Here is a 45,431-nt window from a genome sequence, read left to right as displayed (position 1 = left end):
GAGCCCGCCAACCCCGAGGACGAGGCCATGGCGGCCTTCTGCGAGGCCGCTGAGGAGTGGAGCGACTACTGGGACGACCAGATGCGCGACCTCTGCGCCCCCTACGCGGGCGGTTAGCCCTGGTCCCGGTAGGTCTCGAGCAGCCGCAGCCAGACCTCGTTGACCGTGGGGAACGCGGGGACGGCGTGCCAGAGGCGGGAGATCGGGACCCCGCCGGCGACCGCGATGGTGGCGGCGTGCAGGAGCTCCCCGGCGCCCGGGCCGACGAAGGTGGCGCCGAGCAGGCGTTCGTCCTCCAGGTCCACCACCAACCGCGCCTGCCCCCGGTAGCCGTCCGCGTACAGGGCGGCGCCCGCGACCGAGCCGAGGTCGTAGTCGACCGCCCGGTGGCGGCGGCCGGCCGCCTCGGCGGCCGCGGCGGTCAGGCCGACCGAGGCCACCTCCGGCTCGGTGAACACCACCTGCGGCACCGCCGCGTGGTCCGCCGTCGCCGCGCAGGGGCCCCAGGCCGCGTCGTCCACCGGCCGGCCGGCCGCTCGGCTCGCGATCGCCGCCCCGGCGATCCGCGCCTGGTACTTGCCCTGGTGGGTCAGCAGCGCCCGGTGGTTGGGGTCGCCGGCGCAGTAGAGCCAGCCGTCGGCGACGCCCGTCACCCGCAGGGTGTCGTCCACCTGGAGCCAGGAGCCGGGTTCGAGGCCGACCGTCTCGAGGCCCAGGTCGTCGGTGCGCGGCGCCCGGCCGGTGGCGAAGAGCACCTCGTCCGCCGTCACGGAACCGCCCTGGTCGAGCGCGACCTCCACCGGCCCCTCGCCCCTGGAAAGGCCCGTCACCGAGACGCCGGCGCGCACGTCGACGCCGGAGTCCCGCAGCCCCTCGGCGACCAGGTCGCCGGCGAACGGTTCCATCCGGGGCAGCGGCCGCTCGCCGCGCATCAGCAGCGTCACGCGCGAGCCGAGCGAGCTCCACGCGGCCGCCATCTCGGCGCCCACCACGCCGCCACCCACGACGGCCAGTCGCTCCGGCACCCGCCTGGCCGCCGTCGCCTCCCGGCTGGTCCACGGCCGGGCCTCCGCCACCCCGGGCACGTCCGGGACGACGGCCCGGCTGCCGGTGCAGATCACCACCGCGTGCCGGGCGGTCAGCCGCCGCTCGCCCACCACGACGCGGCGGGGGCCGTCCAACCTCGCGTGGCCGCGGACCAGTTCGACGCCGACGGAGTCCAGCCAGGAGACCTGCCCGTCGTCCCGCCAGTCGCCCACGAAGGAGTCGCGCCGCGCCAGCACGGCCGCCGCGTCCACCGGCCGCTCGCCCGCCACCTGCCGGGCGCCGTCCACGGACCTGGCGGCCTTCAGCGCGGCCGCCGGCCGCAGCAGGGCCTTGCTCGGGATGCACGCCCAGTAGGAGCACTCGCCGCCGACCAGCTCGCTCTCCACGATCACGGTGCGCAGGCCGGCCGCCGCCGTGCGGTCCGCGAGGTTCTCACCGGTCGGCCCGGCGCCGATCACGATCACGTCGTACGTGTCGTTGGCGTCGTCGCTCATCTGCAACTCCCGTCTCTTTCAACCGTCCTCCGACCGATCGCCCACGCTAGGGGGTCGCTTCCCGATCTTCACCCGGCCGCGCCGGCAGCGCGACCTCCTCGGGGTCGCGGTCGGGGCGCAGCCCGCGCCAGACCGGGTGCCGCAGCCGGCCCTCGTCGGTCCAGGTGCGGTGTGCCACCTCGCCGACCAGCCGGGGCTCGACCCAGTGGGCGCGGCGCGCGTGCGGGCGCGGCACCTGCTCGTCGAACGGGCTCGTGGCGCGGGCCAGCGGCGCGAGACGGGCGCCCAGGTCGGCCAGCACCGCCTCGCTGAAGCCGCTGCCCACCCGGCCGAGGTAGCGCAGCGCGCCCGCCTCGTCGTGCGCCCCGAGCAACAGGGAGCCGATCGAGCCGCCGCGCCTGCCCTCGCCCGGCTGCCAGCCGCCGACCACCACCTCCCTGGCCGTGAACAGCGCCTTCTTCACCCACAGCCGGGAACGCCGTCCCGGCAGGTAGGGGGAGTCGAGCCGCTTGGCGATCACGCCCTCGAGGCCGTGCTCGCGTGCGATGTCCACCAGCCGCTGCGGGTCGACCTCCTCGCCCGTGTAGTGGGGTGGCACGGCGAGCCGGGGCGAGGCGTCGAGGCCGAGGTCGGCGAGTCGTTCCCGCCGGGCGGCGTAGGGCTCGTCGAGCAGGGGGCGCCCGCCAAGCCGCAGCACGTCGAAGGCGAAGTACGTCACCGGCACCCGGGCCAGCAGTCCGGGCGCCGGCCGCCGCTGGTGGCGGCGTTGGAGCAGCCCGAAGTCGGGGCGGCCCGCCTCGTCCAGGGCGACGATCTCGCCGTCGAGCACAAGACCGCCGTGCGCGCCGAGGGCCTCGGGCACGACGCCGGTGAGCTCCGGGTAGGTGGCGCCGAGGTCGTGGCCGTTGCGGCTGGTGAGCCGGGTGCGGCCGGCGGGCCCGGCGCAGAGGCAGCAGCGGTAGCCGTCCCACTTGAACTCGTAGCCCCACGGGCCGGTCGGCGGCTCGCCGTCGACCGCCAGTATCGGCGGCACGGCGCCCGGCACGCCCGCCAGCGGGTTCTGGTCCCGTTCCATGCCCCAAGTAGAGGCGGCCGGGGCGGCGTCCCGGCCGCCGGGACGCCGCCGAGCTGCCCTTTTTCCGTTCGAACGGCGCAGGGGCGGCGACGTATCCTGACCGCCGCGCGATCCGAGGCGCGGGCGAGGGACCGGGAGGGCACGATGGTGAACGAGGCTGACCTGCGGCATCTGCGACGCTGCGTCGAGCTGGCCGCCGAGGCGTTGGCGGCCGGGGACGAGCCGTTCGGCTCGGTGCTGGTGGGCGCCGACGGGACCGCGTTGGCCGAGGACCACAACCGGGTGGCCGACGGCGACCACACCCGGCATCCGGAGTTCGCGCTGGCCCGCTGGGCGGCGGCCAACCTCACCCCGGCCGAGCGGGCGGCCGCGACCGTCTACACCTCGGGCGAGCACTGCCCGATGTGCGCCGCGGCCCACGCCTGGGTCGGCCTCGGGCGGGTCGTCTACGCCAGCTCGTCCGAGCAACTCGGGGAGTGGCTCGGCGCGTTGGGCGTTCCGGCGCCCCCGGTGCGCACGCTGCCGGTCTCCGAGGTGGCGCCCGGCGTGAAGGTCGAGGGCCCGGTGCCCGAACTGGCAGAGGAAGTACGGGAGTTGCACCGGAGCTTCCATGGCGAGCCGAACTGGGAGCGGCGGGTGGCCCAGGCCTGGCTCTCGATGGACGAGCATGAGGCGGCGGAGTTCCGGGCGCTCATCGAGGGTCTTGCGGCCGAGCTCCCCGAGGACAGCGCGCTCGCCGCTTTCGAGCGAGGCTGCGTCTACGACTCCACAGGACTGCCCGAGCGCGCCGTGCCGGAGTACCGGCGGGCGCTCGAACTCGGCCTCACGGGCGTGCGTCGGCGCCGTGTGATCTGCCAACTGGCCAGCTCGCTGCGGAACCTCGGCCGCCCCGAGGAGAGCGTCGAGCTGCTGACCGCGGAGCTGGCCCGCACCTCCGACGTCATGGACGACGCGGTCCGCGCGACGCTGGCGCTCGCCCTCACCGACGTCGGCCGCGAACGCGAGGCCGTCTCCGTCGCCCTCACCGCTCTCGCCCCCCACCTGCCGCGCTACCAGCGCTCCATGGCCAACTACGCGCGGGCCCTCGTCGAGGAGCCACCGACCGGGCGGTAGCACGGGCGCGCCCGGCGCTCACCGGTCGAAGTGGTCCTTGGGGATCACCCCGTGGACGCCGACCGTGCGGTCGACCACCTGGGAGATGTGGAAGTCGGCCGCCGCCGAGAGGTAGGCGTAGGCGGTGGGCCGGTCCATGCCCAGGTCGTGTTCGAGGAAGTCGAGCGCGTTGACCACGGCCCGCCGCATCGCGACGTCCAGGTCGCTGACCTGACCGCTGCCCCGGCTGCCGTCCGGGTCGGAGAGGCCCACCGGCAGCCACGCGTCCTCGGTCTCGCCGAAGGGGTACCGGAAGGCGACCGAGGGCGCGTCGCCTGAGCCCGGCTTGCAGACGGTGAGCCGGAACGTGGCGCGCAGCGAACCCTCGACGGCGGTCAGCGCCACCTCGCCGTCGGCCATGGCGAAGTGCGGGTCGCCGGTGTAGAAGAGGGCGCCCTCGGTGAAGACCGGCAGGTAGAGCGTGGCGCCCTCGCGCAGCAGGTTGATGTCGATGTTGCCGCCGCCGAGGGTGGGCGGGATGGAGTTGAGCGCCGGGTCGTCCAGCGCGGCGGCCTCGGCGAAGGCCACGCCCATCGTGCCCATGTGCGGCCGCAGCGGGAACACGACCTCGCGGCCGCCCCGCGAGCCGAGCGGCAGCACCCCGTTGAGCGTGCCGCCCCGGCCGCGCCGCACCGGAGTGAACACCGAGACGTTGCCGTACTCGGTCGGTTCGCCGCCCGGCCGGCCGTCCGTGGCCACCGGCGGCATCACCTCGCCGAGCGTGACCCCGTCCGGTGCCGAGCCGTCCGGACGGCGGCCGAGCGCGCCCTTGCCGTGCCGGCTGGAGATCACGCCGTAGGGCACGCGGGGGAGCAGCGAGAGCGGCTCCACCTTCAGCACGTCGCCGGGTTCCGCGCCGGCGACCTGGATCGGCCCGGTGATGACGTGCGGGCCGTCGACGTCGAAGTCGCGCTCGGTGCGGTCGTACTCGGCGGCGATGGCGACGGCGTCGCTCAGCACCTGGCCGCGCGGCACGTCGTGGCCGCCGAAGAAGGCCACCGGGTCGCGGCCCTGGTCCTCGAGGATGCCCTCGTGCGAGACCGAGTCCACGGTCACCGTCTCGCCGGAGCGGATCCGCAGCACCGGCTCGCTGTCCACCGCGGGCGTGTAGCCCCAGCGGACCTGGTCGGGGAGCGACGGCAGGTAGTGCCGACCGTGGACGGGGCCGCGGTGCGGCTGCAGGACCTCGCGTGGGTAGTCGACGCGGGGGCCGTCTGACGCCGCCGTGGCGGGGGCGGCGGCCGTCAGGCCGGTGGCGGTGCCGGCCGCCGTCACGGCGCTCGCCGCCTGGAGGAAGCGGCGGCGGCCGAGGGCGGCGATCAGCGTCTCGCGGACGGCGGCGCCCTGCCCAGCTTGCGTGCTCATGGTGGTGCTCCTGTTCTGCCCGGGCGGGTACGTGCGGCTGCCGTACCGGGCCAGCCGTCACCCTAGGTGAGCTCGGGGCCATGGTCAGGGGCTGTGAGTGATCGACCCACGTTTCTCACCCGCCGGAAACACGGCGCCCGGCCCGGACGGCCCGACGACACACGGCCGAAACGAGGGATGGTTCGCCGCCGACCGGGTACTCGGCGCCGGTGTCCGCATCCGAGCCCGGGCCGGAGTCCTACGACGCCAGCCCCTACGTCCCGGAGGGCGCCGGGCTGCCCGAGCTGCGCGGCGCCGCCGCCCGCTGCCACGGCTGCCCGCTCTACCGCGACGCCACCCAGACGGTGTTCGGCGCCGGCGAGCCGACGGCCCGGGTCGTGCTGGTCGGCGAGGAGCCGGGCGACCAGGAGGACCGCCGGGGCGCGCCGTTCGTCGGGCCGGCCGGCCGGGTGCTCGACCGGGCGCTGACCGACGCCGGCATCGACCCCGACGACGCGTATCTCACCAACGCCGTCAAGCACTTCAAGTTCGCTCCCCGGGGCAAGCGCCGCATCCACAAGCCGCCGACCCTGCGCGAGGCGGCCGCCTGCCGGCCCTGGCTCACCGCCGAACTCCGCCTGGTCGAGCCCGAGGTGATCGTGGCGCTCGGCGCCACCGCGGGCAAGGCACTGCTCGGCTCCTCGTTCCGGGTGACCAGACAGCGCGGCCTGCGGCTGCCCTGGCCGGGCGAGGGCGCCGACACCGTGGTCGCCACCATCCATCCCTCGGCCGTGCTGCGCGCCGACGACGCGGAGCGCGAGGCCGCCTACGCCGGCCTGGTCGCCGACCTGAGGGTGGCCGCCCGCGCCCTGGAGGGGGCCTGACCACCCGACGGGGCCCTGACCACCGCCCTTGTTCGAGGAGTCGCCGCGTCCGAGGAGTGAGACACCCCGGGTGCCCAGAAGGCCCCTGTGCCAAAATCCTCGGCGAGGTCACGAGTGACAGCGACCACGGCCCCGGCCCGCTGTCCGGCAACCCTCCGTCGTGGCGGGGTGCCCCGGGTGATGACCGGGTCGCGAGCAGCAGGGCTCGCGGCAAGCGCGGCCGAGAAGGAGCTCCCTCGTGCGAATGCGAATGCGGTAGAGCGTCACGCTCCCCCCTCGTCTTCCTTCCCTTTCTCCCCCTTTCTCTCGTTACCCGCCTTCTCGCGCCGACGGCCACCCGCGAGGCCGTCGGGCGCGCCTGCCCACGGAGACGTGCACCATGACCACCAGCTGTGCCCCCGCCACCCCGGCCACCCTCGACGTGCTCAGCGCCGGCGTCCGCGCCCCGCTCGCCGGCGGCGGCGACATCGAGTACGCCGCGCTCGACTACGCCGCGTCCGCGCCCGTGCTGCGCCGCGTCTGGGAGGAGGTGGCCGAGTACGCGCCGTACTACGGCAGCGTGCACCGGGGCACGGGCCACCTCTCGCGGCTGTCCACCGAGCTCTTCGAGCGCAGCCGCGCGACCGTCGCCGCCTTCCTCGACTGCCGCCCCGCCGACCAGGTGGTCTTCACCCGCTCCACCACCGACTCGCTCAACCTGCTGGCCGCCGCCCTGCCCGCCGGCACCCGGGTTTTCGTCTTCGAGACCGAGCACCACGCGGCGCTGCTGCCCTGGGCCCACCACGGCCACCAGGTCACCTACCTCGACGCCCCCCACTCGCCGGAACACGCCGTCGCCATCGCCGAGTCAGCGCTCGCCGCCCGCCCCGAGGCCGGGGGCCCCGCGCTGCTGTGCGTCACCGGCGCCTCCAACGTCACGGGCGAGCTGTGGCCGGTCGCCGAACTCGCCGCCGCCGCCCACCGACACGGCGCCAGGATCGTGCTCGACGCGGCCCAGCTCGCCCCGCACCGACCCGTCAGCGTGCGCCGACTCGACGTGGACTGGGTGGCGTTCTCCGGCCACAAGCTCTACGCCCCCTTCGGCGCCGGCGTGTTGGCCGGCCGCGCCGACTGGCTCAGCGGCGCCGAGCCCTACCTGGCAGGCGGCGGCGCCACCCGCGTCGTCAACCGGCGGGCCGACGGCGGCGTGCACGTCCAGTGGGCCGAGGACGAGGCCAGGCACGAGGCCGGCTCACCCAACGTCATCGGCGCCTTCGCCATCGCCGCCGCCTGCCGCGCCCTGACCGAGGCGAGCCACGAGACGCTGGTCGCCCACGAACAGCGGCTGCTCGCCCTGCTCCGCGAGGGCCTCAGTGAGATCCCGGCGGTCAGGGAGCTGTCCCTGTTCGGCCCGGAGGCGGACCGCGTCGCCGTCGCCTCCTTCACGGTGGCCGACCGCGACAACGGGCAGTTGGCGGTGGAGCTCTCCGAGCGCTTCGGCATCGGCGTGCGCTCCGGCATGTTCTGCGCCCAGCCGCTGGTGCGCAGGCTGCTCGGCGCCTCGGCGGAGTCCACCGAGGAGTGTGACGGGCCGCTCCAAGCGCTCCGCGTCAGCTTCGGTGCCGGCACCCCTGAGGAGCACGTCACCCGGCTCGTCGAGGCGGTCTCAACCCTGGCGGGCTGAACGCCGGCTGGGGCGCGTGGCCGCGGGCCGGGCCTCTCCCCCTGGCCGCCGCTCAGCCCTCCCGCCGGTGCGAGCTGAGCGGCGCCGTCGCACCAGAAAACTAGAAGGTGCGAAAGACTCCCACCACCGTGCACGCCGCCCCGGCGCGACCGGCGAGAGGGCACGACGCACCGTCGCCGGTTCACGGCGCGCCCGTCGCGCGCAGCGCGTGCACGAGGTCGTGGATCCCCGCCCCGGTGCCCAACAGGTCGCGCCCAGCAGCCGTTCGGCCGTCCTGAGCCGCGCCCGCACCGGTTCCCGCTGATCCCGAGGCGGTGCGCGGCGTGCCGCGCGTCCACGTTGGCGTCGATCCAGGCCCGCAGGGTGGCGCGCAGCTCGTGGTGCTCGGGCTGCCGCAGCGGGGCGAGCAGCGCCGCGGCCCACGCCCTCGCCGCCGGGGTCCGCGACAACTCGTCGAGCGTGGGGCCCGACGACCCCGGCTCGCCGCCGCCGGCGGCGGCGAGCCGACCGCCAACGCCAGCGCGAGCGCCGCCCGGGCGCCGACGTCCCGCAGGTCGAGGCCGAGGGCGCGCTCGACGTCCCCCACGCGCGCGGTGACGGTGTTCCGGCTGATGCCGAGCAGCCGCGCCACGCCCGCCCGAGGAAAGGACAACGCCAGCCGGGTGACGCCGACCGTCCCCGCGGGGACCGCGCCCAGCGGCCCCAGGAAGGAACGCGCCCAGGCCCGCGCCGTCTCCCGCGGCAGGAGGCGCTCCAACGGACCCTGACCGCGGTAACCGGCCACCCGGTCGGGCGCGTTGCGGGCCATGGCCAGCGCGTGCCTGGCCTGGTCGTACGCCTCGGCCGTGGCCCGCGGCGGCTGCGCCGAACTGACGCCGAGCGCGTACCCGGGCCGCTCAGTCACCAGGGCGTGCAGCCGGTCCCCGAGTTCGTCGCCCTCGGGCACCAGGCCGATCAGGTGCTCCTCGTACACCGGGCGCACCAGCAGCCCCGGCCTTGGAAGCCGGCCGCGTCCTGGTACCGCCTGGCCAGCGGCTCGCGATCGGCCGGGGACAGCGCAGCGGCAGGAGATCCGCAGCGGCCCGGCGTTCAGCAGCGGCGGCCCCTCCATGCTAGGCCGGGGCCAGGCCCACGGACTGGCCCTCTGGCGTGACCCGCAGGCGGTGGCGTGAACGCCGGGGCGAGCCGAGGGACTTCCAACGGCGGTACGCCGCCGCCACCTCGTCCCAGAGCCGCCGGGGGCCGCTCTGCTCCGTCTCGAACTCGGCGCGGCCGGGGACGAACTCCACCCTGGCCCAGGAGCGGCGATCGTCGGAGAGCAGCCAGTAGGTCCACTCGCCCGAGCCGTCGTTCTCCCAGTCGATCTCGGGCCAGGCGTCACGCACCCGCAGCGAGACGGCGAACATGGCGTCCGGCGCGTTGAGTTCGCTCGGGTCGAGGTCGGTGGTGCCCCGCTCGCCGCGCTCCCCGCGGTAGACGTCGGAGAGCTCGGCGCCGCGCCCCCGCTGGGGGCGGGACCACATGAACGCGGGGCGGCCGGAGAAGCGGCCGTCGCCGACGCCGTCGTGGACGTCGAGCGTGAGGTACGAGTACGAGTGGAAGCTGCTGCCGAACGGGGTGACGATCCGCCCGCCGTCGCGGGTCTGGACCAGCAGCTCGGGGGTGATCTCGCGCAGCGTGCAGGTGCTGATGATCCGGTCGTAGGGCGCGCCGTCCGCCCAGCCCCTGCTGCCGTCCCCGACCACGAGGCGGGGGGCGTAGCCGGCGGCGGCGAGGCTCCCGGCGGCCTGGCGGTGCAGCCGCTCGTCGATCTCGACGGAGGTGACGTGGTCCGAGCCGAGCCGGTGGCACAGCCACGCGGCGTGGTAGCCGGTGGCCGTGCCGATCTCCAGGACCCGCTGGCCCTCGTGGACGTCGAGCAGCTCCAGCATCTCGAGCATCTGGGACGGTTGGGACGAGGAGGAGGTGGGAACCCCGGGGCCGCCCTCGGCTCCGTCGTCCACCTGCGTGACCACCGGCCGGTCGCTGTAGACGGCCGCCAGCCACTCCGCCTCGTCCGCCGCCCGATCGAGGCCCGGGCAGACGTCCGGGATGAACGCCGCCCGGTCCACGGCGGCGACCGCGTCCGCCCACTGGCGCGGCAGCGAGCCACCGTCCCGCAGGGTGTCGACGAGCCGCCGCATCGTGGTCATTCCTGCCTGTCCTTCCGCCTACTGCTCTTCCGGTGCGCGCGGCGACGACGGCGGCGACGGCGGCGTGACCGGCCCCGGCCACTGACTGTCGCTCTCGCGCGGGGACTGCCGCTTGTCGCCTTCCTCGCCGTTCTTGCCGTCGCTGTGTTTGCCACCCATGGCGCCCTCCCGGCTGTGCCGAACCCTACTGCTCGCACATGCCCGGGCGTGAGCGACGGCAAAGGGCCGTGTGGGAGCGTGTGCCCCGGGTGGCGCCTCGGGCGCGCGCCGGTGTCACTCCGGCTGGCAGGCGGGACACCACAGCGTGGTGCGGCCGGCGACCCGGCTGTGCCGGAGCGGGGTGTCGCAGCGCGGGCAGTGCGGCGCGGGCGCGTCCCTCCTGGCGGTGAGCCAGGAGGGCTTGGCGGGGACGTGGCCGGCGGGCACGGCCCCGCGCAGCACGTGCCGTGCCGCCGAGTCGACGCGCCGTCGTTCGTCGTCGGTCAGGTCGACGGCGCGTCGGGCCGGATGGACCCTCGCGTGCCAGAGGATCTCGTCGGCCAGCAGATTGCCGAGGCCGGCCACGGTCGACTGGTCGAGCAGCGCCGCCTTGACCCGGCGGCGCTGGGCGGCCAGCAGTTCGGCCAGCTCGCCGGGGGCGAGGGCCAGCGCGTCGGGGCCCTGGTCGGCGAGCATCCGGTCCACGTCGGCGGCCGTGGCGGCGAACCAGATGCCGCGCAGCTTGCGCTGGTCGCGGTAGCGGAGCCGGCGGCCGTCGTCGAGGGTGAGGGTGACCCGGTCGTGGGGCGCGGCCGAGGCGTCGGCCGGGTCGCAGCGCAGGTTGCCCGTCATGCCGAAGTGGAAGAGCACGGTGGGTCCCTCGGTGGGCGCGAGCAGCCACTTGCCGTGCCGGCGCGGTGCCGCGAAGGTCCGGCCGGTGAGCCGCTGGCGCAGCCGGCGCGCCGTGACCCCGCGTAGCACGCCGGCGTCGGCGACCTCGACCCGCTCGATCCGGCGGCCGGTGGCGCAGGACGCCAGGACGCGCCGGAATTCCTCCACATCGGGCAGTTCGGGCATGCCGCTACGTTACGGGAGGGTGAGCCCGTAGGCGCTGAGCACCTCTCCGACGGGCTGGAAGTAGCTGGTGCCGCCGCTGGCGCAGTTGCCGCTGCCGCCGGAGAGGATGCCGATGGCGAGTCCGCCGGGCGTGAACAGCGGGCCGCCGCTGTCGCCTGGCTCGGCGCAGATGTTGGTGCGGATCAGCCCGGAGACGATGTCGCCGCCCCCGTAGTTGACGGTCGCGTTGAGGGCCGTGACGGTGCCCGAGCGGCAGCCGCTGGCCGGGCCGGCGAAGCGGACGCTCATGCCGATGGTGGGCGTGCCGACCCCGATGATGTCGACCGGCACGCCGTTGCAGACGACGCCGGGCGGCCAGGGGGACGGGGCGGCGAGGTAGCGGACCAGGCCGTAGTCGTTGCCCGGGAAGCTGGTGCCGAAGGTCTGGCCGACGGCGGTGCTGTGCGAGGCGTCGGAGAACCAGGTGTTGGCCAGCGAGGTGCAGTGCCCGGCGGTGATGAAGTAGTAGGCCGATCCCGAGCGGGCGTTGAAGCCCACCGCGCAGCGGACGCCGGCGCCGTAGACGGCCTCGCCGCCGCGCAGCCGTGGGGTGAGGGTGCCGGGGGTGCGCTCGACGGTCAGGGCGTCGGCGAGCGGTCCTGCGGTGCGCCGCAGGTGGGCGAGGTCGACGGGGGAGACGGAGTCGTCCACGGTGACCCGGACGGTGCCGGCGGCGTGGTCGACGGCCCAGGCCGTGCCCGCGACGTCGGCGGCGAGCACCGCGTCGCTCGCGGCTTCGAGCTGGTCGGCGGCGAACGAGGCGGGGGCCGGTTCGGCCCGCGCGGGCAGCGCCAGGCCGAGGAGCGCCAGCAGGGGCACGGCCAGCGCGATGACGAGGCGTCTGAGGAGCGGGGTGGTGCGGGAATCGTGCATGCGGTCCTCCGAACGGAGATTCATGGGCATGACAATTGAGGGATTCTCCCACGCGCCACCCGCGCGTGTCGCGGAGCCCGCGCCCCGCGCCTCCGGTGAAGGATCGGCGGGTGATCGGTCGCTCACCATCGGTCACCTCGCCCTCGGGTGGCCAGGAGGAACCGCGATGTCCCACCTACTGTTCAGGCTCGGCCGGTGGGCCTACCGGCGCCGCCGCCTGGTGCTCGGCGGCTGGCTGCTGCTCGCCGTGGTCGCGGTGGCGCTGGCGCTCGGCAGCGGCGGGCAGACCAACGACGTCTTCACCATCCCCGGCACCGAGTCGCAGCGCACCACCGACCTGCTCAAGCGGAAGCTGCCCGCCTTCGGCGGCGGCTCGGCCCAGGTGGTGTTCGCCACCCACGGGCAGGCCAGGGTGACCGACGACCGCCAGCGGGCCGCGATCGAGGAGACCATGCGGCGCCTCGACGACGTGTCGCAGGTCGGCGCCGTCTCCGACCCGTTCGAGTCGCGGGCCGTCTCGTCCGACGAGCGGGTCGCCCTCGGCAGCGTGGACTTCACCGAGGCGCCGGGGAACGTCGACGAGTCGACGCTCGACGGCGTGGAGCGCGCCGTGCGGCCGGCCGAGGACGCCGACGTCCAGGTCGAGTACTCAGGCAGCGTCTACCCCGGCTGGCGCACCGAGGTCTCGGAACTGCCCGAACTCGTCGGCCTGGTCATCGCGTTGGTCATCCTGCTGATCACCTTCGGCGCGGTGGTGGCGGCCGGGGTGCCGATCGTGACCGCGGTGCTCGGCGTGCTGATCACCATCATGGGGGTCACCGCCGTGGCCGCGGTGGTCGACATCGCCTCCTCCTCCACCACGGTCGCCATCATGCTCGGCCTGTCCTGCGGCATCGACTACGGCCTCTTCATCCTCTACCGGCACCGCAACAACCTGCTCGCCGGGATGGCGGGCGAGGACTCGGCCGGCATGGCCGCGGGCACGGCGGGCGGCGCCGTGGTGTTCGCCGCGCTCACCGTGATCATCGCGCTCTGCGGCCTTTCGGTGGTCGGCATTCCCTTCCTGACCGTGATGGGACTGTGCGCCGCGGTCGCCGTGCTGGTGGCCATGGCGATCGCACTGACCCTGCTGCCCGCCGTGCTCGGCTTCGCCGGCGGGCGCGTCCTCCGCTTCCTGCGGCTCCCCTGGCGGCCCGGCTGGACCGAGCGGGTGGCCAGGACCGCGGCCGACACGCCCGAGCGCGGCAGGGGCGCGGCGTGGGCGCGGTTCGTGGTCCGCCACCGAATCCCGGTGCTCGTCGGCGGCGTGGTGCTGCTCGGCGTACTCGCGCTGCCCGCCACCCAGTTGGAGCTCGGGCTGCCGAGCGGCTCGGCCAAGCCCACCTCCGACACCCAGCGCCGCGCCTACGACCTGATCTCCGAGGGCTTCGGGGTGGGCGCCAACGGGCCGCTGCTCGTGGTGGCGCACGGGGCGCGCGGGGAGCGCGACGTGAACCGGATCGCGGAGGCCGTCGGCGAGCGGCCCGGGGTGGTCTCGGCCAGGCCGGTCGGCTCGGGGCACGACGTCGCGGTGATCCAGGCGGTGCCGGCGACCGGCCCCAACGACCCGGCCACCGCCGACCTGGTGCACGACATCAGGGATCACCGGGACCAGGTCGCGGCCGGCACCGGGGCCCATGTCACGGTCGGTGGCAACACGGCCTCCAACATCGACGTCTCCGCCAAACTCGCCGACGCGCTGCCGGTCTTCCTCATCGTGGTGGTCGGACTCGCCTTCGTGCTGCTGACGTTCGCCTTCCGCACCGTCCTGGTGCCGCTGAAGTCCGTCCTCGGCTTCCTGCTCTCGGTGGCCGCCGCGTTCGGCGCCGAGGTGGCCATGTTCCAGTGGGGCTGGGGCGAGCACCTGTTCGGCATCACGCCGACCGAGACCATCAGTTTCCTGCCCATCATCATGCTCGCCATCATCTTCGGACTCTCCAGCGACTACGAGGTGTTCGTGGTCTCCCGGATCAAGGAGGTGTGCGGCGAGACGGACGATCCCCGGCGGGCGGTCGCGCTCGGCACGGCGCTCGCCGCCCGGGTGGTGACGGCGGCCGCACTCATCATGTTCGCGATCTTCGTGGCGTTCATGGCCACCGACGACCCGACCATCAAGGCCATCGGCTTCGCCTTCGCGGTGGGCGTGCTGCTCGACGCGTTCGTGGTCCGGCTGACCCTGGTGCCGGCCGTGATGGCCATCACGGGGTCCCGCATCTGGTACCACCCGGCCTGGTTCGGCCGGCTGGTGCCCGACCCCGACATCGAGGGGCGACGCCTGGAACGCCCCGGCGACGAGTGACGCCGGCTCACGGCAGCGCCAGGGCCCGGAACAGCCGGCGGCCCGCGCGGATCACCGGCTGCCGGTGGGTCGGCGTCGTGTTGGCCAGCACCGCGACCCCGGCGTCGGCGTCCGGGCTGAAGCCGGCGAACGCGGTGAAGCCGCCCGTCGCCCCGGTGTGCCAGAGCAGGGCGCGGCCCTCGACCACCCTGATGTCCCAGCCCAGGCCGACGACCCTCTGGCCCCGCTGCGTGGCCCGGCGTGGCCACTGCGAGTCGATGACCGCCGAGGCCAGCGAGGACGGGACGACGGTGGCGGGATTGAGCTGGGCGCGTAGGTAGCGCAGCATGTCGGCGGCCGTCGAGTAGAGCGCGCCGGAGGGGGCGAGCGCGTCGAAGTGCCAGTGCGGGAACGGGTGCCCACGGCGGTGGCCGTGCGCGGCTCGCTCGTCGAGCGTCGGCTCGTCGGGCACCTGCGTGTCCCGCATGCCGAGGGGACGCAGCACCCGTTCGGCCAGCAGCTCCGCGTAGTCGGTGCCGGCGGCGTTGGCCAGCAACTGGCCGAGCAGGCCGACGCCGAAGGTGGAGTAGCGGATGGTGGTGCGCCTCGGCTGGTGGGGCAGCCGGGCGGTGGCCCGGTAGAGGTCGATCGGGCGGTAGCCGGCGTAGGGGTCGGTCCGCCAGCGGCGCAGCCCGCGCGGGTAGAGGTTGCGGGGCAGCCGGGGGAGCCCGGCGGTGTGGGTGGCGAGATCCACCAGGGCGCGTGGAGCGCCGGGCCCGGGAAGGGGGGTGGCGCCGGGCGGCAGATAGCTGTCGATCGGGTCGTCGTAGGAGACCTCGCCGCGCACCGCGAGCTCGGCGAGCAGCAGGGTCGTGAAGGTCCTGGTGAGCGAGCCGAGGGCGAACAGCGTGTCAGGGCAGACGGGTTGCCGGCCGCGGTCCCGGTGGGCGCGACCCGGCCGCAGCCGGTCACCGGCGACCGCGACCGACTGGTCGGCGCCGCGGATCGCGGCGCCGACCGCGGCCGGGGCGTGCTGATCGGCGACCAGGTCGCCGATGTGCTTGTTCAGCAGCCCCGCGATGGTGGCCGTGGTGCTCATGCCCGGCTCCCGCCCGTGGTCGCGGTGGACAGGGCGCGGGAGACGGTGAGGGTGCCGGCGACCGCGGCCACGATGGTGGGGTGGTGGTTGGCCCAGGCGCGTTCCGGTTCCATCGGCGGCGTGGTCAGGCTGTTGGGCAGCATGCCGTCCGCGTGCTGGGCCTCCGTCACCTCCTTCCAGACGGTGGGGAAGAGCATCGGCTCGGGCAGACAGGCGCCCACCATCAGGAACTCGAGCAGCAGGTCCCAGAACCTGGTCTCGCGGAACACCTCGACCCAGACGGGCAACCAGCGCCTGACATACGCGTGCAGCGGCTCCGGAAGGCCGGCCGGGTCGTCGCCCCAGTCGGTGAGGTGGAACACGGTGTGCGTGACACCGTGGGCGTTGTCGGCGTCCATCATCCAGGGCTCCGGCGTGCCGCCCAGCCAGGTCCGGTCGATCAACTCGGACGCGGCGCTCGGCGGTTGGACGCCGATCCGGCGTGCGGCCGCCCAGACGGCGAGCCGTCGGCTTGGCACGTGCTCGACCACCCGGGCGGCGCGGGTTCCGAGTACCGTCCCGGCGAGCCGGTCGAGCCCCGGGTGCCGGTATCCGACGGGGACGAAGTGGGAGTAGAACTCCATGGCGTGGGTGGCGCCCGGGGTGTGGCTCTGGAGCCGCCAGAGCAGGGCGCCCTCGTCGAACTCCCGCCAGGCGAAGTCGAGCAGTGAGCGAGCGGTCCCGGCCGAACGCGGGCCCGCCACCGCCTCGCGGATCACCACGCTGGCGACGAGTGCCAGTTCGCCGAGCGCCTTGAGGCTCTCGCCGCTGATCTCGTGTTCCGGCACCTCGCGGTCGAGCGCGAACCGGCCGCGTAGCCGCCCCAGCCAGTCCACGGCCCGCTCGCTGACCTGCTGGGCCAGGCGCACCGCCATGGCGTCCATGCTGCTCCTCCTCGGATGGTCTCAGTGCGAGTCGTTCAGACGGCGGGCGATGGCGGTCTCGAACCGCACCCGGGGATCGTCGGCGCCGACGGTCTCCAGGAGGTCGAGGATCGGCGGCAGCGCCACCGCGCCCGCGCCCCGGGGGGAGAGCGCCAACAGCCAGCGGGAGAGCCGGGCGGCGCTCAGCAGGTCGTGGCGGAGTACCGCGCGCACCAGGCCGCGTTCGACGTCGAGGCGGCGATCGCCGAGTCGCCTGGTGAGGTCGGGCGCGAGCAGGGGGTGCGCCGCGGTGGAGAGGCGGACGAGATCGGCGGCCAGCGTCAGCCAGCCGGGGGCCAGACGGGTCGGCGCGCCGGTGGCGGCCAGGCCCTCCCAGCCGGCGGCGTCCACGCCGAGGCGGGCCAGCGCCGCGGCGAGGGCGGCGTCCCTGACGCCCCACAGGGCTTCCTCGGGGCCGTGGCCTCGCGGTGCGGGGTAGGCCCGCACCGCGGCCCGCACCAGCGACGCCTCATCCTGCCGCAGGGGCTGGCCCGTCAGCAGGAAGGGCACGAGCACGTCAGCGCCCAGCACGCGGACGGCGGCCAGGCCGCCGGGCCGTTGGTCCCACGAGTCGAGGCGGAAGCGAGCGGCGACGCCCTGGTCCCCGCGCCGCAGGGCCCCGGCCAGTGCGTCGGCCAGGGCCCCGGTCGCCTCCTCGACGGAGCCGGGCGCCGGCTGATGCGTGATCGACATCGAGCGGAGCCTCAGCGCGCCAGCGCGCGGGCGAGGTCCTGGATGACGCCGCCGAGGGAGTCCCCTTCGGCCCGCGGCGCGGATTCGTGAAGCTCGGACACGGGTTTCCCCTTTCGTTCCAGGAATTCCTGGCAGGGGTGCTTATCCCGGGTCCGGAGGTCGGGGAAACCGGTTCGCTGGGTATTCGCCGTGTAACGGAATGGATGGGGCGCAGGGCGAGAGTTGATCCGCTCACATTTGCTGGGCGGGAATCCGTGTTCCGACGGGACCACGGTAATACCGCAGGAAGTAATGCGATATTACCGTGGCATAACCGTGGCATAATCGTGGTATTAGTCGCTCAGCCGCCGGTGTTGAACGCCGCGTCGAAGGCCTGCGCCGGCGGCTCGATGGCCACCAGCTCCCGGACGCGCGCCAGCGCGTCCGGCGCGCCGATCAGCCGGTCCATGCCCGCGTCCTCCCACTCCACGGAGATGGGCCCGTCGTAGCCGATCGCGTTGAGCACCCGCACACAGCCCTCGAAGTCGACGTCCCCGTGGCCGAGCGAGACGAAGTCCCAGCCGCGCCGCGGGTCGGCCCACGGCAGGTGCGAACCGAGCCGCCCGTTGCGGCCGTTCAACCGCTTCTTGGTGTCCTTGAAATCGACGTGGTAGATCCGGTCGGCGAAGTCCGAGATGAAGGCCAGATAGTCCAGGTCCTGCCACACCATGTGCGACGGGTCGTAGTTCAGGCCGAAAGCCGGCCGGTTGTCGACGGCCGCCAGGGCGCGCTGCGTCGTCCAGTAGTCGTAGGCGATCTCGCTCGGGTGCACCTCGTGCGCGAAACGCACGCCCTCGGCGTCGAAGACGTCGAGGATGGGGTTCCAGCGGTCCGCGAAGTCCTGGTAGCCGGCCTCCACCATCGCGGCCGGCACCGGCGGGAACATGGCGACGGTGTGCCAGATCGACGAGCCGGTGAACCCGACCACGGTGTTCACGCCGAGCGCGGCCGCCACCCGGGCGGTGTTCCTCATCTCCTCGGCGGCGCGCCGGCGGACGCCCTCGGGCTCGCCGTCGCCCCAGATCCTGCCGGGCAGGATGCCGCGGTGCCGCTCGTCTATCGGGTGGTCGCACACGGCCTGCCCGACGAGGTGGTGCGAGATGGCGAACACCTTCAGACCGTGACTCTCGAGCAGCGCCTTCTTGGCGGGCAGGTAGTCCGGCTCGGCGACCGCCCGGTCGATCTCCAGGTGGTCGCCGGAGCAGGCGATCTCCAGGCCGTCGTAGCCCCAGCCGGCCGCCAGCCGGCACACCTCCTCGAAGGGCAGGTCGGCCCACTGACCGGTGAACAGAGTGACGGGACGCGACATCGCGGCTCAGCTCCTTACGGGTTGTGAGGACGGACTGTCAGGTTCGATCCTGGTGTAGCGGCTCTCGTTCGCGGCGCTCGCCTCGACGGCGGCCAGCACCCGCTGCACGTGCAGGCCCGCCTCGAAGCCAGGCTCCGGGTCGGCGCCCGCCGCGATCGCATCGAGGAAGTCGCGGGCCTGATGGGTGAAGGCGTGCTCGTAGCCGAGGCCGTGGCCCGGCGGCCACCAGGCCGCCACGTAGGGGTGGTCGGGCTCGGTGACCACGATGCGGCGGAAGCCGGCGCTCGCGGCCGGCTCGGTCGCGTCGTGGAACCACAGCTCGTTCATCGACTCGAAGTCGAAGGCCAGGCTGCCGGCCGTGCCGTTGAGCTCGATGCGCAGCGCGTTCTTCCGCCCGGCGGCGAACCTGGTCGCCTCGAAGACGCCGAGCGCCCCGCCGGCGAACCGGCCGGTGAACACGGCGGCGTCGTCCACGGTGACCTCGCCCCTGGCGCCCTCGGCACCGCCGGGCAGCGGTCGGCTGTCGACGAAGGTCGCGGTCTGGCCCGACACGCCGTCGAGCCGGTCGCCGATCAGGTACTCGGCCAGGTCGGTGATGTGCGAGCCGATGTCGCCGAGCGCCCCCGAGCCCGCGCGGGCCCGGTCGAGACGCCAGGTGAACGGCGCCTCGGGATCGTGCAGCCAGTCCTGCAGGTACGAGGCACGCACCTGACGCACCCGGCCGATCCGGCCTTCGGCCACCATCTCCCTGGCCAGGCTGAGCGCCGGGGTGCGGCGGTAGGTGAAGCCGACCATCGACCGCACCCCGCGCTCCCTGGCCCGCCGGGCGGCCGCGACCATCGCCTCGGCCTCGGCGACCGTGTTGGCCAGCGGCTTCTCGCACAGCACGTGCTTGCCGGCCTCGAGCGCGGCGATCGCGATCTCCGCGTGGCTGTCCCCCGGCGAGCAGATGTCGACGACCTGGACGTCGTCCCGGTGCACGGCCTGCTGCCAGTTGTCCGTGGCGTGTTGCCACCCGAGCCGGGCGGCGGCCGCCTCGGTTCTGGCCCGGTCGGTCCCCGCCACGATGGTCATCCTCGGCTCGAGCGATGGGCCGAAGAAGGCGCCCACCGAGCGCCAGGCGTGGGAGTGCACACGGCCCATGAAGGCGTGGCCGATGAGTGCGACACCGAGAGCTTGCATCGTGAGGTTCCGATCGATCGTCAGAGGCGGTCAGGGAGTGGCGGGATCCGGGCGTCGATAGGCGAAGACGCGGTCGCTGATGAGGCCGGCGGCACCCACCACCCCGGCCGTGCCGCCGAGTTCGGAGAGCACCACCGGCAGGTCGCTGGTGGCCAACGGGGTGGAGCGGCGGTAGAGCTCGCTGCGCACCTCGGCGAGCAGGGTGTGGCCGAGCCCGGCGACGCCGCCGCCGACCACGATCATCGACGGGTTGAAGAAGTTGACCAGGCCCGACAGCACCCGGCCGAGCCGCTGTCCGCCGCGCCTGACCAGTTCCAGGGCGGCGGGGTCGCCGGACGCCAGCGCCCAGGAGACGTCGGGCGCCGAGAGTTCGCCCCGCTGGGCCAGCCGCTCGGCCAGCAGCCGCGAGCCGCCGTCCGCGGCCAGCGCGTGCGCGTCCCTGGCCAGCGCCGCGCCGCCGAACCACGCCTCCAGGCAGCCGGTCCTGCCGCAGGCGCAGACCGGGCCCGCGTCCTCCAGCGCGATGTGGCCGATGTCGCCGGCGCTGCCGGTGCCGCCACGGTGCACCTGGCGGCCGGCGACCACGCCGCAGCCGATGCCGGTGCCGAGCTTGACGAAGAGAAAGTCGGGCACCGCGCGCGCGAGGCCCACCTGGCTCTCGGCCAGCGCCATGGTGTTGGCGTCGTTGTCCACCAGCACCGGGCAGCCGAGCCGCTCGGCGAGCGCGTCCCGAACCGGGTAGCGGTCCCAGCCCGGCATGATCGGCGGGGTGACGGGGCAGCCGTGCAGGAAGCTGACCGGGGCCGGGATGCCGACGCCCGCGCCGTGCAGCTCGGACACCGCGCCCGAGGCGCGCAGCCGGTCCACGAGCTCGACCACCCGGTCGAGCACCGCCTCCGGGCCGGCGCGCACGTCGCAGGGTTCGGCCAGATGCTCGAGGACCGTGAGCCGGCCGTCGGTCACGGCCACGTCGAGCGAGGTCGCGCCGAGGTCCACGCCCACGAACCGCAGCCGCGAGGAGAGCCGGACCAGGCCCGAGGGGCGGCCACCGCTCGACGCGGCGTGCCCGGCCTTCTCGATGAAGCCCAACTCCTCGAGCCGCCCCAGCTCCTGACCGATCTTGGACCGGGAGAGACCCACCCGCGCGCCGAGGCCGGCCGGCGGCAGCGGGCCCTCGGTGCGCAGCAGGGCCAGGATGCGTGGCTGGTGGCTGTTCTCCACTCGCATGCGCGCCCCCGGTGTGCTGCTGGTCTCGGCCTTCTTAGTTCTTGCACTCTATGTAAGAAGTTCGCCCAGCATTTAAGCCCGGCGGTCGTGGTGCTGGCAATAGTGCGGGCGAGAGTGGCGGCGCGGGTCCCATGCCCCGGGTGGACCGGCCGGCGGGCGATTGTCAGTGCCGGGTGTAACGCTGGCTTGCGGGGAACCCAGCCGCGGGCGGCGGAAGGAAGGCCCATGATCACGACCGACTATGTCACCGGTTCACCCTGTTGGCTCGATCTCGGCGCGTCGGACGTGGCGGCGGCCGCCGCCTTCTACGGCGCCGTCTTCGACTGGGAGTTCAAGCCCTTCGGTCTCGACGCCGGCGGCTACGGCGTCTTCCGGCACGAGGGCCGTTCGGTCGCGGCCGCCGGCCCGCTCACCGAGGAGGGCGCCCGCTCGGCCTGGATGATCTACTTCCGCGTCCACGACGCGGACACCGCCGTCTCCGCCGTCCAGGGCGCCGGCGGCGCCGTGCGCACGCCGCCGACCGCGGCCGGCGAGAGCGGCCGGATGGCCCAGCTCACCGATCCGCAGGGCGCGCAGTTCGCCGTGCTCGAACCGGGCACCGACCCCGGCCTGCAGAAGGTGGACGGCCCGGGCAGCCTGTCGTGGACCGAGCTTTACACGACGGACGCGGCCGCCGCCAAGGAGTTCTACGGTCGCCTCTTCGGCTGGGAGACGCAGGACATGCAGCTGCCGGGCGGCGGCGGCACCTACGCCCTGATCAGCCCGGCGGGCGGCGGGCAGGAGCGGATGCAGGGCGGCATCATGCAGGTCACCACGGACCTGCTCGCCCTCACCGGCGGCAAGCCGTACTGGCACCCGGTGTTCCACGTGACCGACTGCGACGCCACGGTCGGTCGGATCACCGGGCGCGGCGGCAGGGTGCAGATGGGCCCCGAGGACGCCGAGGGCGTCGGCCGCCTGGCCGTCTGCGTCGACCCGGCCGGCGCCGACTTCGTGGTCCTCACCCCGACCGGCTGACGCCGGGTCGGCCACGCCCCGGGCCCTTCGACACCGAGACAGCCAGACCGAGACAAGGGAGACAGGGAGCAGCATGAGCACGCACCCCGACGACCGACCAGCAGGCGCCTCCGGCACGCTGACCATCGGCGGCGACCTCGTCGTCAACCGGCTCGGCTTCGGCGCCATGCAGCTGACCGGGCCCGGCGTCTGGGGCCAGCCCCGGGACCCGGACGAGGCGATCCGGGTGCTGCGCCGGGTGGTCGAGCTCGGCGTCACCTTCATCGACACCGCCGACTCCTACGGCCCCTTCGTCAGCGAGCAGCTCATCCACAAGGCGCTCGCCCCCTACCCCGAGGACCTGGTCATCGCCACCAAGGCCGGCCTCACCCGCGCCGGCCCCGACGACTGGCGGCCGGTGGGCAGGCCCGAGTACCTGCGCCAGCAGGCCGAGTTGAGCCTGCGCCACCTCGGCGTTGAGCGGATCGACCTCTTCCAGCTGCACCGCGTCGACCCGAAGGTGCCGTTCGAGGACCAGCTCGGCGAGCTGGTGCTGCTGCAGCGGGAGGGCAAGATCCGGCACATCGGGCTCTCCGAGGTGAGCGTCGAGGAGATCGAGCGGGCCCGCAGGATCGCCCGCGTCGTCTCGGTGCAGAACCTGTACAACCTCGCCACCCGGCAGGCCGAGGACGTGCTGGAGTACGCCGAGCGCGAGCAGTTGGCGTTCATCCCCTGGTTCCCGATGGCCACCGGCGAACTGGCCAGGCCGGGCGGCCCGTTGGACGGGATCTCCAGGCGGCACGGCGCGAGCCCCTCCCAGCTCGCGCTCGCCTGGCTGCTGCGCCGCTCCCCGGTGATGGTGCCGATCCCCGGCACCTCTCGGGTCGGTCACGCCGAGGAGAACCTGGGCGCGGCCGGAATCACCCTCAGCGACGCGGAGTTCGCCGAGCTGGCCGACGCGGTCTGAGCGGGCGGGCGTGTGGTCGCCGGCCGCGGCCGGCGACCACACGCATGGAAGGACCCAGGGGCGGGCAGATGCGAGATGGCATGCTCAAATGTCATGCCCATGACTCTCTCGCTTCGTCCCCCCGGAGGCTGATCGTGACATTGGCCAAGGCTGCCAGGGTGCTGCTGACCACGCTGCTCGCGGCCCTGCTGTGGACCGGCGGCCAGGCGGTGGCCGCCCCCCAGGAGGCGGCCGGGCGGCCGCTCGTCGCCACGGTGCTGACCTACGACGCCAGCGGCAGCGCCGAGTTCGCCAGCGCGGTGGCCAGCGGCGCCGCCATCTGGAACGAGAGCGTCACCAGCGTCGACCTGGTGCCAGTCCAGCCGGGCCAGCGCGCCAACATCCGCATCGTCGCCGACAACGGCTGGCCGCGCGCCCAGACCACCAGCCTGGGCAACGGCACCGTCTGGATGGGGCGCCAGGCGGTCGACCAGGGCTACAACACGGTCCGGATCGCCGCCCACGAGCTCGGCCACATCCTCGGCCTCCCGGACATCAAGCCCGGACCCTGCAGCAGCCTGATGTCCGGCTCGACGGCCGGCGTCTCCTGCACCAACGCCTCCCCCAACAGCAGCGAGCGTTCCCGCGTCGAGAGCGCCTTCGGCGGCTCCCTCGCCGTCGCCGCGCCCGCGACCTACCTGGACTGAGCCGATCCGGCGGCCCGCCCCGGCGGGCCGCCGACGGGCCGGTCGGCCCACCTCACAGCACGACCACCGAGCGCAGCACCTCGCCGGTGCCCATCCGGCCGAAGGCCGGCTCCACCTCGTCGAGCGCGATCGTCTCGCTGACGAACGCGTCAAGATCCAGTCGGCCCTGCAGATGCAGGTCCACCAGCATCGGGAAGTCCCTGGAGGGCAGGCAGTCGCCGTACCACGACGACTTCAGGGCCCCGCCCCGGCCGAACACGTCGAGCAGCGGCAGCTCGATCGTCATCTCCGGCGTCGGTACGCCCACCAGCACCACCGTGCCGGCCAGGTCGCGGGCGTAGAACGCCTGCCGATAGGTCTCCGGGCGGCCCACGGCCTCGATCACCACGTCGGCCCCGAGCCCGCCCGTCAGCTCCCTGACGGCCTCGACCGGGTCCGTCTCGCGGGAGTTCACGATGTGGGTGGCGCCGAGACGGCTCGCCGCCGCCAGCTTCCGGTCGTCGATGTCCACCGCGATGATCCGCGCCGCGCCCGCCAGCCGGGAGCCGAGCACCGCCGCGTTTCCCACCCCGCCGCAGCCGATGACCGCGACGCTGTCCCCGCGGCCCACGCCGCCGGTGTTGATGGCGGCGCCGATCCCGGCCATCACGCCGCACCCCAGCAGCCCTGCCACCGCGGGCGACACCGCGCCGTCCACCTTGGTGCACTGGCCCGCCGCCACCAGCGTCTTCTCGGCGAACGCGCCGATGCCGAGCGCCGGCGTCAGCTCGGCGCCGTCCTCGGCCAGCGTCATCCGCTGCCGTGCGTTGTGCGTGTCGAAGCAGTACCAGGGCCTGCCGCGCCGGCAGGCCCGGCAGCGGCCGCACACCGCACGCCAGTTGAGGATGACGAAGTCGCCGGGCGCCACCTCGGTGACGCCGGGTCCCACCGCGTCCACCGTGCCGGCCGCCTCGTGCCCGAGCAGGAAGGGGAAGTCGTCAGTGATGCCACCTTCCCGGTAGTGCAGGTCGGTGTGGCAGACCCCGCAGGCCAGCACCCGCACCACCGCCTCGCCCGGACCCGGGTCGGGCACCAACACCCTCGCCACCCGCACCGGCTCGTTCCTGCCGGGTGCGATGACACCCCGCACCTCCTGTGTCATGGCCAGACCGCCCTTCCTCGGCCGGTGCGTCGCGGAGCCGCGGCCGCGACACCGCGTCGATCCCGCATACTTCTCGCTCCCTGGGAAGGTATCCGGACCACGGGCGGAACCCCCGTCGCGAACCGGCCAGGCTGGAGGCCGTAACCCGCCGTGAAACAAGGGAGGTTACGGTTATCCGAAGCCGCGTGGTCTCGGTCGGGGAACCACTCGTCCGGGTTACTCTGGCCCCGGCACGAACTCACGGGTAACAGCGGCAACTTGAGGGACGGAGCTTCGGTGGTGGAGCAGGATGGCGGCTCGGCGGACGTCCAGTCGGCGGACATCGACCTGAGCAGGCCGAGTATCGCCCGCGTCTACGACGCGGTGCTCGGCGGCAAGGACAACTACGAGGTCGACCGGGTGGTCGCCGACCAGGTGCGCCTCGACATGCCGCACATCAGCGACGTGGGCTGGTTCAACCGGGCGGTGCTCGGCCGGGGCGTGCGCTTCCTGGCGGAGCAGGCGGGCATCGACCAGTTCATCGACCTCGGCGCCGGCCTGCCCACGTTGGAGAACACCCACCAGGTCGCGCAGCGGTACAACCCCGACGCGCGCGTGGTCTACGTCGACATCGACCCGATCGTGCTGGCCCACGGCCGGGCGCTGCTCGAGGAGAACGAGAACACCGCGGTGGTCACCGCCGACCTGCGCGAGCCGGAGAAGGTGCTCGACCACCCCAGCGTGCGCCGGCTGATCGACTTCTCCAGGCCGGTGGGCGTGCTGCTGGTCGGGATCCTGCACCACCTGCACGACGACGAGGGGCCGAAGGGCATCGTCGAGGCGTACATGGACGCGGTGCCGGCCGGCAGCCACCTGATGATCACCGCCTTCTGCGACACCGGCCCCGAGGCCCGTGCCGTCGAGGAGACGATGCTGGAGTTCCTCGGCACCGGCCGGTTCCGCACCTTGGAGGAGATAACGGCCTACTTCGACGGGTACGAGCTCCTGGAGCCCGGTGTGGTGGCGCTGCCGATGTGGCGCCCCGACGGACCCGTCGGCACCCCGCTGTCCATAGCCCAGCGCCTCATGGTCGGCGGCGTCGCCCGCAAGAACTGAGCGGGCCGAGGCCGTGCGATGCTACGGCCGTGAGTTCCGCTGGTGATCTGACCGTCGACCTCGGGGGCGGTGTCCTGCTCCGCCCCACCGAGGAGGGCGACCATGTCGCCCTGGCCGCCGCCCATCGGCGTAACCGGGCGTACCTGGCGCCCTGGGTTCCCCGACGGCCCGAGGCCTTCTACACGGCGGAGGGGCAGGCCGCCCTGCTCCGCACGGGGGCCGAGGAGGCGCGGCGGGGCGGCTCGTGCCCTGGCTGCTGGTGGACGGCGCCCGGGCGGTGGGCGCCGTCACGCTCTCCAACGTGGTGCGCGGCCCCTTCCAGAGCGCGGACCTCGGGTACTGGGTGGACGCCGACTACACGGGCCGCGGTCTCGCCGGCGCGGCGGTCGCGCACGTCTGCGCCGACGCGCGGGACCGGCTCGGCCTGCACCGGGTGGCGGCGGCCACGCTGCTCCACAACGCCGCGTCGCAGCGGGTGTTGGCCAGGAACGGCTTCGAACCGGTCGGCCTGGCCCCGAACTACCTGCACATCGACGGGGACTGGCGCGACCACCGGCTCTTCCAGCGGATCCTGCACGACGACCCGCCGGCACGCTAGGGTGCCGCGGTCCCGCCGCCGTGTCGGGCGAGCAGGGCACGGGCCGTGGCCGACATCGCCTCGTCCACCATCTCGCCCTCGAAGGCGACAGCGCCGGCGCCGGCCGCCTGGCCGGCCGCCACGGCCGCCACCAGCCGGGCGCAGCGCGCCAGTTCCTCCGCGCTCGGCGAGAACACCTCGTTGAGCACCGGCACATGGGACGGGTGGATCGCCATCATGCCGGCGTAGCCGAGTGCCCTGTTCTGCTCGGCGAAGGCCCGAAGCCCCACCAGGTCGGCGATCCGCGTCCACAACCCGCCCACCGGGTGGGCCACCCCGGCCGCCCGCACGTCGAGCAGCACCCGGGAGCGCAGCTCGCGGGTCTCGGTGCCCGCCGGGCTCCAGCGGTAGCCGACGGCCCGCTCCACGTCGCCGCCCGGCGCGGTGAGCGCGCCCGCGTAGGCCACGCGTGGGGCGGCCTCGGCGATCCGGAAGGCGGACCGCAGCCCCCGCGCGGTCTCCAGCAGCGGCACGAGCGCGAAGGCGCCCTCGGCCAGGCCGTGTTCGCGTTCGCACCAGCCGAGCAGCCGGTCCGCGAGCCGCACCTGCTCGGCGTCGCTCACCTTGGGCAGCACCACGCCGGCGAGGCCGGGCCGCGCCACCGCCCGCAGTTGGGCGGCCGCCGGCCAGTCGTCCAGCGGGTTGACCCGGACGAACAGCGCCAGCGGCAGCTCGGCCGCCACTCCGTCCGGTTGCCGGGCACGAACAGCATCGAGCGCAGCGGCGGCCGCGCGAGCTCAGATGACACCGTTCTCCTCCAGGCCCGTCAGCTCCTCGTCGGCGAGCCCCAACCACTCCCGGTAGACGAGCTCGTTGTCCTGGCCGAGCGCGGGACCCGCGCGCCACACCTCGCCGGGGCGCCGCCTGAAATGCGGGATCACCGCCTGCATCCGCACTGGACCGAGGTCCGGGTCGGGCACGGTGACGATGTCCTCCCGTTCCGCGTAGACCGGATCGGCCGCGATGTCGGCCGCGCTGAACACCCGGGAGGCGACCACCTCGGCCTCGGCGAACGCCGCCAGGCACTCGTCCGTGCCGCGCTTGGCCACCCACTCCCGCAGCCCCGCGTCGAGCCGCTCCCGGCCGGCGTGTTGCCGCTCCACCGTGGCGAACTCCGCGTCGGGCAGTCCCAGCAGCCGCGCCACGTTGCGCACCGAACGGACCGTGGCCGAGGTGACCGTGATCCACTCGCCGTCCCTCGACCGGTAGGTGTTGATCACCGCGGCCGGGGCAACCGCCAGCTGGTTGCCGGAGCGTTCCGGCACCTTGCCCAGCTGGTCGTGCACGATCACCTGCCACTCGACCAGCCGGAACAGCGGCTCGAACAAGGCCAGATCGATCCACTCGCCGTCGAACTCCGGTTCCGTGGCCCGGCGGTGCAGCGCGGCGAGCACCGCGTACGCGCCCATCAGGCCGGTCACGGCGTCGCCGTGCGAGAAACCGGTGTGCACGGGTGGCCCGTCCGCGAAGCCGGTCAGGTGCACGACGCCGCTGCGCGCCTCGCCCATCTTGCCGAAGCCGGGGGCGTCCGCCCGCGAGGACGTCGCGCCGTAGCCGGATATCTGGAGCAGCACCGCCCGGGGGTTGAGGCGGTGCACCGAATCCCAGTCGAGTCCCCAACTCCGCAGCCGGCCGGCCCGCATGGTGACGATGACGACGTCGGCCCAGGCGACGAGCCGGCGCGCCACCGCGCGGCCGGCCTCGTGGTGCAGGTCGAGCGTGACCGACCGCTTGTTGCGCCCGGCGACCTTGAACCACAGCGGCACACCGTCCCGGCGCGGCCCCATCGAGCGCGCCGGGTCGCCCGCGCCCGGCGGTTCGACGTGCACCACGTCCGCGCCCTGGTCCGCGAGCATCGACCCGGCCAGCGGCCCGGCCACCACATGGGCGAACTCCACTACCTTCAGCCCACGCAACTGCCCACGCCGCGGCCCGTCGAGCACTTCCCGCTGTTCGTCCGGCACGCTCACACTCCTCACCACCACCGGCATCACCACCGCCATCGTCGAAGCTTCAGCGTGCCCAGCGCGACCGATGCTCGTCCAGCAAAAGAAGGTCCTTAATCCATGCGCCTTTCGCATGAATGGGGGCGCGGGAGATAGCACGGCGCGCCGTCAGGACGCCCAGGAGACGCCGGTCGGCAACTCCAGGGCCGAGTCCCGGAGCTCGGTGAGCGCGGCGAGGAACCGCTCGGCCGCCTGCGGCAGCGAGCGCCGGGTGCGCAGCACCAGGTCGAGCCGCCGGTCGACCACAGGCTCCACCAGCGGCCGGCAGACGACGGGTCCGGTGCCGAGCAGCGGCAGCACGAGCGCCGGCAGGGCCGTGACGCCGAGGCCGGCCGCCACCAGCCCGCCGACCGTGGCGACGCTGCCGGCCTCCGCGGCCGGCGCCGCCGTCGCGTCGATCTGCGCGAAGGCCGCGTCCGTCAGCCGGCGCACGCTTGAGTCGCGCCCGACGGCCAGGAACGGCCGGGCGGCCAGGTCGCCCCAGCACACCTCGGCCCGCTCGGCCAGCGGGTCGTCGGCCGGCAGCACGGCCACGAACCGGTCCCTGATCAGCGGTTGTCCCGACACCTGGTCGGACGGCCGGCCCACCGTGGAGATCGCGAAGTCCGCGTTGCCGGCCGACACCCGCCCGAGCACGGCGCGCTCGAGACCGTCGAGCAGCCGCACCGAGACCCGCGGGTGCGCCGCGCGGAAGCCGGAGATCACCCGGGGCAGCAGCACGGCGGCGACCGAGGGCAGCGTGGCGACGGTGACGGTGCCCGACTCGCCCTGGAGGAAGCGCCGCAGCTCGGTCATGCCGGCCCGGTGCGCGGTGATGATCTGCTCCGCTATGCGCAGCGCCTCCACGCCGGCCGGGGTCAACCGGACGTTGCGCGTGTTGCGTTCCAGCAGCTGGGTGCCGAGCAGTCGCTCGAGGTCGGCGACCACCCGGCTGAGCGAGGACTGCGAGACGTGCAACTCGGCGGCGGCCGCGGTGAAGCTCGCGGCGCGGGCGACGGCGACGTAGGCCGTGAGCTGGCGCAGGGTGGCATCCATGGCCAGCGAGCATAGGCGCGCGCCGCGGGAATGATGCGCAGATCGCATAAAAGAATCTCGGTTTGATGCTGGACGCCGATCTGTCGTGGCTCGGAAACTCTCCTGCAACGCGCCGGGGCCAGCCCGCCCCGGGTCAGCCTCCCCGCGTGCCGCCGCCGGGGGCCGTACCCCGAGAAAGCGAGCCACCCATGCTGGCAACCCTGGGCTTCGCCACGATCGCCGTCTTCCTGCTGCTGACCATGACCAAGCGCGTCTCCGTGCTGGTCGCCCTGGTCCTGGTGCCGGTGGCGGCCGCGCTCGTCGGCGGGCACGCGGGCGAGCTCGGCGACCTGATCCTGGCGGGGCTGACCACGGTGGCCCCCACCGGCATCATGATCGCCTTCGCCGTCCTCTACTTCAGCCTCATGGTGGACGCCGGCCTCTTCGACCCGCTGATCCGCGGCATCCTGCGGTTCGCGCAGGGCGACCCGCTGCGGATCACCGTCGGCACGGCCGTGCTCACCATGTGCGTGGCCCTGGACGGCGACGGCGCGTCCACCTTCGTGATCACCATCTCCGCGCTGCTCCCCGTCTACAAGCGCCTCGGGATGAGCCCGCTCGTGCTCTCCGGGGTGGTCTGCCTGGGCGCCGGGGTGATGAACATCGTGCCCTGGGGCGGGCCCACGGTGCGGGCCATGGCCGCGCTCGACCTGGAGAGCTCCGAGCTGTTCACGCCGGTGCTGCCCGCGATGGTCCTTGGTGTCTGCTGGGTGCTGGTGGCGTCCTGGCTGATCGGCCGCCGCGAGCGACGCCGGATCGCCGCGCTCGACCCCGGTGAACGCCCCGCCGCGGCCGGGGAGTCGGCCGGCGAGCCGGCGGCGGCGGGGGACGGTCCAGGCACCCTGCGCCTGCCGGAGCCCACCACGCCGCGCTGGCTCACCGCCGCCAACCTGGCCCTCACCCTCACCCTGCTGGTGGCGCTGATCGCCGAGGTCATGCCGCTCCCGGTGCTCTTCGTCCTCGGCTTCACGGTGGCGCTGGTCCTCAACCACCCCACCTGGGAGCGGCAGCAGGAGCTGCTCGAGAGGCACGGCAGGAACGTCGTGCTGGTCACCACGATGATCTTCGCGGCCGGGGTACTGACCGGCATCCTCACCGGCACCGGGATGATCGACGAGATGGCCGGGGCGTTGGTCGACGCGATACCCGGCGCGCTGGCCGACCGGCTGCCGGTGCTGGTCGCCGTCACCGGCATGCCGCTCAGCCTCGTCTTCACCCCGGACGCCTACTACTTCGGCGTGCTCCCGGTGCTTGCGGAGACCGCCGCCGGCTCCGGCGGCGACCCGGCCGAGGTCGGCCGGGCCGCCCTCCTCGGCCAGATGACCACCGGCTTCCCGCTCAGCCCGCTCACCGCCTCCACGTTCATCCTGGTCGGCATGAGCGGCGTGTCCCTCGGCGAGCACCAGCGCTTCATCTTCCGCTGGGCCTTCGCCACCACCCTGGTGATGACCGCGGGCGCCCTGCTGACCGGCGCCTTCGCGCTCTGACGAGGGCTCCCGCAGTGGACCGGCCCGCCTCGCACCTCCCTCCCGGCTCATCGCCTTCCTCGCCCCCGCACCCGCGAGCGGCACCAGCCGCGCGGGTGACCGTCACCGGCGCTCTCGCGCCGTGAAGTGGAGCCCAGCCATGTCGAACGCACCCGCCCGCCACCGCCGTTACGGCGCACTCGCCGCCCTGGCCCTCTGCGTCGCGGCCCTGGTGCCGGCTGCGCCGGCTTCTGGCGCCGCCCCGCCGACAACGGCCCGGCTCCCGGGCTACGTCGCCTCGCTGACCGCACGTCACCTCGACGGCCAGGACGACGACCTGTTGACCGCCGGCCTCGGCCTCGCCGGGCTGCGGGAACCGGACCCGCCCGGCTTCGCGGACCCCGAGCACCCCACCCCCGCCGAGCTGCGTCGGCTGGCGATCTGGGGCGCGGCCGGCCTGTACGGCGACGACTCCGGCGGCCTCGGCCGGCTCTACGGGCCCGACATCGGACCCGAGGGACGGCCGGTGCCGGGCGACGGCCGGATCCCCGGCACGGAGTACACCGCGACCGCCGGCACCGGAGCCGACCCGGTCACCTTCGTCGTGCAGGTGCCGGACGACCTCGACCGGTCCCGCCCCTGCGTGGTCGCCGCCCCGGCCGCCGGGCTGCTCGGCGTCTACCAGGCGATCGGCGGCGCCGGCGCCTGGGCGCTGCACCGCGGTTGCGCCGTCGCCTACACGGACAAGGGCATGGGCCCCGGCTTCCACGACCTCGCCTCCGACACCGTGATGGCCGCCGACGGCACCACCGGGCCGCGCGCCGAGCTCGGCGACCTGGCCGTGTTCGACGCCGGCCTGAGCGACGCGGCCCGCGAGCGGTACAACGCCCGCAGCCCCTACCGGATCGCCTTCAAGCAGGCGCATTCCGGGCGCAACCCGCAGGCCACCTGGGGGCGCGACACGGTGCGCGCCGTCGAGCTCGCGCTCGCACTGCTCAACCGCGAGCACCGCGCCGGCGGCCCGAGCGACGGCTACACCCCGGAGAACACGACCGTGATCGCGGCCGGCGTCTCCAACGGCGGAGGCGCCGTGCTGGCCGCTGGCGAACAGGACCGGCGCGGCCTGATCGACGCCGTGGTCGCCGCCGCCCCGCAGCTCAACCTCGCGCCGCTGCGCGGCGTCGCCGTCCGGCAGGGCGGCGTCCGGGTGCCGGCGGCCGGCATGCCGCTGGTGCGCTACGGCGCGCTGGCCGCGCTGCTCCAGCCCTGCGCGGTCCTCGCCGACCCCCAGGCGCCGGGCCACGACTCCTTCGACCGGTCGGCGGCGGCCCGCCGCTGCGCCGCGCTGGTCGGCGACGATCCGCGGCTGGTCTCCCGTGCCGACGCGGCGGCCGCCGGCCCGGCCGGTCTGCCGGAGCTGGCCCAACGGGCCCTGGTCAGGGCCGGGTTCCAGCCGACGTCGGGCTACCTCCAGGCCAGCCACTACGATCCGCAGACGCCCGTCTCCTACGCCATGAGCTTCGCCCGCGCCTCGGCCGCCGACGCGCTGTGCGGCTACAGTTGGGCCGCCACCGACGCGGACGGCCGCCCGGCCCCCTACACGGCGGCCCAGTTGGCCGCCGCCTTCGCCACCAGCGGGGGCCGGGCCCCGGCGCCCGGCACGCTGATCAACGACCGTTCGCACGGCGGCCCGGTCGCTGACCGTCGCTCCCTCGGCCCCGACGGACGGCCCGACTACAACCTGGCCGGCGAACGCTGTGTCTACCGGCTGGCGTTCGGCGACCCGGCGACCGCCGCCGAGCGCGCCTGGGCGGACCGGGTGGCGCAAGGGCTCGACGAGACCCGGCGGGACGGCGACCTGGGCGGCAGGCCCGCGCTGGTCGTCCAGGGCAGGGACGACGCCCGGGTGCCCGTCAACCACAGCGCCCGCCCCTATCTGGGGCTCAACGCCCGGGCGGAGGGCGAGGCCAGCCGGCTGTCCTACGTGGAGGTCACCAACGCCCACCACAGCGACAGCACCGCCGCCGGGTTCGACAACCGCTACGTCCCGCTCGGCTACTACTACCAGCAGGCGCTCGACCTGATGTGGGACCACCTGACCACCGGGCGCGCGCTGCCGCCAAGCCAGGTCGTCCGCACCGTGCCGCGCGGCGGCGAGCCGGGCCGGGCGCCCGAGCTCACCCCGGCCAACGTGCCCCCGATCGCCGCGGATCCGGCGCCGGGCGACCGCGTCCGGCTGCGGGGGACCGCGGTGGACGTGCCCGACTGATCCGGCCGCGCCCAGAGTGAACACGTCGAGGAGCGAAAACCCCTCGCCCGCCCCTGGACACATCGCGGCGGATGCCGCGATCATATGGGCTACTGCATACGATATGCAATCTCGGATCGTGTTCAGTTCGTGTTCAGCGCTCCCAGGGCAGGCCGGACCAACGAGGGGACGTCACATGACCGAGGCGGCCGGCGCCGACGCGCCCAAGGCCCTGGCGGGCGTGCGGGTGCTCGACCTGACGCACGTCCAGTCGGGTCCCTCCGCCACCCAACTGCTCGCCTGGCTGGGCGCGGACGTGATCAAGCTGGAGACGCCGGGCAGGGGCGACGTCGCGCGCGGCCAACTGCGCGACCGGCCGGGCGTCGACAGCCTCTACTTCGCCATGCTCAACTGCAACAAGCGCAGCATCACCCTCAACCTCAAGGCCCGGCAGGGCAAACGGATGTTCCGCCGCCTCGTCGCCACCGCCGACGTGCTGGTCGAGAACCGCCATCCCGGCGTGCTCGACCGGCTCGGCTTCCCCTGGCCGGTGCTGCGCCGGCTCAACCCCCGTCTGGTGTACGCCAGCATCAGGGGCTTCGGTCCCGGGCGCCACGCCGAGCTCAAGGGGTACGAGATGTTCGCCCAGGCGATGGGCGGCGCGATGGCCACCACCGGCTTCCCCGGCGGACCGCCCACCGCGAGCGGCGCCCAGATCGGCGACGCGGGGGCCGGCGTCCACCTGGTCGCGGCCGTGCTGGCCGCGCTCTACCAGCGCACCGTCACCCGGCGCGGCCAACAAGTGCAGGTCACCATGCAGGAGGCGGTGCTCAACCTCTGCCGGGTCAAGCTCCGCGACCAACAACGCCTGGCCCACGGCCCGTTGACCGAATACCCGGGCCAGCCCCGGGAGGCCGAGGTGCCGCGCGCCGGCAACGCCTCGGGCGGTGGGCAGCCTGGCTGGGCGCTGCGCTGCGCGCCCGGCGGGCCCAACGACTACGTGTACGTGATCGTGCAGCCGCAGGGCTGGAGGGCGCTGGCCCGGCTGACCGGCCGTCCCGAGCTCGCCGACGACGCCGGCTGGGCCACCCAGGAGGCCAGGCGGGGCAAGCTGGACAAGATGTTCGCGATGGTCGAGGAGTGGACCGAACGGCGCGCGAAGTGGCGGGTGCTGGACATCCTCACCGAGCACGGCATCCCCTGCGCCCCGGTGATGTCCACCAGGGAGCTGCTCGACGACCCGACGCTCGCCGCGCTCGGCACGATCGTCGAGGTCGACCACCCGGAACGCGGCGGCTTCCGCACGGTTGGCTCCCCGCTCCGGCTCTCCGACTCCCCGGTCGAGGTCGGCAGGCCGCCGCTGCTCGGCGAGCACAACGCCGAGGTCTACGCGGAACTCGGCTACGGCGAACGCCAGTTGGCTGACCTACGGGCCATCGGCGTGATCTAGGCCCTGTCCTGAACTGCGCGGTCCGTCGTGTCACGCCCCTGTCCCGGCGGCGCGATCACTGGAATACTGTATGCAATCCCTGTCCTCAGGGGCCCCACCCGACCGAGATCGGGGGCCGCGAATGAGAGTGGCCGCGCACGCCGCCGCCGACCTCCTCGCCCGCGCCAGCACCCGCACCGCCGTACCGGACCCGCGTTCCCCAGCACGGAAGGTCGAGCCAGCATGACCGCCAACGACCCAGGCCAGCGCACCCGCCAGGACCGGAAGCGCCGCCGCGAGCACTACACCCGCCTCACCCAGCCGCTGGTGCGCGACTCCGGCGTGCTGCGCCCCGCCTCCTGGGAGGAGGCGATGAGCCGGGCCGCCGAGGGATTCTGGCGCAACACCGAGCAGCACGGCCCCGACGCCTTCGGCATGTTCTCCTGCGCCCGCTCCACCAACGAGATGAACTACCTGGCGCAGAAGTTCACCCGAGTTGTCATCGGCACCAACAACGTCGACTCCTGCAACCGCACCTGCCACGCGCCCAGCGTCGCCGGCCTCGCCCACGTCTTCGGCAGCGGCGGCGGCACCTCCTCCTACCAGGAGATCGAGGACACCGACGTCATCGTGCTCTGGGGCTCCAACGCCCGCGAGGCGCACCCCATCTTCTTCCAGCACGTGCTGCGCGGCATGCGCAACGGCGCCCGGCTCTTCGTCGTCGACCCGCGCCGCACCTCGACCGCCCAGTTCGCCGAGCGACACCTGCCGCTGAACGTCGGCACCGACATCCCACTCGCCTACGGCATCGCCCGCGAGATCATGCACGCCGGCCTCGCCAACCGCACCTTCATCGAGCGCGGCACCGAGAACCACGCCGCCTACGCGGCCGCCGCCGAGCCGTGGACGCTGGCCCGCACCGAGGAGGTCACCGGCGTCCCCGCCCACCTGATCCGCGAGCTCGCCCACACCTACGCCCGCGCGGACCGCGCCCAACTGTGCTGGACCCTCGGCATCACCGAGCACCACAACGGCACCGACAATGTCCTCGCCCTCATCAACCTGGGTTTGCTCACCGGCCACGTCGGCCGGCACGGCGCCGGACTCAACCCGCTGCGCGGCCAGAACAACGTCCAGGGCGGCGGCGACATGGGCGCCATCCCCAACCGGCTCCCCGGCTTCCAGGACATCCTCGACCCCGCCGTGCGCGAGAAGTTCGGTCTCGCCTGGGGCCGCGCCATCCAGCCGCGCTACGGCTGGAACCTCACCCAGATGCTCGACCACATCGAGCGCGGCAACCTCACCACCTGCTACATCATCGGCGAGAACCCCGTCCAGTCGGAGGCCGACGCCCAGCACACCGTCAAGCGGCTCTCCAACCTCGACCACCTCGTCGTCCAGGACATCTTCCTCACCAAGACCGCCCAGCTCGCCGATGTCGTGCTGCCCGCCACCGCCGCCTGGTGCGAGACCGACGGCACCTTCACCAACAGCGAGCGGCGGGTACAGCGGGTCCGCAAGGCCCTCAGGCCCCCGGCCGGCGCCCGCGACGACATCGCGATCCTCTGCGACATGGCGCGCCGGCTCGGCCACGACTGGCGTTACACCCCCGAGCAGGCCTGGGACGAGATGCGCTCCCTCGCCCCCAACCACGCCGGCATCTCCTGGGCCCGGCTTGAGGCGGGCGGCATCCAGTGGCCCTGCTACAGCGAGGACACCCTCGAACCCTCCTACCTGCACGCCAGGTTGTGGGAGGAGGACCCGGAACGACGCGGCCGCCCCGCGCCGTTCACGGTGCTCGAACACCGCCCACCGGTGGACGAACTGACCGAGGAGTTCCCGCTCCGGCTCACCACGGGGCGCCGCCTCGACTCCTACAACACCGGCGTCCAGTCCGGCGGCTTCGACTCCCCGCGGCGCCGCGGCGAGACGCTGGACCTGCACCCGGTCGACGCCGAGGCCCTGGGCGTCGCCGACGGCGAGGAGGTGCGGATCAGCTCCCGCCGCGGCTCCATCGTCGCCCCGGTCAGGCTCGACGCCGGGCTCAGCCCGGGGCTCGCCTTCATGACCTTCCACTTCCCGGACGAGGTCGACGTCAACACCATCACCATCGAGGCCACCTGCCCGGTCGCCGGCACCGCCGAGTACAAGGCCGCCGCCATCCGCGTCGAGCGCCTCGACCCCACACCGGCCCGCTAGGCCCTGTCCGGGCGATCTTCTTCGGGCCCGCGACGCCAGCTACGGCACCTCGCTGCGTTACCGAATCGCGCGAATACGGCCAAGTGAGCTGCGATCCGGCGCCTTGCGATGCACCGCATCTGACGCCGCGGGCTGGTCCTCGAAGATCGCCCGGACAGGACCTAGCCGCCCCGCCACGCCAAGGAGCGCACCCATGGAACTGCACTTCTCCGGCGCGACGGCGACCGAGCAGGAACGGGACGCCGTCGACGCCGCACTCGCCACCCGGGACGACGACCCGGAGGCCCCCGCGCACCGCCGCGATCTGCTGCTGCCGGCCCTGCACGCGGTGCACGAGCGGATCGGCTGGATCAGCCCGGGCGCGCTGGAACACCTCTGCCGCCGCCTGGAGATCCCGCCCGCCAGCGCCTACGGCGTCGCCAGCTTCTACTCGCTGTTCTCCCTCACCCCCCGCCCCCGCCGGGTGCTCCACGTCTGCACCGACCTGGCGTGCAAGACCGCCGGCGGCGACGCGCTCGCCGCGGCGGCCGAGCGCGAACTCGGCCCGCCGGGGCAGCCCGACGGCGCTCTCCAGTGGCTGCGCAGCCCCTGCCTCGGCGTGTGCGAACGCGCCCCGGCCGCCCTGGTCTTCGAGGCCGGCGAGGTCGCGGCCGAGCAGGTACTCGCCCCCACCGGCGTCCCCGAGCTGCTGGCCGCGGCCCGCACCGGACCGGCCACCAGCACCCACTCCACCGATCTCGAACCGCCCGTCGTCGAGTCCGTGCCCCAGGCCGGGCAGCCCGGCCTGCGCCTGCTCCGCCGCGTCGGCACCGTCGACCCGACGAGCCTCGACGCCTACCGCGCGAGCGGCGGCTACACGGCGCTGCGCCGCGCCATCTCGCTCGGCCCCGGCGGCGTCATCCGGGAGGTCACCGACTCCGGCCTCACCGGCCGCGGCGGCGCCGCCTTCCCCACCGGGCGCAAGTGGGACGCCACCGCACGCCAGCCCGAGACCCCGCACTACCTCGTCTGCAACGCCGACGAGAGCGAGCCTGGCACCTTCAAGGACCGGGTGCTGCTCGAGGGCGACCCGTTCGCCATCGTCGAAGCCATGACCATCGCCGGGCTCGCCGTCGGCGCCCGCCGCGGCTACCTCTACCTGCGCGGCGAGTACCCGCGCGCCCTGAACCGGATCCGGCACGCCATCGTCGAGGCCAGGCACCGCGGCTACCTCGGCCGCGACGTCATGGGCCAGCCCGGCTTCCACTTCGACATCGAGATCAGACGCGGCGCCGGCGCCTACATCTGCGGCGAGGAGACCGCCATCTTCAACTCTATCGAGGGCTACCGCGGCGAGCCGCGCAGCAAGCCGCCGTTCCCCGTGGAGAAGGGCCTGTTCGGCAAGCCCACCGCCGTCAACAACATCGAGACCCTGGCCAACGTCCCGATCATCCTCCAGGAGGGCGGCGCGGCCTACGCCCGCACCGGCACGGAACGCTCCACCGGCAGCAAGCTGTTCTGCCTCTCCGGCGGCGTCCGCCGACCCGGCGTCTACGAGGTGCCGTTCGGCACCACCCTCGGCGAACTCCTCGACCTCGCCGGGGGAGTGGCCGAGGGCCGCACGCTGCGCGCCGTGCTGCTCGGCGGCGCCGCCGGCGGCTTCGTCCGCGCCGACGAACTCGACCTGCCCCTCACCCTTGAGGACGCCCGCGCCGCCGGCACCACCCTCGGCTCCGGCGTCGTGCTCGCCCTCGACGACCAGGTCGACCTGTCCGGCATCCTGCTGCGCGTCGCCGCGTTCTTCCGCGACGAGTCCTGCGGCCAGTGCGTCCCCTGCCGGATCGGTACCGTCCGCCAGGAGGAGGCCCTCCAGCGCCTGGTGCGCCGCGGCGACCCCGCCGACACCGCGCTGCTGCGCGAGGTCGGCCAGGTGATGCGCGACTCCTCCATCTGCGGCCTCGGTCAGACCGCCTGGAACGCCATCGAGTCCGCCCTCGACCGCCTCGGCCTGCTCACCAGCACGGAGGGAGCCGCATGACCGCCATCGACCTCGGACTGCCACGCCGCATGGTGGAGTTCACCCTGGACGGAACCACCGTGCGCGTCCCCGAGGGCGCCACCATCCTGGACGCCGTCCGCGCCACCGGCGGCGACCTGCCCACCCTCTGCCACGGCGACACGCTCACCCCGGCGAACGTCTGCCGGCTCTGCATGGTCGAGGTCGAGGGCTCCCGCACCCTGGTGCCCTCCTGCTCGCGCCGGGCCGAGCCCGGCATGGTGGTGCGCACCGCCACCGAGCGCGCCCGGCACAGCCGCAAGCTGGTCCTCGAACTCCTCGGCTCCGCCACCGACCTGTCCACCACCCCCCGGGCGGCGGAGTGGATGGCCGAGTACGGCGCGGAGCCCGAGCGCTTCGGCCCGGCGGCGCCGCCCAGGACCGGCCCCGCGCGGCCCGGCGAGCACGAGGAGACCGACGGCTCGGTCGCGGCCACCGTCGCCCAGCCCGCCAAGGTCGACAACGACCTCTACGTGCGCGACTACGCCAAGTGCGTGCTGTGCTACAAGTGCGTGGACGCCTGCGGCGAGCAGTGGCAGAACACCTTCGCGCTGACCGTCGCAGGACGCGGCTTCGACGCCGGCATCTCCACCGAGTACGTGGCCCCGCTGCCCGACTCCGCCTGCGTCTACTGCGGCAACTGCATCGAGGTCTGCCCCACGGGCGCGCTCAGCTTCAAGGCTGAGCACGACCACCGCGAGGCCGGCACCTGGAACGAGTCGGCGCAGACCGAGACCACCACGCTGTGCACCTTCTGCGGCACCGGCTGCTCGCTCACCCTGCACGTCCAGCGACTCCCGGACGGCGCCGAGCAGATCGTCAAGGTCACCTCCCCACATGACAGTTCCGTCACCCACGGCAACCTCTGCATCAAGGGCCGCTTCGGCTGGCAGCACGTGCAGCGCACCGGACCGCCCATTCCGGACGTCGAGGAGGTCGAGCTGTGACACTGGCCCTCACCCCAGCGCCCGGTCCAGGTTGAACGCCGCGCTGATCAGGGCGAAGTGGGTGAACGCCTGTGGGAAGTTGCCGCGCTGCTCGCCGGTGTGTCCGATCTCCTCCGCGTACAGGCCCAGGTGGTTGGCGTAGGTCAGCATCTTCTCGAACGCCAGCCTGGCCTCCTCAGGGCGGCCGGCCCGCACCAGCGCCTCCACGTACCAGAACGAGCAGATGGAGAACGTGCCCTCCTCGCCCCGCAGCCCGTCCGGGCTGACCCGCGGGTCGTAGCGGTACACCAGCGAGTCGGACACCAGCTCGTCGGCCAACGCGTCGAGCGTGGAGAGCCACTTGGGGTCGGTCGGGGAGATGAACTTGGCCAGCGGCATCATCAGCACCGAGGCGTCGAGCACGTCGCCCTCCTCCTGCTGGACGAAGGCCCGACGCCGCCGCGACCAGCAACGGCTCATGATCCGCCGGTAGATGGTGTCCCGCGTCTCGCGCCAGCGCGGGATGTCGGCCGGCAGCCCCCGGCGGATCGCCATCCGCATCGCCCGCTCGATGGCCACCCAGCACATCAGCCGTGAGTACAGGAACCGCTTGGGGCCGCCCCTCGTCTCCCAGACGCCGTCGTCCGGCTGCTCCCAGTGGCCGCACACCCAGTCCACCAGGGCGCAGACCTCGTCCCAGCGCTCGCTCGAGATGGGCTGGCCCCACTTGTCGTAGAGGTAGATCGAGTCGATCAGCGCGCCGTAGATGTCCAACTGCAGCTGCTCGGCCGCCGCGTTGCCGACCCGCACCGGGGCCGAGCCCAGATAGCCCTCCAAATGCGGGATTTCACGCTCCGGCAACTCGGCCGTCCCGTCGATGCCGTACATGATCTGCAGCGGCCCCCTCGCCCCCGGCCGGTCGGCCGCCCGCTGCCCCATCTGCCTTGAGAGGAAGGCCATGAACCCGTCGGCCTCCTCCGTGAAGCCGAGCCGCAGCAGCGCGTACACCGCGAACGCGGCGTCCCTGATCCACACGTAGCGGTAGTCCCAGTTGCGCTCGCCCTCCACCTGCTCCGGCAGGCTGGTGGTCGGCGCCGCCACGATCGCCCCGGTCGGCGCGTAGGTCAGCAGCTTCAACGTCAGCGCCGAGCGGTGCACCATCTCCCGCCACCGGCCCCGGTAGCGGGACGCCGAGAGCCAGCGCCGCCAGAACGTCACCGTCGCCGCGAACTCCTCCTCCGCCTCGGTGCGCGGGCAGGCGCGCGGCGCTTGGCCGTCCTCGATCCGATCGAGCGCGAACACCTCGGACTGGCCCTCGAGCAGCGTGAACCGGGACCAGACGTCGCGGTCGTCGCCCTCGATCGGGGCCGTGGAGGTCAGCGCCAGCGTCAGGTCGGCGGAGGCGAAGACCGCCTGCCCGTCCTCAAGCCGCACGGTGTGCGGCTGCGTGCCGTAGCCGAACCTGGGCGCCACCCGCGCCCGGAACGGCACCGCGCCGCGCACGCACACCACCCGCCTGAGCAGCCGGTGCCGGTCTTCGTGCCCGTCCGAGCTGCCGGTGACCGGCATGAAGTCCTGCACCTCGCCCACCCCGTCGCTGGTGAAGAACCGGGTGATCAGCACGTTGGTGTCGGGGAAGTAGAACTGCTTGGTGCGCGCCGGGACGTCGGCCGCCAGCTCGAAGCGGCCGCCGCGGTCGGCGTCCAGGATCGACGCGAAGACGCTGGCCGAGTCGAAGCGGGGGCAGCAGTACCAGTCGATGGTGCCGTCGATGCCGACCAGCGCGATGCTGCGCAGGTCGCCGATCAGCCCGTGGTCGGCGATGGGCAGGTAGCGCGACTCGGGTCGCTCGACCATGGCGGACCCCTTCCGGCGGTTCCTCTCCCACCTCTCGCCTTCGAGCGTAGAGCGGGAAGCCGGCGGCGGCCTCTCCTAGATCCCGTCCTGGCTCGTCACGCTCGGTCGATCGACGCGGTACACGTAGTGCAGCGGGTCGTCGACGGGGTTGTCCGGCGTGAGCTCGCCGGCGCCGACCCTGCGCAGCCCGGCCCGCTCCAGCGCCCGCCAGGACGCCCGGTTGGCCGCCACCACCGGCACCAGCACGCACCGCGCGTCCGGCAGCTCGGCCCAGGCCAGCTCCAGGGCGGCGCCGATCATCGCGGTCCCGAGGCCGCGCCCCAGCAGCTCGGGATCGCCGAGCAGGTAGTCGACGGTCACCGCGCCTGCGGGCACCGGCACCACGGCGGCCAGCTCCGCCCGGTACTCCGGGTAGTCGGCGAACGCGCACCGCTGCACCAGGCCCACCGCGCGCCCGTCGAGCAGCGCCAGCAGGTCGTCGGACGGCTCGTCGGCCCTGGCGGCCGGCCCGAAGTCGCGCGCCACCGCCTCAGCCGAGGTCTCGTGGTGCCACCAGCGCGCCACGTGCGGCCGGGCCAGCCAGCCGGCGAGCAGCGGGAAGTCCGGCTCGGCCAGCCGGCGAAAGGTGAACGTCATGGTGCCCCCCAGAGCGTCTCGCGTCGTCACCCACTCCTACCACCTGCGGCGTCCCGCCGGGCGGGGCTCAGCCGTCGAGCAGCGCGAGCACCGGGCCGCCGGCCAGGCCGAGGGCCAGCGAGCCGAGCGCCGTCGCGTAGGCCGTCAGCACCGCCGGCCGTACCGGGCCCGGGCCCAGACCCAGGCCCGGGCCCGCTCCGGCCCGGCCGCGGCCGAGGAGGGCGGGCGCCAGCCAGCGCAGGTAGTAGAAGAGCGAGGCGACGGTGTTGGCCACGGCCAGCGCGGCCAGCCAGGCGTAGCCACCGTCGACGGCCGCGCCGAACGCCTCCAGCTTGCCGAGGAAGACCGCCGTCGGCGGGGTGCCCACCAGACCGAGCAGGCAGACGAGCAGCGCGCCCACCAGCGCCGGCCGGTGCCCGGCCAGGCCCCGGTAGTCGCGGATCCGCCGGGCGTCCGGCAGCGCGCAGACCACGGCGAACGCCCCCAGGTTGGTGATGGCGTAGCCCGCCACGTAGTAGAGCAGCGCCCGCTGGGACAGCTCGGAGCTGCCCGCCATGGCGACCGGGATCAGCAGGTAGCCCGCCTGGCTGATCGTGGAGTAGGCGAGCAGCCGGCGGACGTCGTCCTGGAAGAACGCCGCCAGGTTGCCCAGCGTCATGGTCGCGGCGGCCAGCACCGCGAGCAGCCCCGGCCAGGGCACCGAGGCGGTCGGCAGGCCGGCGAGCGGCCCGGCGGCCAGCCGGAACAGCGCCGCCAACGCGCCGGCCTTGGGCAGCGTGGTCAGCAGCGCCGCGACTGGCGGCGGGGCGCCCTGCACGGCGTCCGGCACCCAGAAGTGACCGGGCACCGCGCCGGACTTGAACAGCAGCCCGGCGAGCAGCGCGACGAGACCCACCGTCACCAGCGCCCCCGGCGCGTCGGGCAGCGCCTCGCGCAGCGCCGGATAGCCGGTGGCCCGGCCGGCGGCCAGCAGCAGCGTGACGCCGGTGAGCAGCACCACCCCGAGGAACGCGCCGACCACGAAGTACTTGAGCGCCGCCTCGGTGCCCCCGACGTCCCGCGCGAAGCCGGCCAGGGCGTAGCCGGGGACGCTGGCCAGCAGGTAGGCGGCGGCCAGCGTCAGCAGGTCGGCGGCACCGGCGAGCATCAGCGCGCCGCAGGCGGCGAGCTGGACCAGCACGTAGTACTCCGTCTCGCGCCGGTGGCCCCGGCTCGCCCCGACGACCAGCGCCAGCAACGCCAGGGAGGCGCCGAGGACCACGATCCTGGCGGTCGTCGTCACCGCGTCGACCGCGAACGCGCCGTCGAAGGCGGTGGTCGGGGCGGCGAGCCCAGCCTGGACGGCCGCCGCGACCACGCCGGCCAGGCAGGCGCCGGCGGCCAGCAGGCCGACCGGCCACTGCCGGTCGCGCGGCAGCCAGGCGCCGAGCAGCAGCCCGATGACCGCCGAGCCGGCGAGCAGCACCTCGGGCAGCAGCGCCAGCGGATTCTCGTCGCCCCCGGTCATCGGGCCACCAGGCCGACGAGCTCGCGCGCCGCCGGCTCGACCACGTCGAGGAGGAAGCGGGGCGCCACCCCGAGCAGCACCGCGAGCGCGAGCAGCGGCACGATCGCCGCCGCCTCGTGGGCCCGCAGGTCGGGGAAGGCGCGCACCCCGGCCGGCAGCCGCGGCGGACCGAGCAGGATCCGGTGCAGGGCGCGCAGGAAGAGGCCGGCGGTGAGCAGCACCCCGAGCAGCGCGAGACCGGTGGCGAACGGGCGCGCCGACAGGCTGCCGGCGAAGACCTGGAACTCGGCGACGAAGCCGGAGAACCCGGGCAGGCCGAGCGAGGCGAACGCGGCGACCCCGGTCAGCGCCGCGAAGACCGGCGCGGGACCGGCGAGACCCGACCAGTCGGCCATCGCGTGGCTGCGCCCCCGGTCGTACAGCACGCCCGCGAGCAGGAACAGCGCGCCGGTGATCAGTGCGTGGCTCACCATCTGGGTGACCGCGCCGTCAACCGCGAGCCGGCCCGCCCGCTCGCCCGCCGTGGCCGCCGCGCCGACGGCGAGCAGGACGTAGCCCATGTGGTTGACCGAGGTGTAGGCGATCATCCGCTTGACGTCGCGCTGGGCGAGCGCCACCAGCGCGCCGTACAGCACCGACACCACACCGAGGACCACGAACACCAGCGCGAAGCGGCGCCAGGCCTCCGGCAGCATCGGCATGGCGATCCGCAGGAAGCCGTAGGTGCCCATCTTCAGCAGGATCCCGGCCAAGATCGCCGAGCCCGCGGCCGGCGCCTCCGTGTGGGCCGGCGGCAGCCAGGTGTGGAACGGCACGGTTGGCGTCTTGATCGCCAGCCCGAGGCCGATCGCCAGCAGCACGAGCGCCGCGTGCCAGGACCGGCCCTGGAGGGGCGGCCGGTCGGTCAGCTCGGTCATGTCGAAGGTGTGCGGCTCGGCGGCCACGTAGAGGCCGATGAAGCCGAGCAGCAGCGCCAACGAGCCGAGGAAGGTGTAGAGGAAGAACGCCAGCGCGGCGCGCGCCGCCGCCGGCCGGCGCCCCCAGCCAGCCACCACCACGTACATGCCGACGATCGACAGGTCGAAGAAGACGAAGAACAGGATCAGGTCCAGCGCCGCGAACACGCCGAGGCAGGCGGTCTGGAGGAAGAGGAACAGCGCGGCGTACTCCCTGATCCGCCGCGTCTCGCGCCGCGAGTAGGCGGCACAGGCCAGAAAGAGCACGCAGGTGACGGCGAGCAGCGGCAGCGAGAGCCCGTCGACGCCGACGTGGTAGCCGACCCCGGCGCTCGGGATCCAGCGCGTCCGCGCCTCGTACTGCACGCCACCGCCCGGTTCGTGGCCCGCCCACACCACGACCACCAGTGCCGTCTCGGCCGTGGCCGCCGCCGTCCACGCCCACCACGCCGCCCGCCGCGCGACGGCGGCCGGCAGCGCGAGCAGCGCGACCGCCACCGCCAGCGGCAGGAAGAGCAGCACGGTGAGCAGCACGGGTCACCTCACCAGCAGCAGCACGACCGCGGCGGCGGCCAGGGCCGCGACCGCCTGCGCGAGGTAGTGGTGCAGCAGCCCGGTCTGCGGGCGCCTGGCCAGCCGGCCGAGCCCGGCGCAGCCGGCGGCCACCCCCCGCACCGCCGTGTCGAACACCCGCCGCTCCCCGCCGCGTTCGGCGACCAGCGCCAGCCGCCGGGTCGCGCGCGCCGCGCCCGTCACCGTGCGGTGCAGCACCAGGTCGTCGAAGCGTGCCAGCGCGTCGGCCAGCCGCAGCACCGGCGCGACCAGCAGAGCGCGCGCCGCCCGTTCGAGCCCGAGCCAGTCGCCCGCCAAGCGCCGCGCCCCGGCGGGGACCGGCGGCGCCCGGTCCCCCCACGCCCAAGCGG

The 45,431-nt window shown here is 74.1% G+C and carries 36 protein-coding genes, 3 pseudogenes and 1 riboswitch; of the genes and pseudogenes, 16 read left to right on the top strand and 23 right to left on the bottom strand.

Annotated features, from left to right (window positions below):
- Positions 1-113 precede the first annotated feature (113 nt).
- Both E1265_RS04430 and ligD read right to left on the bottom strand, forming a co-directional pair.
- Positions 114-1,541 carry an NAD(P)/FAD-dependent oxidoreductase gene (locus E1265_RS04430; RefSeq protein ID WP_132928880.1) on the bottom strand — a complete coding sequence of 476 codons (1,428 nt, stop codon included), beginning with the start codon at positions 1,539-1,541 and terminating at the stop codon, positions 114-116.
- 46 nt (positions 1,542-1,587) lie between these two features.
- Positions 1,588-2,616 (bottom strand): non-homologous end-joining DNA ligase, encoded by a 1,029-nt coding sequence (gene ligD, locus E1265_RS04425; RefSeq protein ID WP_207930944.1) that lies wholly within the window; start codon positions 2,614-2,616, stop codon positions 1,588-1,590.
- A gap of 144 nt (positions 2,617-2,760) precedes the next feature.
- Between ligD and E1265_RS37830 the strand changes: the two are divergent.
- Both E1265_RS37830 and E1265_RS37825 read left to right on the top strand, forming a co-directional pair.
- Positions 2,761-3,228: pseudogene (locus E1265_RS37830) on the top strand (nucleoside deaminase); the annotation flags it as partial.
- A 45-nt stretch (positions 3,229-3,273) separates the two neighbouring features.
- Positions 3,274-3,729: a tetratricopeptide repeat protein gene (locus tag E1265_RS37825; RefSeq protein ID WP_207930945.1), complete on the top strand. Its 456-nt coding sequence runs from the start codon at positions 3,274-3,276 to the stop codon at positions 3,727-3,729.
- Between the two features lie 18 nt (positions 3,730-3,747).
- Here the strand turns inward: E1265_RS37825 and E1265_RS04415 are convergent, their stop codons facing one another.
- Positions 3,748-5,133 carry an acetamidase/formamidase family protein gene (locus E1265_RS04415; protein WP_132928878.1) on the bottom strand — a complete coding sequence of 462 codons (1,386 nt, stop codon included), beginning with the start codon at positions 5,131-5,133 and terminating at the stop codon, positions 3,748-3,750.
- 209 nt (positions 5,134-5,342) lie between these two features.
- On the opposite strand from E1265_RS04415, the gene E1265_RS04410 reads away from it, so the two are divergent.
- Both E1265_RS04410 and E1265_RS04405 read left to right on the top strand, forming a co-directional pair.
- Complete coding sequence (locus E1265_RS04410) at positions 5,343-5,996, top strand: UdgX family uracil-DNA binding protein (protein ID WP_132928877.1); 654 nt, start codon at positions 5,343-5,345, stop codon at positions 5,994-5,996.
- Between the two features lie 106 nt (positions 5,997-6,102).
- Positions 6,103-6,219, top strand: a riboswitch (SAM riboswitch).
- Positions 6,220-6,375: 156 nt separating this feature from the next.
- Positions 6,376-7,659: an aminotransferase class V-fold PLP-dependent enzyme gene (locus E1265_RS04405; protein ID WP_132928876.1), complete on the top strand. Its 1,284-nt coding sequence runs from the start codon at positions 6,376-6,378 to the stop codon at positions 7,657-7,659.
- A 181-nt stretch (positions 7,660-7,840) separates the two neighbouring features.
- Here the strand turns inward: E1265_RS04405 and E1265_RS04400 are convergent, their stop codons facing one another.
- The 5 genes from E1265_RS04400 to E1265_RS04385 all read right to left on the bottom strand — a co-directional run bounded on the left by E1265_RS04400 (position 7,841) and on the right by E1265_RS04385 (position 11,819).
- Positions 7,841-8,632 carry a helix-turn-helix domain-containing protein gene (locus tag E1265_RS04400; protein WP_165953643.1) on the bottom strand — a complete coding sequence of 264 codons (792 nt, stop codon included), beginning with the start codon at positions 8,630-8,632 and terminating at the stop codon, positions 7,841-7,843.
- Positions 8,633-8,771: 139 nt separating this feature from the next.
- Positions 8,772-9,851 (bottom strand): methyltransferase domain-containing protein, encoded by a 1,080-nt coding sequence (locus tag E1265_RS04395; RefSeq protein WP_132928874.1) that lies wholly within the window; start codon positions 9,849-9,851, stop codon positions 8,772-8,774.
- An 18-nt stretch (positions 9,852-9,869) separates the two neighbouring features.
- Positions 9,870-10,010: a hypothetical protein gene (locus E1265_RS36815; RefSeq protein ID WP_165953642.1), complete on the bottom strand. Its 141-nt coding sequence runs from the start codon at positions 10,008-10,010 to the stop codon at positions 9,870-9,872.
- 114 nt (positions 10,011-10,124) lie between these two features.
- On the bottom strand, positions 10,125-10,907 hold the full coding sequence (locus E1265_RS04390; RefSeq protein ID WP_132928873.1) for a DNA-formamidopyrimidine glycosylase family protein: 783 nt from the start codon (positions 10,905-10,907) through the stop codon (positions 10,125-10,127).
- Between the two features lie 9 nt (positions 10,908-10,916).
- Positions 10,917-11,819: a S1 family peptidase gene (locus tag E1265_RS04385; protein WP_132928872.1), complete on the bottom strand. Its 903-nt coding sequence runs from the start codon at positions 11,817-11,819 to the stop codon at positions 10,917-10,919.
- 166 nt (positions 11,820-11,985) lie between these two features.
- Between E1265_RS04385 and E1265_RS04380 the strand changes: the two genes are divergently transcribed.
- Positions 11,986-14,157 (top strand): MMPL family transporter, encoded by a 2,172-nt coding sequence (locus E1265_RS04380; RefSeq protein ID WP_132928871.1) that lies wholly within the window; start codon positions 11,986-11,988, stop codon positions 14,155-14,157.
- A 7-nt stretch (positions 14,158-14,164) separates the two neighbouring features.
- Here the strand turns inward: E1265_RS04380 and E1265_RS04375 are convergent, their stop codons facing one another.
- The 6 genes from E1265_RS04375 to E1265_RS04350 all read right to left on the bottom strand — a co-directional run bounded on the left by E1265_RS04375 (position 14,165) and on the right by E1265_RS04350 (position 20,647).
- Positions 14,165-15,235, bottom strand: a complete 1,071-nt coding sequence (locus E1265_RS04375) for a serine hydrolase domain-containing protein (protein WP_132928870.1) — start codon at positions 15,233-15,235, stop codon at positions 14,165-14,167.
- Positions 15,232-16,158: a hypothetical protein gene (locus tag E1265_RS04370; protein ID WP_132928869.1), complete on the bottom strand. Its 927-nt coding sequence runs from the start codon at positions 16,156-16,158 to the stop codon at positions 15,232-15,234. The genes E1265_RS04375 and E1265_RS04370 overlap by 4 nt, the downstream gene beginning before the upstream one ends.
- 21 nt (positions 16,159-16,179) lie before the next feature.
- Complete coding sequence (locus E1265_RS04365; protein ID WP_132928868.1) at positions 16,180-16,890, bottom strand: hypothetical protein; 711 nt, start codon at positions 16,888-16,890, stop codon at positions 16,180-16,182.
- A gap of 340 nt (positions 16,891-17,230) precedes the next feature.
- On the bottom strand, positions 17,231-18,238 hold the full coding sequence (locus E1265_RS04360) for a sugar phosphate isomerase/epimerase family protein (RefSeq protein WP_132928867.1): 1,008 nt from the start codon (positions 18,236-18,238) through the stop codon (positions 17,231-17,233).
- 6 nt (positions 18,239-18,244) lie between these two features.
- The gene (locus E1265_RS04355) at positions 18,245-19,420 is read right to left on the bottom strand and encodes a Gfo/Idh/MocA family oxidoreductase (RefSeq protein WP_132928866.1); all 1,176 of its coding nucleotides are present in this window, start codon (positions 19,418-19,420) and stop codon (positions 18,245-18,247) included.
- 30 nt (positions 19,421-19,450) lie between these two features.
- Positions 19,451-20,647 (bottom strand): ROK family transcriptional regulator, encoded by a 1,197-nt coding sequence (locus E1265_RS04350; RefSeq protein ID WP_132928865.1) that lies wholly within the window; start codon positions 20,645-20,647, stop codon positions 19,451-19,453.
- 225 nt (positions 20,648-20,872) lie between these two features.
- Here E1265_RS04350 and E1265_RS04345 point away from each other — a divergent pair, with 225 nt between their 5' ends.
- The 3 genes from E1265_RS04345 to E1265_RS04335 all read left to right on the top strand — a co-directional run bounded on the left by E1265_RS04345 (position 20,873) and on the right by E1265_RS04335 (position 23,296).
- Positions 20,873-21,664, top strand: a complete 792-nt coding sequence (locus E1265_RS04345) for a VOC family protein (protein ID WP_132928864.1) — start codon at positions 20,873-20,875, stop codon at positions 21,662-21,664.
- Positions 21,665-21,737: 73 nt separating this feature from the next.
- Positions 21,738-22,610, top strand: a complete 873-nt coding sequence (locus E1265_RS04340; protein WP_132928863.1) for an aldo/keto reductase — start codon at positions 21,738-21,740, stop codon at positions 22,608-22,610.
- 140 nt (positions 22,611-22,750) lie between these two features.
- Positions 22,751-23,296 (top strand): snapalysin family zinc-dependent metalloprotease, encoded by a 546-nt coding sequence (locus E1265_RS04335; protein WP_243740525.1) that lies wholly within the window; start codon positions 22,751-22,753, stop codon positions 23,294-23,296.
- A gap of 52 nt (positions 23,297-23,348) precedes the next feature.
- Here E1265_RS04335 and E1265_RS04330 read toward each other — a convergent pair whose 3' ends face one another.
- Entirely contained in the window at positions 23,349-24,437 is a 1,089-nt protein-coding gene (locus E1265_RS04330; RefSeq protein WP_132928861.1) for an S-(hydroxymethyl)mycothiol dehydrogenase, read from the bottom strand.
- A 276-nt stretch (positions 24,438-24,713) separates the two neighbouring features.
- On the opposite strand from E1265_RS04330, the gene E1265_RS04325 reads away from it, so the two are divergent.
- Together E1265_RS04325 and E1265_RS04320 are read left to right on the top strand one after the other, a co-directional pair.
- Positions 24,714-25,532, top strand: a complete 819-nt coding sequence (locus tag E1265_RS04325) for an SAM-dependent methyltransferase (RefSeq protein ID WP_132928860.1) — start codon at positions 24,714-24,716, stop codon at positions 25,530-25,532.
- A 74-nt stretch (positions 25,533-25,606) separates the two neighbouring features.
- Positions 25,607-26,130, top strand: a pseudogene (locus E1265_RS04320) (GNAT family protein).
- Here the strand turns inward: E1265_RS04320 and E1265_RS04315 are convergent.
- From E1265_RS04315 to E1265_RS04305, 3 genes are all read right to left on the bottom strand, one after another.
- A complete protein-coding gene (locus E1265_RS04315; RefSeq protein WP_243740524.1) occupies positions 26,127-26,852 on the bottom strand; it encodes an aldolase/citrate lyase family protein in 726 nt (241 codons plus the stop codon). The pseudogene E1265_RS04320 and the gene E1265_RS04315 sit on opposite strands and share 4 nt — an antisense overlap.
- Positions 26,853-26,906: 54 nt before the next feature.
- Complete coding sequence (locus E1265_RS04310) at positions 26,907-28,133, bottom strand: CoA transferase (protein WP_243740523.1); 1,227 nt, start codon at positions 28,131-28,133, stop codon at positions 26,907-26,909.
- 150 nt (positions 28,134-28,283) lie between these two features.
- Complete coding sequence (locus E1265_RS04305; protein ID WP_132928859.1) at positions 28,284-29,210, bottom strand: LysR family transcriptional regulator; 927 nt, start codon at positions 29,208-29,210, stop codon at positions 28,284-28,286.
- A 188-nt stretch (positions 29,211-29,398) separates the two neighbouring features.
- Here E1265_RS04305 and E1265_RS04300 point away from each other — a divergent pair, with 188 nt between their 5' ends.
- From E1265_RS04300 to E1265_RS04275, 6 genes are all read left to right on the top strand, one after another.
- On the top strand, positions 29,399-30,736 hold the full coding sequence (locus E1265_RS04300; protein ID WP_165953641.1) for a citrate:proton symporter: 1,338 nt from the start codon (positions 29,399-29,401) through the stop codon (positions 30,734-30,736).
- Positions 30,737-30,875: 139 nt separating this feature from the next.
- Positions 30,876-32,984: a 3-hydroxybutyrate oligomer hydrolase family protein gene (locus E1265_RS04295; protein WP_132928857.1), complete on the top strand. Its 2,109-nt coding sequence runs from the start codon at positions 30,876-30,878 to the stop codon at positions 32,982-32,984.
- Between the two features lie 175 nt (positions 32,985-33,159).
- A complete protein-coding gene (gene frc, locus E1265_RS04290) occupies positions 33,160-34,413 on the top strand; it encodes a formyl-CoA transferase (protein WP_132928856.1) in 1,254 nt (417 codons plus the stop codon).
- Between the two features lie 222 nt (positions 34,414-34,635).
- Positions 34,636-36,591 carry a molybdopterin-dependent oxidoreductase gene (locus E1265_RS04285; protein WP_132928855.1) on the top strand — a complete coding sequence of 652 codons (1,956 nt, stop codon included), beginning with the start codon at positions 34,636-34,638 and terminating at the stop codon, positions 36,589-36,591.
- 193 nt (positions 36,592-36,784) lie between these two features.
- Positions 36,785-38,608: an NAD(P)H-dependent oxidoreductase subunit E gene (locus tag E1265_RS04280; RefSeq protein ID WP_132928854.1), complete on the top strand. Its 1,824-nt coding sequence runs from the start codon at positions 36,785-36,787 to the stop codon at positions 38,606-38,608.
- Complete coding sequence (locus tag E1265_RS04275) at positions 38,605-39,573, top strand: 2Fe-2S iron-sulfur cluster-binding protein (protein ID WP_132928853.1); 969 nt, start codon at positions 38,605-38,607, stop codon at positions 39,571-39,573. The genes E1265_RS04280 and E1265_RS04275 overlap by 4 nt, the downstream gene beginning before the upstream one ends.
- A gap of 9 nt (positions 39,574-39,582) precedes the next feature.
- Here E1265_RS04275 and E1265_RS04270 read toward each other — a convergent pair whose 3' ends face one another.
- The 5 genes and pseudogenes from E1265_RS04270 to E1265_RS04250 all read right to left on the bottom strand — a co-directional run.
- Positions 39,583-41,409, bottom strand: a complete 1,827-nt coding sequence (locus E1265_RS04270) for a glycoside hydrolase family 15 protein (protein WP_132928852.1) — start codon at positions 41,407-41,409, stop codon at positions 39,583-39,585.
- Between the two features lie 75 nt (positions 41,410-41,484).
- Positions 41,485-42,045: a GNAT family N-acetyltransferase gene (locus tag E1265_RS04265; protein ID WP_132928851.1), complete on the bottom strand. Its 561-nt coding sequence runs from the start codon at positions 42,043-42,045 to the stop codon at positions 41,485-41,487.
- A 67-nt stretch (positions 42,046-42,112) separates the two neighbouring features.
- Positions 42,113-43,552, bottom strand: a complete 1,440-nt coding sequence (locus E1265_RS04260; protein WP_132928850.1) for a proton-conducting transporter membrane subunit — start codon at positions 43,550-43,552, stop codon at positions 42,113-42,115.
- Positions 43,549-45,039, bottom strand: a complete 1,491-nt coding sequence (locus E1265_RS04255; RefSeq protein ID WP_132928881.1) for an NADH-quinone oxidoreductase subunit M — start codon at positions 45,037-45,039, stop codon at positions 43,549-43,551. Before E1265_RS04255 ends, E1265_RS04260 begins: the two co-directional genes overlap by 4 nt.
- A 6-nt stretch (positions 45,040-45,045) precedes the next feature.
- Positions 45,046-45,431, bottom strand: a pseudogene (locus E1265_RS04250) (NADH-quinone oxidoreductase subunit L); the annotation flags it as partial.

The sequence above is a fragment of the Streptomyces sp. 8K308 genome, assembly GCF_004348315.1.
Classification (GTDB): Bacteria; Actinomycetota; Actinomycetes; order Streptomycetales; family Streptomycetaceae; genus Streptomyces.
The sequence above is the reverse complement of the archived record's forward strand: the minus strand, read 5'-3'. Positions and strand labels throughout refer to the sequence as shown.

What these genes read in the sequence shown, in the direction of transcription:
- E1265_RS04430 (WP_132928880.1), bottom strand. Translation starts at nt 1,541, where the DNA reads ATGAGCGACGACGCCAACGACACGTACGACGTGATCGTGATCGGCGCC.
- ligD (WP_207930944.1), bottom strand. Translation starts at nt 2,616, where the DNA reads ATGGAACGGGACCAGAACCCGCTGGCGGGCGTGCCGGGCGCCGTGCCG.
- E1265_RS37825 (WP_207930945.1), top strand. Translation starts at nt 3,274, where the DNA reads ATGGACGAGCATGAGGCGGCGGAGTTCCGGGCGCTCATCGAGGGTCTT.
- E1265_RS04415 (WP_132928878.1), bottom strand. Translation starts at nt 5,133, where the DNA reads ATGAGCACGCAAGCTGGGCAGGGCGCCGCCGTCCGCGAGACGCTGATC.
- E1265_RS04405 (WP_132928876.1), top strand. Translation starts at nt 6,376, where the DNA reads ATGACCACCAGCTGTGCCCCCGCCACCCCGGCCACCCTCGACGTGCTC.
- E1265_RS04395 (WP_132928874.1), bottom strand. Translation starts at nt 9,851, where the DNA reads ATGACCACGATGCGGCGGCTCGTCGACACCCTGCGGGACGGTGGCTCG.
- E1265_RS36815 (WP_165953642.1), bottom strand. Translation starts at nt 10,010, where the DNA reads ATGGGTGGCAAACACAGCGACGGCAAGAACGGCGAGGAAGGCGACAAG.
- E1265_RS04390 (WP_132928873.1), bottom strand. Translation starts at nt 10,907, where the DNA reads ATGCCCGAACTGCCCGATGTGGAGGAATTCCGGCGCGTCCTGGCGTCC.
- E1265_RS04385 (WP_132928872.1), bottom strand. Translation starts at nt 11,819, where the DNA reads ATGCACGATTCCCGCACCACCCCGCTCCTCAGACGCCTCGTCATCGCG.
- E1265_RS04380 (WP_132928871.1), top strand. Translation starts at nt 11,986, where the DNA reads ATGTCCCACCTACTGTTCAGGCTCGGCCGGTGGGCCTACCGGCGCCGC.
- E1265_RS04375 (WP_132928870.1), bottom strand. Translation starts at nt 15,235, where the DNA reads ATGAGCACCACGGCCACCATCGCGGGGCTGCTGAACAAGCACATCGGC.
- E1265_RS04370 (WP_132928869.1), bottom strand. Translation starts at nt 16,158, where the DNA reads ATGGACGCCATGGCGGTGCGCCTGGCCCAGCAGGTCAGCGAGCGGGCC.
- E1265_RS04365 (WP_132928868.1), bottom strand. Translation starts at nt 16,890, where the DNA reads ATGTCGATCACGCATCAGCCGGCGCCCGGCTCCGTCGAGGAGGCGACC.
- E1265_RS04360 (WP_132928867.1), bottom strand. Translation starts at nt 18,238, where the DNA reads ATGTCGCGTCCCGTCACTCTGTTCACCGGTCAGTGGGCCGACCTGCCC.
- E1265_RS04355 (WP_132928866.1), bottom strand. Translation starts at nt 19,420, where the DNA reads ATGCAAGCTCTCGGTGTCGCACTCATCGGCCACGCCTTCATGGGCCGT.
- E1265_RS04350 (WP_132928865.1), bottom strand. Translation starts at nt 20,647, where the DNA reads ATGCGAGTGGAGAACAGCCACCAGCCACGCATCCTGGCCCTGCTGCGC.
- E1265_RS04345 (WP_132928864.1), top strand. Translation starts at nt 20,873, where the DNA reads ATGATCACGACCGACTATGTCACCGGTTCACCCTGTTGGCTCGATCTC.
- E1265_RS04340 (WP_132928863.1), top strand. Translation starts at nt 21,738, where the DNA reads ATGAGCACGCACCCCGACGACCGACCAGCAGGCGCCTCCGGCACGCTG.
- E1265_RS04330 (WP_132928861.1), bottom strand. Translation starts at nt 24,437, where the DNA reads ATGACACAGGAGGTGCGGGGTGTCATCGCACCCGGCAGGAACGAGCCG.
- E1265_RS04305 (WP_132928859.1), bottom strand. Translation starts at nt 29,210, where the DNA reads ATGGATGCCACCCTGCGCCAGCTCACGGCCTACGTCGCCGTCGCCCGC.
- E1265_RS04300 (WP_165953641.1), top strand. Translation starts at nt 29,399, where the DNA reads ATGCTGGCAACCCTGGGCTTCGCCACGATCGCCGTCTTCCTGCTGCTG.
- E1265_RS04295 (WP_132928857.1), top strand. Translation starts at nt 30,876, where the DNA reads ATGTCGAACGCACCCGCCCGCCACCGCCGTTACGGCGCACTCGCCGCC.
- frc (WP_132928856.1), top strand. Translation starts at nt 33,160, where the DNA reads ATGACCGAGGCGGCCGGCGCCGACGCGCCCAAGGCCCTGGCGGGCGTG.
- E1265_RS04285 (WP_132928855.1), top strand. Translation starts at nt 34,636, where the DNA reads ATGACCGCCAACGACCCAGGCCAGCGCACCCGCCAGGACCGGAAGCGC.
- E1265_RS04280 (WP_132928854.1), top strand. Translation starts at nt 36,785, where the DNA reads ATGGAACTGCACTTCTCCGGCGCGACGGCGACCGAGCAGGAACGGGAC.
- E1265_RS04275 (WP_132928853.1), top strand. Translation starts at nt 38,605, where the DNA reads ATGACCGCCATCGACCTCGGACTGCCACGCCGCATGGTGGAGTTCACC.
- E1265_RS04270 (WP_132928852.1), bottom strand. Translation starts at nt 41,409, where the DNA reads ATGGTCGAGCGACCCGAGTCGCGCTACCTGCCCATCGCCGACCACGGG.
- E1265_RS04265 (WP_132928851.1), bottom strand. Translation starts at nt 42,045, where the DNA reads ATGACGTTCACCTTTCGCCGGCTGGCCGAGCCGGACTTCCCGCTGCTC.
- E1265_RS04260 (WP_132928850.1), bottom strand. Translation starts at nt 43,552, where the DNA reads ATGACCGGGGGCGACGAGAATCCGCTGGCGCTGCTGCCCGAGGTGCTG.